The sequence below is a fragment of the Erythrobacter fulvus genome, from assembly GCF_028595285.1.
Classification (GTDB): domain Bacteria; phylum Pseudomonadota; class Alphaproteobacteria; order Sphingomonadales; family Sphingomonadaceae; genus Erythrobacter; species Erythrobacter fulvus.
Genome location: NZ_JAQQXQ010000011.1, coordinates 56,482 through 106,584, shown reverse-complemented (window position 1 = coordinate 106,584; position 50,103 = coordinate 56,482). Strand labels below are relative to the sequence as shown.

Below are 50,103 nucleotides of genomic sequence, written 5' to 3'. Positions count from 1 at the left end.
AGAGGATCATCATGACCGACAAGGGGGCAACTCCACCCGGGGCTTGCGACAGTTCTGAGCCCGCTCCGCGCATTCTGGACTTGGTGGAAAAGGCACTCGAGCTGAGTGACCTTTCGGGCTTCACGTTCGTGGCGATCGATCTTTCATCGGCGCGCGATAAGCTGTTGACGATGAGACACGACGATCCTTCGACGAATGGCTGATCTCAACCTACCAGTGGCACCCGCTTAGTCTCCCACGTAATCCCTCCACTTGCGCTCCTCGGGCGGTCGCTTTCGATCTTCGAAGAACTCTGTCGTCGTCTCGCCCGCTCGCGAGACGCCTTCGCGGTATGAGCGATCCTTGAGCTTCATTTTGTACCGCTCGGGCATGGCGTCGTTGATGATGTCGAACATTCGCTGCTCCCAGTGCCAGTTCTCAAGATAGAGCTGCCTGTTCTTCTCGCTGCGCGCCTTGCGATACTTGTCGGCGAAGTAGCTCACTTCTTCCTGCGCCTCGATGCGTCGAGCGGTGGCCTTATCATAGTGCGTCTTCTCCTCCTTGGTCTGCGGGCCAAGGATACGGACCCCACCATTGCGCGGATCGATGATAATGTCGTCTGGATGCGGAATGGGCTCGGGAACGGGAAGCCCGAGCTTCTCGCATCGCTCGATCTCGTCAGACCAGCTCTTCTTGTAGTCGAGCGCGTTGCCCATGAGCTCGAATCGGGCATCGGCATCGCGTTGCTCAAGCCCGGTGACAAGCTCTGCCAGCGTTTTCTGCGCGAACCGGTTTCCCTTCATGGCAGCCACACCCATTGCACGAAACACCGCCTGAATAGCGGGAAGTTCGATAAGCTGGCCGTCCTCGCGAAGGGTCACTGGGCGATAGGCCTCGTAGCGCAGGTATTCCTCGGCCGCGCGCATGCCGTGCCCAGTGTTCACCTTGGGCTTGTTGGTAGATCCCTTGACCCGCCCCTTGGGATTGCCGGACTGTCCCTTCTGGAACCGGTGCTCGACCGGCGGCTTGCCATATCCGACTTTGTACGGAACGATGTTGTTTTCTTGCTCTGGTTCGCGATGCTCTTCCTCGCGATCGGGCTGGCTCATTCGGCAGCCTCCAGGTCAAGACCGAGGCGCTGGTCGGCAACCTCTTCGAACGGAGCACCCGTTGCGTCGAGCCGGGCGGTCTTGCCGGTGTACTCCTGCCAGCGCCGGATGATCGTGTCGCAATAGAGTGGATCGTATTCGATGAGGCGCGCCTTGCGCCCGGTCTTCTGCGCCGCGATCAGCGTGCTGCCCGAGCCACCGAACCCGTCGAGCACGATCTCGCCGCGGCGCGAGCAATCGCGCAGAGCATCGGCGATTAGAGCAACGGGTTTGACCGTAGGGTGCATAGCCAACTCATCAGAGCGGCCGGCGCTGATCGAGGAAATACCCGCATAATCCCAGACATTGGTACGATAACGCCCGGTCTCGCCAAGCCCAAAGCTGTTGGTATGCGCAGCAGTGCCCTGTTTGAACACGAAGATGAGCTCGTGCTTGGAACGATAGAACGCGCCCATCCCGCCGTTGGTCTTGTTCCAGACCACAAGGTTCTTTAGCTCGGTAAAGCTGGCCTGGCCCGCCTCGACCAGTTCTCCCATGTGGCGCCAGTCCATGCAGACATAGGCAATAGCGCCGTCGCGCATGACCGCGGCCATGTTCCTGAGGGTCGATGTGAGGAACGCAACGAATTGCGTCCGGTTCATCTCGCCGCTGGCAAAGGCGAACTCGCGGTGCTTGACCGAACCAAGCCCGCAAACATTGCCGTCGATCGCGACATTGTAGGGCGGGTCAGTGAACACCATGTCGGCGCGCTCTCCGCCCATCAGCCGCTCAATATCGAGCGCCCGCTGCGTGTCGCCGCACAGCAGCCGGTGATTGCCGAGAATCCAGAGATCGCCATGCCTTGACACGGGTGTGTCCGAGACGGTTGGCACTGCATCTTCAGCCTTATCTGAACCTTGCGGATCGGATTCTCCTGCCTCGTCCAGAACGAAATCGACCTCGGCAAGACTGAACCCCGTCAGTTCGGTGTCAAACTCGAGATCGACCAGCGCCTGCAGTTCAATCGCCAGCACCTCCTTGTCCCACCCTGCGTTGAGCGCGAGCTTGTTGTCGGCAAGCACATAGGCGCGCCGCTCAGTCTCGGAGAGATGCGACAGGGCCAGCGTCGGGACCGACTTGATGCCAAGCGTCATCGCCGCCTCGACCCGGCCGTGCCCTGCAATGATCTCGCCCTCGTCCGAAACGAGCACCGGATTGGTGAACCCGAAGCGCTCGATCGACCGCGCGATCTGGGCGATTTGCTTTCTGGAGTGTGTGCGAGCGTTGCGCGCATAGGGACGCAGCTCCGCGATCTTTCGCTCAACAACCTGCTTCGTCGACATCGCCAATGCCCTCTTGCTGCGCCCGAATCATCGTGGCCGAAGTCGTATAACTATATTGAACGCTTGCATTTGTCAATCACAGGCGTATCAGGACGTTCATCTGAATGAACGGAGAGGCATGTGCCATTCAACCAACGCCTACACGATCTGCGTGTTGCCAACCGGCTCTCGCTGCAACAGGTCGCCGATAAGGTGGGCATTTCGAAGGCGCATGTTTGGAACCTTGAGAAGGGGCTTGCCGACAATCCATCCATGGAACTGGTGGTCAAGCTCGCGGACCTGTTCCGCGTTCGCGTGGCCGATCTCGTTGGCGAGAACCCCGACGCTGCGGATGAGGACCCCGAGGTCATTGCGATGTTCCGCGACCTCAAAGGTCTTGGCGAAGATGACCGCGAAATCATCAAGGGGCTGATGGAGCAGCTGAAGCAGCGGCGCAAAAGCAAGCCGTGAAGATCTCGCGCCTTGATCTCGATGGAGCGACCTCGTCCAGAAGGCTGGCCGAGCGTATTCACGAGATCGAGGCATTGCCACTCGCTGTCCCGATCGAAGACCTGTGCCGCGCACTCGATATCCTCTCGATCAAGGAGATCGAAACCACTGCCTTCGAAGCTGCTCTGGTCACCGACGAGGCCCGGTCGGCTGGACACATCCTGGTCAATCGGCACAGCCCGCGACTTCGGCGCCGGTTCTCGATTGCGCATGAACTGGGCCACTTCCTGATCGAGGCGCACCAACCGGGTGCTGGGCATCCTATGCAATGTGCGCTTGGCGATCTGCATGCAGTTGATACGCGCGCCAAGGATCGCAGTCGACGGATCGAAGGCGAAGCCAACGCCTTTGCAGCCCACCTCCTCATGCCGCACAAGCGCATCCGGGAGTTCATCAGCCGATCGGGTGTGTCACTTGAAACGCTCGTTACGATGGCGCGAGCCTTCGAAGTCAGCAAGGAAGCCATGGCCCGTGCTTTCGTTGAAGCCTACAGCGAGCCAGTCGGGGTGATTGTCTCGCGCCATGGCCGCGTGGAGCGCTTTTATCGCCACGAGGACTTTCCGTTCCTGACAATCAGCATCGGCCAGAGGCTTCCGGACGATAGCATCGCACCGGAGATACTGCCGGTTGGAACCTGTAGCGAAGCCGAAGAAACCGATCCCGACACCTGGCTCTCGGAAAGCGCTGCGGCCCGTACCCTCGCTCTCACCGAACAGGCTCTGGGACAGCGCGATGGCTATGCGCTGACCCTGCTCCAGGCGGAACTCGACGAGGAAGAATAGGGCCTCAATTCGGTTCCCTGCATCGCGCAAGATAGTTCCCTGATCCTTCGATACTGATTCCCTGCTCCAGCCGGATGAATTCCCTGCTCCGCGAGTAGGGAATTTGAGTCAGAAAACGGCTGAATTCCGGGATTTTGCAGCCCCAATTTCACGGTGCCAGTGATAAAAAATATCAAATTCCCTGTAGATTCCCTTCAAAACAGGGAAATCAGGCAAGAGCACCGTTCGCTACAGACTGCGTCGCGCACCAAACTCTCTCCTGAAATCGAGATTTCGCCAATTGGCGGTTTGCCGCGCTGGCAGGGCCCGGCGATGCGAGGGGTTATTCCCGGACCCTCGCAGCGCGGCCATATGTCGGGGCCAGGCTCCCTTTCGCCCAGTCCGCCATCAAGTCGTAGAAACCGTTCGTCACCCGTCCATATTGACGCGATCCGTCGGGCTGTTGGGCAAATTCGCGCATGCCGTGGTCGGTATCGGGGAAGATGTAGATCGTGATATCGCGCCCCTCCTTGCGAAGCGCCGAAAGCCGGTCGAGCGAAAGCTCGAGCGGGGCCTCACGATCCTCGCCCGCCAGAACCCATAATTGCGGGGCTTCGACGCCGCGCATCACTTGCATCGGGTCGAGCGTCCAGTCGATGTCCAGATCGTTGAACTGCGGCACGCCATTTTCACGCAATTCGTCTGCCGACATGCCAAGGAACACGCCCGTGTAACTGCCCTTGATCAGCCCGAACCACGGTTCGCCGGAAAATTGCTGCTGGAGAGCGGTCAGTTCTTCAAGGCCGTCGGTATAGTCGGAGGCTGCGATGCGCGCGGTCACATCGGTAATCCGCCGCGCGGCGGCAAGCACGTCTGGGCCATAGTCGGCATCGATCAGTTCATTCTGGACCTGTGCGGCGTCTTCCTCCCTGATGTCTGCAACCAGACCATAGCCGATAGCGATGAAATCGGCCTGCGCACGATTGGCTGCGAGCGGGGCGATCCATCCCCCTTGGCTCAGGCCGACAAGGCCGAAGCGGCCGAAACGACCTCCGGCCAGCCGCTTCGCCTCTTGCGAGGCTGCAACCAGATCGTCGCCCAGCTGCGGAAAGTTCTGGCTGTAACGGCCTTCGGATTGGCCGGTCCCGCGCTTGTCGTAAACAAATACGGATATCCCCCGGCCGACCATCTGATAGGGATCGCGCGCCCGTTCGATCCATGCCGTATCTTCCGATCCGTGCGCGTAGACGACCAGCGCTGTTGCGCCGTCCGCTCCCGGCGCCTCGATCAGACGACCGGCCAGCATCGCGTCACCCGATCGGAACCGTGAATCCGTTTCCCGCACGGCAACCTTGTTCCAGATCTCACCGGTATTGGTGCGGACCTCATCCCCGCCGCATTCGATCGCGGCCTCGGGCTGATCCGTCCGTCCGCCGCGTCCGTCGTGAAATGTGTAGTAGAAGCCCTCGCGAAACCGGGTGATCGCAACGAAGGCATCCGGCCCGGGTCCGTAAATGCCGACCTCGCAAGCGCCGGGTTCGAAAGCAGCCGAAGGCATTGCTGCGTGAGAAGCGGGCTTCACATCACCCGGGGATGCGCAAGCCGTTGCGAGAATTGCACAGAAAACGGAAGTAAGGTACTTTGGTGTCATAAGTCACCAATACACCTTCGCGGATGAAAAACAAAGGAAATATTCCGCCACATCCCGGCGCCTGCACACCCGGCCAGCGCCGTCCGCGGCGCGACAGCAGGGGTGGCGGCAGGCTCAGCGCGCGATGAATTCGGCCCAACCCGACGGGATCGCCTGCCCTTCGGCCTTTTTGGCCGCGATTGCCCGCAACATATATTCGGATGCATCGGGCTGGCCTTCCTGCCGCAGCAGGATCGCGAGGTTGGCGAGGCTTTGCGCGTCTTGCGGATCGGCGGCGACCACATCGCGCAACCGCGCAACGGCCAGTTCGACATTGTCGCGCTGCAACGCCAGGGTGACGAGGCTGCGCCGCGCGCCTTGCGCTTCCTGATCGGGCATTGCGCCGGTCTTGAGCATGCGCAGCAGTGCCTCTTCGCGAAGCAGGGGATCGGCTTCGGCTTGCCCGATAACAAACAGTTTCTGGGCCGCGGCAAGGCGCTCGCTTCCTGAAAAATCTTCGGAGGCGTTGAGGAAGCGATAAATGGCGACGGCATGCGCCTTGTCGTTTTCCTGAAGGGCGGACTGGGCGTCGATCAGCAGGCACGACGCTTCCTCGCCCACCGCCGGATCATCGCTGGCACAGGTGACGGATTTGCGTTTTCCCACGTGATTCTGGCCGCTCAGAGGTTCCATTCCGGAACCGGGGGTCAGCCCGCCGATGCCGGTGCTGGTGGCAATATTATAGGGTTTGAGCGCCGGTTTGCGCGGAATCTTCGAACCCAGCACAATCGTCTGCCGCTCGCTTTCGGCCTTGCGGTTGCTGGCGGTAACGATGATCGGCTTTTCCTCCGCCTCCGCAACAGGGTCCGGCTGGTCGGTGACGGGCTCTTGCGGCTGGGCAACCAGAGACAATAATGCGGCGATGATCGGATAAGCCATGGGCTTGCCTCCTTCGGTTTGGCCTCAGGCCCGGGTCGGCGCACTGATTGGCCGGACGCCAACATTCAGTAGGCGGGCACGGCACCGGTTCACCGGACCAGCGCGACTTCGAGGCCCAACACTATAATGTTATGAAGGAAGTGGAAAGGCAGGTGCTCCGGCGCGCCCGTATTCCGGCACAGAACTTCCGCCTGCCTGGGCAAGACACTGCCCGCGTGCGCTGGGGGAGGCGCTGCCTACTGCGCGGCTTTCCAGTCGCGCCGCAGCTTCTTGGCGAGGCTCCACTTGTGGACTTCGGTCGGGCCGTCATAGATGCGGAAGGCGCGGATTTCGCGGAACATCGTCTCGACGATGGTCTTGTCGGTCACGCCCGTGCCGCCCATCACCTGCACGCACTTGTCGGCTACACGCATCAGCGCCTCGGACACGGCGACCTTCGTCATCGAGCTTTCGACTGTCCCCAATGATCCGGTGTCGAGCACGCTGGCGCACCAGTCGATCATCAGCTCGCATTGCTTAAGGTCGATCATGTTCTCGGCCAGCATGAAGCCCACGCCCTCGTGATCGATCAGCTGCTTGCCGAAGGCCGTGCGGCGGTTGGCGTAATCGACCGCGATTTCCTGCGCGCGCATGCAGCCGCCCAGCCAGCGCATGCAGTGCGACAGGCGTGCGGGCGAGAGGCGGATCTGGGCATATTTGAACCCCTCGCCCGCATCGCCCAGCATCTGGTCGGCGGGCACCCGCAGGTTGTCGATGGTGATTTCGGCATGGCTGCCGGGCATCGAGCTGTCGATGGTGTTGGGCACGGCGGTGATCTGGATCGCGGGGTCGGGCAGATCGACAAGGAACATGCAGGCCCCGCCCGCGCTGTCCGGGTCTTCGGACTTGGCCATCACGATCCCGACCTTTGCGCCTTCGGCCCCGGTGATGAAGCACTTCTTGCCGTTGATCACCCAATGGTTGCCGTCCTTGCGGCAGGTGGTGATCATCATCGAAGGGTCCGCGCCCGCGCCATTGAGTTCGGCAGGCTCGGTCATGAAAAAGGCCGAACGCGCGCGTCCCGATACTAGCGGAGTGAGGAAGCGTTCTTTCAGATCCGCGCTGCCGACCTTGCCGATCAGATACATATTGCCCTCGTCGGGCGCCTGAGTGTTGCAGGCCAGCATGCCGAGCGGGGTGAGGCCCGATTTGATCAGGATCACGGCGGTTTCGCGCTGGTTGAAATGGCTACCGTCGGGCCGGATATGCGGGGTCAGCACGCCTGCTTCGCGCGCCAGTTCGCGCATCTCCATCACCAGCGCGTCGGTCGGCGCGCCATGGTGGTCGCGGCGGGGATCCTGTTCGTAGGGAAAGATCTTTTCCCGGACAAAAGCCTCGACCCGTGCAGCCATTTCCAGCGCTTCGGTGCTGATCGTCATGTCTATATCCGTTCCCTTGCCGGCGGCATGCCTGATGCCCGCCTCAAACCTCTCTAAGACGCCTTAGCGACCAAAATGCACCTGCGCGAATTGCTAGAGCAACAAGTGCTTTGCGCCCGCTACAAGCTTTGCGAAACGATGCAGGAGAGTGGCGGAGAGCAGGATGGCAGGGCAGTATCAGACGATCACGGTGGAAAAGCGCGGGCAGGTCGACTGGCTGACGCTGAACCGGCCCGATGCGCTCAATGCGATCACCGCCGAAATGGCGGGCGAGCTCAATGACTATTTCGGCGCGCTCTATCACGACCGGACGACCTGTATCGTGGTGATGCGCGGCGCGGGCCGGGCGTTCTGCGCTGGGCTCGACATCAAGGATCACGGCACCCGCGATCCGTCGGCAGTCCCGTTTGGTGGCGGCTTCGGCTTTCAGGGCTTCCTTGCGGATGTCTACATCAAGATGCGCCGCTGCCCGCAGCCGATCATTGCGGCGGTGCACGGCGCGGCTTGCGGCGGGGGGTTTGCCTTCGCGCTCGCCGCGGACATCCGCATTGCAGGGCAAAGCGCGCGGATGAATGCCGCCTTCATCCGCCTCGGCCTGTCGGCGTGCGACATGGGGGTGAGCTATTTCCTGCCGCGGCTGGTGGGGGTTTCTCTGGCCTCGGAATTGATGCTGACCGGGCGCTTCATCACCGCGCCCCGCGCGCTCGCGACCGGGCTGGTGAGCGAGGTGGTCGCCGACGATCAGCTGGAAGCCGCCGCGCAGAGCTATGTCGATGACATGCTCCTCGCCTCGCCGATGGGCCTGCGCATGACCAAGGAGGGCCTGAACATGGCTGTCGATGCCGCCAGCCTCGAAGCGGCGATGGCGATCGAGAACCGCAACCAGCTGATGACGGCCGCCAGCCCCAATTTTGCCGAAGGCATGCGCGCGTTCCTCGAAAAGCGCCGCCCCGACTATATTCCCGATTGAAGGCCACCGACACCCATGACCCACCCCAGATATCCGCACATCTTCTCACCCCTTACCATCGGCAAGCAGGTGGTGAAGAACCGCATCATCATGGGATCGATGCATACCGGCCTCGAAGACGGCCCCGAACCGGCCAAGCGCCTTTCCGCCTATTTCACCGAGCGGGTGAAGGGCGGCGTCGGCATGATCATAACGGGGGGCATTTCGCCGCACCCCAGTGGCGGCTATGGCGCAAAGCTGACCGGGCCGGACGAAGTGGCGATGCACCGCGAGGTGACGCAGGCCGTCCACGCCGCCGATCCCGAGGTCAAAATCTGCATGCAGATCCTCCATTCCGGGCCGCTGGCGGGCGTGCCCGGTGCGGTCGCCCCCTCGCCCGTAAAGTCGCGCATCGGCCGCCATACGCCGATCGAACTCGACGAGGAGGGGATCGAGGAACAGATCGCCGCCTTCGCCCGCTGTGCCGCGCTGGCGCAGGAGGCCGGATATGACGGGGTCGAGATCATCGGTTCGGCCGGCTATCTCATCTCCACCTTCCTCGTCGAAAAGACCAACCTGCGCACCGATCGCTGGGGCGGATCGTGGGAAAACCGGATGCGCTTCCCGCTGGAAGTCGTGCGCCGGACGCGCGCCGCAGTCGGCCCGGATTTCATCCTCATCTTCCGCATTTCAGCGATGGACATGCTCGAAGGCGGCCTTGCGTGGGACGAGGTGGCCAGCCTTGCCCGCGCGCTCGAAGCGGAAGGGGTGGACGTAATCTCCACCCATTTCTGCTGGCACGAAAGCTTCGTGCCGACGATTGCCACCATGGTGCCGCGCGCGGCCTTTGCGCAGGTGACGGGTCGGCTGCGCAAGGAAGTCTCCGTCCCCGTCATCACCAGCAACCGCATCAACATGCTCGATGTGGCCGAGGCGGTGCTGGCGCGCGGCGATGCCGACCTTGTCTCGATGGCGCGGCCGATGCTGGCCGATGCCGAGCTGGTGAATAAGGCGTATGAAGGCCGCGAGGACGAGATCAACACCTGCATAGGCTGCAATCAGGCCTGCCTCGATCACACCTTCACGGGCCGCGAGACATCCTGCCTCGTCAACGCCCGCGCCTGCCGCGAGACCGAATTGACGCTGACCGCGGCTGACACGCCCAGGCGGATCGCGGTGGTCGGTGCGGGCCCGGCAGGCCTCGCCTACGCTACCCTTGCCGCAGAGCGCGGCCACCATGTGACCCTGTTCGATGCGGCAGACGAGATCGGCGGGCAGTTCAACCTCGCCAAGCGGGTGCCCGGCAAGGAGGAGTTCTACGAAACCCTGCGCTATTTCGGACGGATGATCGACAAGCACGGGGTGGACCTGCGCCTTTCGACCCGCGTTTCGGCAGACGATCTGCTGGCTGGCGGTTATGACACAATCATCATCGCCACCGGTATCGAGCCGCGCATGCCCGATATCCCCGGCATCGATCACCCCAAGGTGGTGCGTTACATCGACGTGATCCGCGGCACGGCCAGCGTCGGCCAGCGGGTGGCGATCATGGGCGCGGGCGGGATCGGTTTCGACGTTGCCGAGCTTATCACCCACGACGGCCCTTCTGGCGCGCTCGATGTCGAGGTGTTCGCGAAGGAATGGGGCATCGACTTCAAGAACCATCCGCGCGGCGGCGTCACCGGCGTCACGCCGGTGGTGCAATCGAGCGGGCGCGAGGTCTGGTTGCTCCAGCGCAAGACCAGCGCGGTCGGCAAGGGGCTTGGCCGGACGACCGGCTGGACCCATCGGCTGACGCTGCAACGGCGCGGGGTGAAGATGGTCGCCGGGGTCGAATATGACCGGATCGACGATGCCGGACTGCATATCCGGATCGAAGGCCAGCCGCAGGTGCTCGAAGTCGATACCATCATCATCTGCGCCGGCCAGTTGCCCGCCCGCGCGCTGCATGACGAACTGGTCGCCAAGGGCGCGAAGCCGGTGTTGATCGGCGGCGCTTTCGAGGCCGCCGAGCTCGATGCCAAGCAGGCGATCAAGCAGGCGACCGAACTGGCACTGGTCGCCTGAACCTCGCCCGGGCGGTCAGTTGCCGCTTGGCACGCTCCGGATTGCCGCATCGCGCCGGTAAATGTCGGGCAGCACCATGACGCCGCCCTCGCCATCGCTCACGGCGGTGAAATAGGCGACGTAAACCGGGATCGGGCGCGCAAGCCGGACCGTCGTCGTCTTGCCCGAGGCTATGATCGCGTCGATCTCTTCGCGGGTCCTCACCCCGTCGAGCAGGGTCGCCGCATAGCCGAGCGCGTCGTCGGTGCGAATGCAGCCATGGCTGTAGGCGCGCACCTCCTCGTCGAACAGCTGCTTGGACGGCGTGTCGTGCATGTAGACCGAAAAGGGGTTGGGCATCACCAGCTTCATCTGGCCAAGGGCATTGTTCGGCCCCGGACGCTGGCGGTATCTGCCGCCTGACCAGACATAACCCCGCTGCCGGGCCAGCGCGGGATTGCGCCTGACCAGCGCGCCCACGCTCTCGCGCACGATGCTGGCCGGGATTTCCCACCAGGGATTGAGGATCACGCCTTCGATAGTCGCATCGAAGACCGGCGTCGGCGTGGATTGCTTGCCGACGATTACCCGCCACGTCCCGGCCTGCTCGTCATCGCGCCACAGGGTCGCCTCGAAGCGCGCGGCATTGACCAGCACATAGTCCGATCCGAGGGAGCGCGGCATCCAGCGCCACCGCTCCATGTTGCGCGCGATGGTGCGGCGTTTCTCCGCGTCTTGCTCGTCCGCATAGGCTCGCCGCAAGGCCGCATATTGGCGATGCGCGGGGCGCTGGAGCGCGAAGAAGGTGTCGAGCGTATGGCTCGCCAATGCCTGTTCCAGCATCGGGGCCAGCGCGATCTCGCGATCGGGATCGACGATCCTCCATCCAGTCCGCTCGGACGGCGCCGCGCTTCCCAGCAGATGTATACGCGCCAGCCGCAAGGCGAGTGCGCCTGCCTCCTCGTCGATCCGCTCGCGATCGCCCGCCGCCACCGCCGTGTCGAGCGCAGCGGTGGACAGGCGCGGCAGCGCGTCTTCGGGCGCGGCGTCGATCCATCTTCCAAGACTCGCCAGGTCGGTGACAGACCATTCGGGCGCGCCAGGTTCGGGCTGCTGCCCGAGGGACGGCGCTGCCAGAAGCATGGCAAGCATCACCGCAATCAGGCCACGTCTCATCGCCAAAACCCGTCTCCTCCCTTGCATCCCCGCACTGCACCCCGATCTTTTGCCAAAATAGCACAAACCATCGGATCGCACATGAACTTGCAACGCCGCCACGTCCTTGGCGCCGCGCTTATCGCCGGCGCGAGCCTTATTGCCCCCGGAACGCTCGCCAACCCTGTCTTGCGGAACCCGTCATCGCCGCTTCCCGGCGAGACGGGAAACGCCGACATGCCATTGGCGCTGCGTCAGGCGCTCTCGGCGCTCGATCGCCATTCGGGACGCATCGCCCATCGTGACCGCATCGCCCTTGCCGATTTTTCGCGGCACTCGAAGGAAATGCGTTTCATGCTCGTCGACGTGGCCGGCGGCCGGATCGAGAAATCCTATCTGGTTTCGCACGGACGCGGATCGGACCCGTCGAACAGCGGTTTCGTCCAGCGTTTCTCCAACCGTCCGGGCTCGAATGCTTCCTCGCGCGGGAGCTTCCTTACCGGCGACACCTATGTCGGAAAGCATGGCCGTTCGCGCCGCCTGCATGGTCTGGAGGACGAAAACGACATGGCCTATGCCCGCGCCATCGTGATCCACGGCGCGGGGTATGTCGATCGCGGCATGGCGCAAAGGCAGGGCCGGATCGGTCGCAGCCTCGGCTGTTTCGCCTTCGAGCAGGCCGAGATCGGGGAAGTGCTGGAACGGCTTGGCCCCGGGCGGCTGCTGTTCGCGGCAGGCTGAGGCACTTTCCGGCGGTGGAGGTCGCACCGCGGCCTTCCCCCTTGCTCTCCCGATGCCGAGTTCGTAATCGCGGGCGCTCGAATGAATGCCTGATCACCCGAGGCGCGGCGGCAGCCAATTCCGCCTTTGATCCGCGCCGTTTGACCGGAAGCATCCCTGAGTGAACGCACCCGCCGCCCGGATTGCCGCAGACGCCCACTCCCGCGAGGAGCAGATTGCGCTTCTCACCCAGATCGAGGCGCGGCTGCGCTGGCTTTCCTCGTGGACGGTGCACAATGCCAACAACATCCGCGAAAAGCGCGACGGGCTGAAAGTCGGCGGGCATCAGGCAAGCTGCGCCTCGATCACCGCGATCATGACCGCGCTCTATTTCCATGCGCTGCGCCCGCAGGACAAGGTGGCGGTAAAGCCGCACGCCGGACCGGTGCTGCACGCGATCCATTACCTGCTGGACGAACAGACCCGCGACAAGCTGGAGCGGTTCCGCGGGCTCGGCGGGGTGCAGTCCTATCCCAGCCGCACCAAGGACACGATCCCGGTCGACTTCTCCACCGGATCGGTCGGCCTCGGGGTGGCGGTGACGGCGTTCAGCAGCCTGGTGCAGGATTACCTTGTCGCTCACGGTCAGCTGGCCGAAGCCGATACCGGCCGGATGATCGCGCTTATGGGCGATGCCGAACTGGACGAAGGCAATATCTACGAATGCCTGATCGAAGGCTACAAGCACGACCTCAGGAATTGCTGGTGGATCGTCGATTACAACCGCCAGAGCCTCGACGCGACCACTGCCGACCGCATGTTCCGCCGCTTTGACGACATCTTCGAAACCTGCGGCTGGCGGGTGGTGACGATGAAGCACGGACGCCTGCAGCGCGAAGCGTTCAAGCGGCCGGGTGGCAAGGCGCTGGAAGACTGGATCGAGAACTGCCCCAATGCCGATTTTGCCGTGCTGACCTATCTCGGCGGCGCGGCTTGGCGTGAGCGGCTGACGAAGGATCTGGGCGAGGTTCCGGGGATCAGCGCGCTACTCGATAGCCATGACGATGCCGAACTGGCCCGGCTTATGACCAATCTCGGCGGGCATTGCATCGAAACCCTGCTCGACGCATTCGACAGCGTTACCGACGATCAGCCGACGCTGTTCATCGCCTATACCGTGAAAGGCTACGGCCTGCCGCTGGCGGGCCACAAGGACAACCATTCGGGCATGATGAACACCGCGCAGATCGAAGGACTGCGTGCGGAACTCGGCCTCCAGCCGGGTCAGGAATGGGACAAGTGGGCTGGCCTTGGCGACAATCTCGCCGCCAGCCTCGAAGCCCTGGTCAAGGACAGCCCGATCGCCCGCAAGGCGGCGGAGCATCATGCGCCTGCCGTTCCCGTGCCTGCGCGCCTGCCCGTGCCCGAAGGCGCGGTGCAATCGACGCAAGGATCCTTCGGGCGGGTGCTCTATGATCTCGCCAAGTCGGACGAACCGCTGGCGGACCGGCTGGTGACCACCGCGCCCGATGTGACGCAGACCACCAATCTGGGCGCTTTCGTCAACCAGCGCGGGCTGTTCCGGCGGCAGGAACTGGCCGACGTCTTCCAGAAGGCGCGCATTCCCTCGGCGCAGAAATGGGCGGCGCATACCGCCGGCCAGCATATCGAGCTGGGCATTGCAGAGAACAATTTCTTCCTGCTGCTCGCCTCGCTCGGCCTTTCCGCACCGCATTTCGGCACGCGGCTGCTGCCGGTGGGCACGGTCTATGATCCCTTCATCGCGCGCGGCCTCGATGCGCTCAATTACGGCTGTTATCAGGACGCGCGGTTCCTGTTGGTCGGCACGCCTTCGGGCATCACGCTGGCAGGCGAAGGCGGCGCGCACCAGTCGATCAACACCCCGCTGATCGGGATGGGACAGCCGGGGCTGGAAAGCTTCGAGCCTGCCTTTGCCGACGAAGTCGCGCTGCTGATGGCTTTCGCTTTCGAACACATGCAGGCGGACGGCGGCAGCTCGGTTTACCTGCGTCTCACCACCCGCCAGATCGAACAGCAGGTGCGCGGCGACGACGCATGGGAAGCGGGCGCGCTTGCCGGTGCCTACTGGCTGCGCGAACCAGCGCCGGGGGCCAAGGCGGCGATCGCCTATTGCGGTGCGGTCGCGCCCGAGGCGCTCGCCGCGTGGGAGGCGTTGCAGGATGATCTGCCCGGTATCGGCCTGCTCGCGGTAACCTCGCCCGACCGGCTGCATCGCGACTGGTCGGCGGCCCGGGCGGCGCGCTGGAAGGACGGTGCGCGCACGACAAGCCATATAGAGACGCTGCTCGGACAGCTTGCCCCGGATGCCGGACTGGTAACGGTGCTCGACGGCTCTCCGGCGGCGCTGTCATGGCTCGGCGGCGTAAAGGGCCAGCGGGTAAGCCCGCTCGGCACCGACCGCTTCGGCCAGACCGGCGATTTGCCCGACCTTTACCGCACCTATCGCCTCGACACCGACGCGATTATCGACGCGGTGGCGGAACTGTTTCTGGATTAAGTCGCGCAGGTCGGCGCATCATTCGCCGGATTCGAACCCGATCCGTTCTGCCGCAGCGCCGCTCATGATGAAGCCGATCGGACGTTCGGTTTCTTCCTGCAGGTGCGCAATCAGGCTGGCGGTGCGGGCGAGAAGCGAAATGCCCTTGAGCGCCGCGAGCGGGAAACCGGCGTCGAGCATTACCGCGGGAATCGCACCATTGACGTTGATCGGCAGGCTGCGCCCGATGGCATCGGGCAGCACGCTTTCGATGGTGCGCAGCATGGCGATGTGCCTGCCTTCCATACCGTGTTCCTTCGCCAGCGCCAGCAGGCGGTGCGCGCGCGGATCGCCGCCCGAATGCTGCGGGTGACCGAAGCCGGGAATTGCCTTCTTCTCGGCCCGCAGCGCCAGAATCGCCGCCTTGGCGGTCGCGGCGGCGTCACCGCCTTCTGCATCGGCGACAACCTGCGCGTAGAACTTGCCCGCCACTTCCGCGCTACCCAGCACCACCGAACCACAGCCGAGCAGGCCGGCTGCGACCGCGCCGTGAAACGCCTCGGGCGCGGCGGCATAGGTCATGCGGGTGGCAACGACAGAGGGAACCAGGCCATGTTCGGCGATCGCGCAAAGCACCGCATCGGCCAGTGCCTTCTGGCGCGGCTCGGGCATGGTGCCGGTCACCAGAAGCCAGAAATAGCTGGTGAAATCGAGCTTGCCGATCACCTCGTCACACAGATCAAGCCCGCGCACGGTGATGCTGGTCGCATCGGAGGTGCAGATCGAGGTAATGGCGTTGTCCTGCTTGCCGATGCGCATGGCTGTTCCTTTTTTCGTTAATCGAAGTTGATTTCGGTATGCGAAGAATATAGTATCATCCTATTGTCAAGACAAGAAAGCGGGATCAGGCGGATGACGGCAAGACCTCTGGCAGGCGTTACCGTGCTCGAAATGGGCACCTTCATCACCGGCCCTGCCGCGGGCATGTTGCTCGCCGATCTGGGTGCCGACGTCATCAAGGTCGAACAGCCCGGCACCGGCGATCCGTTCCGCAATTTCAAGGGCGGGCTCTACTCGCCGCACTTCCAGACCTACAACCGCAACAAACGGTCGATCACCATCGATCCCAAGCAGCCCGATGATCTTGCCGTGCTCGATCGGCTGGTCGAGGACGCGGACGTTTTCATCCAGAACTTCCGTCCAGGCGTGGCAGGCCGCCTCAATGTCGATGCCGAACGCTTGCAAGCGATCAACCCGCGGCTTGTCTACGCGTCGATCTCGGGCTTCGGCAACGAGGGGCCGGATCGCGATCGCCCGGCATTCGACACCGTCGCCCAGGCGGCCAGCGGCTTCCTGCGGCTGCTCGTCAATCCCCAACACCCCCGCGTCGTCGGCCCGGCAATCGCCGATGCGATGACGGGGTTCTACACCGCGCTCGGCATTCTCGCCGCGCTCAACGAACGGCACGTGACGGGCAAGGGCCGGGTGGTAGAAACCTCGATGTTCGAGGCAATGTGCCATTTCAACCTCGACGATTTCACCCACCTGCTGTCCGCCGATCAGGTGATGGGGCCCTATAGCCGCCCGCATGTTTCGCAGAGCTATGTGTTCCAGTGCAGCGATGGGCAGTGGATCGCGCTGCACATGTCATCGCCGCCCAAGTTCTGGGAGAACCTTGCCACAGCCGTGGGCCGCCCCGACATGCTCTCGCTCCCGGTCTTCGAAAGCCGCGAGGCGCGGATCGAACATTATGATGACGTGGTCGCCTTCCTCGCGCCGATCTTCGCCAGCCGCCCGCGCGACGACTGGGCGGCGGAGCTGACCCGGCTTGAAGTGCCCAATTCGCCGGTCCACACCTCGGCCGAAGTGCTTGAAAGCCCCCAGGCGAAAGCGCTGGGCATCGAGGTGTGCGATCCCGAGGGGCCGCACGGGCCGTTCCGCACCATCCGTTTCCCGCTCAGCTTCGATGGCGAGCGGATGGACAGCGTCACCGCACCGCCCGTATTGGGAAGCGACGACGCGGACATCCGTCGCAGCATCGAAAGGCCGACGCATGGGATACGAAGGGGCTGATCCGTCAGCCAAGGACCCCGAATTCCTCTCCACGCTTGAACGCGGCCTGCGCGTTCTGAAGGCGTTCGACGAGGATCATCCGGAAATGACGCTGAGCGAGGTCGCGGCGCGCACCGGCCTTCCCCCGGCGGTGGCACGGCGCTGCCTGATCACGCTGGTGGAGCTTGACTATGTCGGCCAGCATGAACGCAAGTTCCTGCTGCGCCCGGCGGTGCTGACGATCGGATCGGCGTTCCTTGCCTCGATGCAGATCGAACAGGTTGTGCTGCCGCCCTTGCAGCACCTGCGCGACCAGACCGGCGACAGCGCCAGCCTCGCGGTGCTTTCGGGTGACGAGATCCTCTATGTCGCCCATGTCTCGACCGACCGGCGGTTCCGGGTCGCGGCCAATGTCGGCACGCGCTTTCCCTTTCACGCCACCTCGCTCGGCAAAGCGGTGGCGGCGAACCTGCCCGAAGCCGAACGCGCTGCGCTGCTGGCGCAGGCGCCGTTCCAGCGCTTCACCGAACGCACCGTTACCGAAGGCGCGGCACTGGACGAACGGCTTAAATTGGTGGCGACGCGCGGCTATGATTCGGCGCTGGACGAGCTCGATTACGGCATCGTCTCGGTCGCGGTGCCGGTGTTCGGGCGCGACCGGCGCGTGATCGCGGCGATCAACTGCTCCACCTCCACCACCCGCATCTCGCAGGACGAACTGGTGCGCACGCGCCTGCCGCTGCTGCGCGCGGCTGCGGGCGAGATCGAAGGGGCGCTGAAGCGCTGGCCCGCACTCGAGGCATCGCTGCGGCCCTGACGCATATTTTCGCATATCGAAGTTGACTTCGCATTGCGAAGTCAATATCTGATGCACTTCGGAGGGGACCGAAGCAGGGGCGCAAAGCGCCTACAGGGGAGAGAATTATGCAGATTCCGGGCTCGAAGCTCGTCAGCACACTCGCGCTCGCTACGGCCGCGCTGGCCGCCGCTCCGCTCGCCGCGCAGGACACTGACGGCGCTCCTGCGGCAGACACGGCAGAGGATCAGGGCATCATCGTCACCGGCCTGCGCCGCGAGGAAAGCCTTCAGGACACCCCCGCAGCGGTGACCGCTTTCAACGCCCAGGCGATCGAGAATGCCGGGATCGAACGCCCGGCCGACTTCATCGCGCTGACCCCTAACGTCAATCTGGTCGAAACGCAAAACGCGGGCAACGCCTTCGTTATCATCCGTGGCATCACCCAGAACCGCAATTCCGAACCCTCGGTCGCGGTGATCGTCGACGGGGTGCAGCAGGTGAACCCTGCCCAGTTCAATCAGGACCTGTTCGATATCGAACAGATCGAAGTGCTGAAAGGCCCGCAGGGCGGCCTCTACGGGCGCAACGCCATCGGCGGCGCGATCATCATCACCACCAAGAAGCCCACGGACGAATTTTCCGGCAACATCACCGCCGGGATCGATAACGGCTTCGGCTACTTCCTGCGCGGCGGCATCAGCGGCCCGCTGGCGGACAACGTGTTCTTCCGCGTTGCCGGTTCGTATTACGACACCGACGGCTTCATCCCCAATACCTTCCTCGGCGAGGACGCCGATCCGGTCGAGGATTTCAGCCTGCGCGGCAATCTGCTGGTCGAGGCGACCGATCGCCTGACGATCGACCTGCGCGGCAGCGTCAACCAGCTGCGCACCCAGGGCCTCTACTACAACATCGTCGCCGACGTGAACGACATCGCGCCGGTGCGCGTGAACAATCGCGGCCAGAACGATCGCGACATCTACAACGTCTCGCTCAAGGTTGAATACGAGGGCGACAACGCGGTGCTCACCTCGATCTCGTCCTACGACACGCTCGAGGAAGTGCTCACCGGCGACGCCTTCGACTTCCTGCCGATCGAGGACAGCTTCTTCTTCAACCTGTTCGAGACGATCTTCGGCCCGGGCAACGGCTTCGACCTCAACCAGAGCCAGTTCCTCGACGTCAAAGCGTTCAGCCAGGAAGTGCGGCTGGCCTCGCCCAATGACGGGCGGGCGTTCAACTGGATGGTCGGCGGCTACCTGATCGATACCGAACGCTTCATTTCCACCGGCAACATGATCGACACCGGCAACGGCGTCTTCCCGGTGTTCCGCACCCCGTCGACCAATCCGCTGAACCCCCAGTTCAGCTATCTGGCCGACGGGCAGGACAACTTTGCCTGGGCGCTGTTCGCCAATGCGGGTTACGAGCTGAGCCCCGAATTCCGGGTCGATGCGAGCTTGCGCTACGACCGTGACAAGCGCCGCCAGACGACGCTGACCCCGCAGGGCTTCCTGCCGGTGGTGCCGGGCGTGCCGCAGGCGCAGAGCGGCGAGGTTCGCACCGCGGTGTTCGACGACTGGCAGCCCAAGATCACGCTGACTTACGAGCCGACCCCGGATCTGACGATCTATGGCGGTTACAGCCGCGGCTTCCGTTCGGGCGGGTTCAACCAGACCGGCGTCGGCGCGGAATCGGTCAACGCAAACATCGTCGGCGTGGGCGACATCTTCCAGGCCGAAACCGCCGACACCTTCGAAATCGGCGCCAAGGCGCAGCTCGGCCCAGTGCGGCTGGCGGGCGCGGCCTACACCACCCTGTCGAAGAACAGCTATTTCTTCGTCTTCCTCGCCCAATCCTCGACCCAGAACCTCGGCAACATCCCCGAGACCCGGATCAACGGCTTCGAGCTGGAAGCAAGCGCGGAGGTGCTGCCGAACCTCGATATCAACGCCGCGATCGGCGTGACCGACAGCGAGATCAAGGAATTTCCCGATGCGAGCGTTATCGGTAACGAAGCGCCGCAGATCTCGCGCTACACGCTTAACCTCGGCGCGCAATATGCCGGGCCGATCTCCGACACCATCGATGGCCTGCTGCGGATCGACTACCGCCGCACCGGCAAGACATGGTGGGAACCGTTCAACACCACCGTGCGCAATCCGGTCGACATCGTCGATGCGCGCGCGGGCGTGAAGCTGGACAGCGGCGTGTCGGTCACCGCCTTCGCCCAGAACCTGTTCAACGAGGTCTACAACGCGGAATTCTCGCCCGGCGGGTTCGTTTTCCGCGCGCGCCCGCGGCGCTATGGTGTCGAAATCGGCTACAAGTTCTAAGAGGGTAAAATCATGACCAAGGTGCTGGTGCTCTACTATTCGAGCTATGGCCATATCGAGGCGATGGCCGCTGCGGTTGCCGAAGGCGCCGCCAGCGTCCCCGGCACCGAAGTCAGCGTGAAGCGCGTGCCCGAACTGGTGCCTGACGATGTCGCGGCATCAGCCGGGATCAAGCTCGATCAGGCCGCGCCCGTGGCCGATCCTAACGAGTTGGCCGATTATGACGCGATCATCTTCGGCACGCCCACCCGTTTCGGCAACATGGCCGCGCAGATGCGCAACTTCCTCGACCAGACCGGCGGACTGTGGTTCACCAAGGCGCTGGTCGGCAAGGTCGGTTCGGTGTTCGTCTCCACCGCCAGCCAGCACGGCGGGCAGGAGACCACCATCACCTCGTTCCACACCACCCTGCTGCATCACGGCATGGTGATCGTCGGCCTGCCCTATACCTTCGAGGGCAATTCGGAGATGGGCGAGATCAGCGGCGGCACGCCCTATGGCGCATCGACGCTTGCGGGTGCCGACGGCAGCCGCATGCCGAGCGACAACGAACTGGCCGGCGCACGTTTCCAGGGTGCGCACGTCGCGCAGATCGCCGCCAAGCTGGCCGCCTGATTGATCAAGGGAGAGAGCAGATGACCAAGATCCTTGCAAACCGCCTGCACCACACCGCCTATGTGACCAAGGACCTCGAAGCGACCCGCGCCTTTTACGAGGACGTGCTCGGCTTCCCCCTGATGGCAACCTATTGCGAGAAGGACGAGCTGTTCGGCAAGGAGCGGGTCTATTGCCACGTGTTCTTCGAACTGGCCGATGGCAGCGCGCTGGCCTTTTTCCAGTTCGCCGATCCGGAAGATCAGGCCGAATTCGGCCCCGAAATGCCGGCCAGCCCCTTCATTCACATCGCGCTCCACGTCGATGCCGATGGGCAGGCCGAACTCGCGCGGCGGATCGCCGCCGCCGGCATCACCGAGCCGCAGACCTATGTGCTGGAGCACGGCTATTGCCGCTCGCTCTATGTCACCGATCCCAACGGCATGATCCTGGAATTCACCCATGACGACGAGCGCGCCGCGCCGCTGGATGCCGAGCGTCGCGCTTCGGCCCATGCGGAACTGAAGCGCTGGTTGGCGGGCGATCACCACAACAACAACCCGTTTCGCGCCGCCGAAGCAGCGTGAGGCACGGGGGGACGCGTCAGCACATGCTTGCCGCGCGCGTCCCTTCCCCGGCCGATCTGTGGCATGGCGAAGTCGCCGTGCATGGCGGCACGCTGCCTATCTGGATGGCGGGGGAAGGCGCACCCGTCATCCTGCTCCACGGCTGGACGCTCGATCACCGGATGTGGGCTCCGCAAATTGCGGAGCTGAGCACCAAATTCTTCCTCGTCATGCCCGACCGGCGCGGCTGCGGCGCGTCGACTGCGCCCCCCGATCTCGCGCGCGAGGCCGATGATGTCATCGCCATCGCCGATTTCCTCGGGTTCGATCGGTTCGCGCTGGTCGGCCTGTCGCAGGGGGCGGTCGTGGCGCTCGACGTGGCGCGCAAGTTCGCATCACGCCTTACCGGCCTTGTTGTGTCCGGCGCGCCGCTGCCGGCACTGGTGGAACGGCAGGAGGTGATCGACCTCGACCGCTTCCGCGCACTCGCCGCCGCCGGCGATCTGGAGCGCCTGCGCGCCGAGTGGTCGCGCCATCCGCTGATGGAGACCCACAGCAGTCAGGCGCGCGCGCTGATGCGCGAAATCCTCGCCGATTATGACGGGCGCGATCTGCTTGCGCCCAGCCACGTTCCCGGTTTCCCGCGCGAGGCAGCGGCGCTGCTGGCCATGCCGGTACTGGCGATGACGGGCGCGCATGACACCCTGTGGCGGCGCGAATGCGCGCGGGTGCTCGCCACGCTCGCCCCGCGCGCGCGTCATCGGGAAATTCCCGGCGCCGGCCATCTCGCCAATGCCGACAATCCGGCCGCGTTCAACACTGCCCTTGCCCAGTTCCTTCAGCCAAAGGCCCCAGCATGACCACCCGCTTTGCCACCACCCATGTCGGCAGCCTGCCGCGCCCCGAAGCCCTGCTCGATCTGGTTTTCGCGCGCGAAGGCGGCGAGGCTGTTTCGGAAGAGGCCTTCGACGCCGCGGTGGAAGAGGCCACGGCCTATGTCATCAAGCGCCAGATCGAGGCGGGCATCAGCATCGTCAATGACGGCGAGCAGTCCAAGCCCTCCTACGCCACCTATATCAAGCACCGCCTGTCGGGTTTCGGCGGCGAGGCAGGGCAGTATGAATTCGCCGATCTCGAAGCCTTCCCCGGCGCCAAGGCGCAGGTGTTCGGCAACAAGGGCCGCGCCAAGCGTTCCGCCCCGGCCTGCACCGCACCCATCACCGTGATCGACATGGAAGCGCCGCGCATTGATGCCGAGCGGCTGAAGCGTCTGGCGAATGGCCACGCCACCTTCATGTCCGCCGCCTCGCCCGGCGTCACAGCGCTGTTCTTCCCCAACCAGTACTATGCCAGCGACGAGGAATATGTCTTCGCCCTGGCAGAGGGCCTGCGCCACGAATACGAGACCATCGCGGCAGCGGGGATCACCTTGCAGGTCGACTGCCCCGATCTGGCGATGGGCCGCCACGTGCAGTTCACCCACCTCAGCACCGAGGAATTCCGCAAGCGCATCGGCATGAACATCGCCGCATTGAACCACGCGCTCCAGAACATCCCGGCAGAGCAGCTGCGCATGCACCTGTGCTGGGGCAACTACCCCGGCCCGCACCATTGCGACGTGGCCCTCAATGAGATCGCCGACATCGTCTGGACGGCCAAGCCGCAGACCGTACTGCTTGAAGGCGCCAACCCGCGCCACGCACACGAATTCGCCTTCTTCGAAGATCATCCCCTGCCCGATGACAAGATCCTGTGCCCCGGCATGGTCGAACCGCAAAGCCCCTATATCGAGCACCCCGATCTGATCGCCCAGCGCATCGGCCGCTATGCCGACCTGCTGGGGGCCGAGCGGGTGATGGCGGGCGTCGATTGCGGTTTTTCGGTCCACGCGGGCAGCAATGCGCTCGACCCCGAAATCGTCTGGGCCAAGCTGGCCGCGCTTGCCGAAGGCGCGGCGATCGCCGGCCGCCGTTACTGAGCACATTCCCTAAAGGGCGGGAAAGAAGCCATACCTAAGGCCTTTCGCGCATTTTCTTAATTCCATCAGCGGCATGTGGCCGTTTGTGAACCATTCCGCGCGCCTTGATGCCATCCGCGACCTGGGCCTTGAGACAAGCGCGGACCGCGCGCTGTTCTCGCGCATTACCTTGCTGGCGAGCGCGATGCTGGACTGTCCGATCGCGCTGCTTGCGGTGGTCGAAGCCGAGCGACAGTGGTTTCTCGGTCAAACCGGACTGTCGTTGGTCGAAACGCCGCTGGAAGGCTCCTTCTGCGCCGTGTGCACATTGGGTGACGGGCCGTTGCTGGTGGGCGATGCGCGTCAGGACGCACGCTTCCGTGACAATCGGCTGGTCACCGGCGCGCCATTCATCCGCTCCTATCTCGGCGTGCCGGTCCGCAGCGGCGCGGGTCTGGTTCTGGGGGCGCTGTGCGCCCTCTCGCCGGAACCGAACGCCTTCAGTGCCGATCAGATCGCGTCACTGGAGGTGCTGGCGGAACTGGCCGAACAGAGCATCGCGCTGAAAATCCGCACCCGGGAACTGAGCCTTGCCAATGCCGCGCTGAAGCAGACCTCGCAAATCTTCCGGCAGGCGGAACGCGCCGCGAATGTCGGTAGCTGGCGGGTCGATCTGGCCACCGGAGCGCTGCACTGGTCCGATCAGGTATATGTCATCAACGGGCTGGAGCCGGGCCACACGGTTAGCGTCGAGGAAGCGGTGGCGCTTTACCAGAACGAAGACCGGGAAATGGTCTCTGCCGCGCTCGCCGAGACGATCGAACACGGCAAGCCCTTCGGATTCGAAACCACAATCCGGCGAAGCGACGGTGCACGTCGCCGCATCAGGGTGGTGGGCGAGCGGATCGATGTCGACGGCAGGCCCGACAGCGTTGCCGGGATCATTCAGGATTGCACCGAGGAACACCTGCGCAGCGCCGCGCTCAAACGCGCAGCCGAACACGACCGGCTGACCGGGCTGTTCAACCGCGCAAGCTTCGACCGGAGGCTGGCAGCGGCAGTGCGCCATGCCGAACGGGAGCCGGTAATCGTTGCGCTGATCGATCTGGACGGGTTCAAGGACGTCAACGACACGCTCGGCCATCTGGTCGGCGACCGGGTGCTGGTGGCGATCGCGGATCATCTCCACAAGCGCATCGGGAAAGGCATGTTTCTGGCGCGCTGGGGGGGCGACGAATTTGCGCTGCTGTTCCCGCCGGCAATGACACTGGAAGCGGCGACCGCCTTTCTCCACCACCTGACGGCCGAACTCGACAATGTGGTGGCGCTCGGCAGCAGTCCTTTGACCATTGGCGCGACTTGCGGGGTGGCGCGCATGGAAGAGGCGGGCACCGGCGAGGAAATCATGCGCCGCGCCGATCTTGCGCTCTATCGCGGCAAGGAGGACGGACGCGGCAGCGTGGTGTGCTGGAACCGCCAGATCGAAGCGCGACAAAGCGAACGCCAGCACGCCATCGCCCGGCTGCGCGCGGCGCTGAACCAAGGGCGTGCCATTTCCGCCTATCAACCGATCGTCGAGCTCGAAACCGGCCGGATCGTCTCCTTCGAGGCGCTGCTGCGCCTGCGGGGCGAGGACGGCGGACTGATTACCGCCAGCGAGATTTTTTCCGCGCTGCTCGACCCGGAACTTTCGCGGCGGGTGTCGCGGGTGATGCTGGATCAGGTGGTGGCCGATGGCCCCGCGATACTCGATCTGCTGGGCAATGACGCGCGGATCGGGCTCAATCTGTCGGAAGCCGATCTGCGCAAGGACGATTTCGTGCGCCATCTGATCGAGGTGGTCGACGACAGCGCGCTGACGCCTGCCAATTTCACGATCGAGGTGACCGAGACGATGCTGCTCGATGCCGGAGGCCAGCTCCATGCCTCATTGGCGATGCTCGACGCCTGCGGTTTTACCGTCTGTCTCGACGATTTCGGCAGCGGCTTTTCCTCGCTCACCCACCTGCGCCAGTTCCCGATCCACAAGGTCAAGATCGATCGCGATTTCATCGCCGCGATCGGCGAGGACCACCAGTCGCGGCTGATTATTCAGGCGATCGTGCAGATGGGCCACAGCCTCGGCCTGCGCGTCGTGGTGGAAGGCGTCGAGACGGAGGAGCAGGAGAGCTTCCTGCGCGCCATCGGGTGCCGCCACGTGCAGGGCTATCGCTATGGCCGTCCGGCGCTGCTGGAGGATTTGCGCGCACAGCTTGCCCCGTCGGGACCGGTGCGTCTCAGCGCGTGAGCGGCGCCTCGCGCGCGGCGTCTCCGGCGGTGAAGATGAATGTCGTCACCTTCGTGCCGCTGCCGATGTTGACGCGGTTTTCCTGCCGTACCCAGACATCGGTCAGGATCTGCGAATTGACCCGCAGCGTCGCCTCCCCCTTCGGCGCGGGAGCTTCCTGATAGACCATCAGACTGCCGCCCGAAATCTCAGCCCCGACATAGGCGAGGCTGACGGGCTTGCCGTCCACATCGAGCAGGAAGCGGGTGGTGACGTAGCTGGCGAAGTCCTCGCGGCTTTTGGCGCTGCCGACGATATCCGGCAACCGCACGCCCTGCATCGTCAGCGCATGTTCGGCATCGTGCACCGGCACTTGATGGATGACCTCGATCATCCCGGTGCGCGGGTTTGCCGACACCGTGGTGATCGCGATCTTCTGCTGGTGCGCCAGCGCCGGCCCGCCCGCGAGCGGAGCCAGCGCGAGCGCCAGCAGCATGATTAACCGCCGCAGCATCACTTGCGCCCGTCAGGCTCCGCACCGGCGGCTTCACCCATCAGGTCGCGGCTGACGCGTGCCTTGCTGCGTTCCGACTTGAACGCCTCGATCCGGCTGGGGATGATGCGGCGCGGATAGTGGTTGTTCTCGATGTCGGCATCGGCGGTTTCCCAATCGGGATCGACGACAACCTGCACCAGCTCCTTGCCCTTGGGGAACACCAGCAGCTTGGCCACATCGCGCGAATTGCGCCGCCAGATCTCGGCCGGGATCGTCATCTTCTCGGTCTTGCCGTCCTTGAAGGTCAGGCCGAGGATGATCGGCATCACCAGGCCACCCTTGTTCGAGAAGTTGAGAACGTAATAATTCGCGTCCTCCTTCACCGCGCGGTCGAACACCTTGCGCTCCCACGGGTCGAGACCTTCGAGGAAGCTGGTATAGCTCTTGCGGTCCTTGGGCGTGACGGTGAATTCGTCGTTCTTGTCGTAGAAGTCGGTTACGCCGGGATTTTCCATGACCCAGATCGGCAGGCGCTGTTGTTCGTTGAGGCCGATGCCGACCACTTCGGGTTCGTCGGCACGCTCGGCGCGGCGGCGCGGCAGGTCGATATCCGGGTCTTCGGTATCGATCCGCAGGCGGTAGATCGAATCCAGCGAGATATCGACGTGATCGGTGGTGTAGAACCATCCGCGCCAGAACCAGTCGAGATCGGTTCCGCTAGCTTCCTCCATGGTGCGGAAGAAATCGGCCGGAGTGGGACGCTTGAACTTCCAGCGGCGGGCATATTCCCTGAACGCGAAGTCGAACCGCTCGCGCCCGATCACCGTGTCGCGCAGCAGGTGCAGCGCCGCCGACGGCTTGCCATAGGCATTGGCGCCGAGATTGGTGACCGAATCCGACTGGGTCATGATCGGTTCCTGCTGGCTGGAGACCATATAGCTCACCATGTCGCGCGGCAGGCTGCGGGTCCACGGCATGTCCGGATCCCATTCGTAGCCCGCGACCGAATCGAGGAAGGAATTGAGGCCTTCATCCATCCAGGTCCATTGCCGCTCGTCCGAATTCACCGTCATCGGGAAGTAGATATGCCCGACCTCGTGAATGACGACACCGACGAGGAACACCTTTTCGGCCAGCGAATAGGTGCGCGTGCCGTCCTTGTTCAGCGTGGTCCGGGGTCCGTTGAAGGTGATCATCGGATATTCCATCCCGCCGACCGGCCCGTTGACGGACTGCGCGGTGGGATAGGGATAATCGAAGCTGAAGCGCGAATAGACCTTCATGGTGTGCACCACTGCGGCGGTCGAATATTTGCGCCACAGATCGCCGCCTTCCTTGGGCCAGAAGCTCATCGCCATCACGGTTTCATGCTTGGCGCCGGGCTGCTTGTGGCCTTGTGCGTCCCACATGAACTTGCGGCTTGAGGCCCAGGCGAAATCGCGCACGTTCTGCGCGGCGAATTTCCAGGTCTTGCTGCCCGAGGGATTGCCCCGTTCAGCGGCGGCGGCTTCTTCCGGGGTGACGATGAACATCGGCGCATCGGCATCCTTCGCCGCTTCGAGCCGCTGGCGCTGGGCCGCAGTCAGCACGGTTTCCGGGTTCTGGAGCACGCCGGTCGAAGCGACGATGTGATCGTTCGGCACGGTCATTTCGACGGTGTAATCGCCGAATTCGAGCGTGAATTCGCCGCGGCCGAGGAATTCCTTGTTATGCCAGCCTTCGTAGTCCGAATAGGCGACCATGCGCGGGAACCACTGGGCGAGCAGGAAGATGTCGTTGCCGCCCTTGCGCGGATCGTCGGGAAAATGCTCGTAGCCCGAACGCGCCACAACCGCGTCTTCCTCGACGATGTTGAACGCCCAGTCGATCGTGAACTCGGTGCTTTCGCCCGGCGCGAGCGGCTGCGGCAGGTCGATCCGCATCAGCGTGCCGACGATGGTATGCGGCAGGTCTGCCCCCGCCAGCGTCTTCACCGCGTTGATGTCATAGCCGTAGGAATTGTCGGCCATCGCCTGCTGACGACGCAGCTCGTCCATCGAAAGCTTGGTCGGCTCGTTCGCGCTGCCGAGGCTGACCTTGGGCCCGCGCCGGCCGGGTCCGCCAAAGGCATCGGTCATCTCGGCCATCGAATCATTGCGGAAGATGTTCTGGTCGAGCTGCATCCACAGCCACGGCAGGCTATCTGGCGAATTGTTGGTGTAGCGGATCGTCGCCTTGGCGGTGATCCGGCGGCGCGGTTCGTCCAGCGTCGCGGTGATGTTGTAATCGACCTTTTGCTGCCAGTATTCGTGCCCCGGCGCGCCGCTCGCATTGCGATAGGTATTGGGGGTCGGCAGGACTTCGTCGAGTTGCCGGAACTTGTCCTCGTAATTGCCCTTGGTCTGCTGGATGCCCTGTGCATGGGCAGGAATGGCAAACAGAAGGGCGGCAACAAACAGCACGAAGCGCAAGGGCGTTCTCCGGAAGGCAGGTGTCGGGTTCGCGGGCGTCACAGCGCAAAAGCGCGCCGGGCGCAAGCCACTACTATGCCGCAAGCCCCCGGATGTTCCCGCGCTGCGGACTTGGCGAGCGCATGCGATCGCTCTAACGCGGTCCCCATGACCGAGCCCGCATGGCATGCCCTGCACGAAGCCGCCTGCGCGCGCGGGGAAAACACCTATCGCGATCCGGAAACGGGCTACGCGGTATTCACCGCAATCGCCCACTTGGCGCGCGGCAAATGCTGCGGTTCGGGCTGTCGCCATTGCCCATACGGACACGAGGCGGTGCCGACCCGTATCTGACCCTTGCCAAGCCGCGCGCGGACGAGGATAGGCCGCGCCAAAGGAGATTCGTCCCATGAAGACCCGCGCCGCCGTTGCATTCGAAGCCAAGAAGCCGCTCGAAATCGTCGAGCTTGATCTCGAAGGGCCCAAGGCCGGTGAAGTGCTGGTGGAAATCATGGCCTCCGGCATCTGCCACACCGACGCCTACACGCTCGACGGGTTCGACAGCGAAGGCATCTTCCCCAGCGTGCTCGGCCACGAAGGCGCCGGGATCGTGCGCGAAGTCGGCGCGGGGGTCACCAGCGTGAAGCCGGGCGATCACGTCATCCCGCTCTACACGCCGGAATGCCGCCAGTGTAAATCGTGCCTTTCCGGCAAGACCAACCTGTGCACCGCAATCCGCGCCACACAAGGCAAGGGGCTGATGCCCGACGGCACCACGCGTTTCAGCTACAAGGGCCAGCCGATCTATCACTACATGGGCTGTTCGACCTTCTCGAACTTCACCGTGCTGCCCGAAATCGCGGTCGCAAAAATCCGCGAGGACGCGCCGTTCCAGTCCGCCTGCTACATCGGCTGCGGCGTCACCACCGGCGTCGGCGCGGTCACCAACACCGCCAAGGTGCAGGTCGGCGACAAGGTCGTGGTGTTCGGCCTCGGCGGGATCGGCCTCAACGTCATTCAGGGCGCGCGGCTGGCGGGGGCGAACCTGATCGTGGGCGTCGACATCAATCCGGCGCGCGAGGAATGGGGCAAGCGCTTCGGCATGACCCACTTCCTCAACTCTTCAGGAATGAGCCGCGAGGAGATCGTGGCGAAGGTCGTCGAAATGACCGACGGCGGTGCTGATTACACCTTCGATGCCACCGGCAACACCGAAGTGATGCGCACGGCGCTGGAAGCCTGCCACCGCGGCTGGGGCACCAGCGTGATCATCGGTGTGGCCGAAGCGGGCAAGGAAATCGCCACCCGTCCGTTCCAGCTGGTGACGGGCCGCAACTGGCGCGGCACCGCTTTCGGCGGGGCCAAGGGCCGCACCGACGTGCCGAAAATCGTCGACATGTACATGACCGGCAAGATCGAGATCGACCCGATGATCACCCACGTCATGGGTCTGGAAGAGATCAACACCGCTTTCGACCTGATGCACGAAGGCAAGTCGATCCGCAGCGTCGTGGTGTTCTAGGGTCCTTACCTTAGGCGTCGTGTCCTAACGCTCCGAACCGCCCGCCGAAGAACACCAGCGGGCGACCGCCGCCCTGGCCCAGCGCCAGCGCCTCGACCTCGCCGAGGATCAGGGTGTGATCGCCTGCCGGATGCACCGCGTGGCGGCGGCAGGCGACATGGCCGAGCGCACCGGCAATAACCGGCAGACCATGCGTGCCTGTCTCGAAATCGGCCTGGCTCAGCGCGCTGCTGCCGCGCGCGGCATAGCGCCGGGCGATGGTCTGCTGGCCTTCTGCCAGAATGCTGAACGCAAAACGCGGCGCATCGGCATAGGCGGCAAACTGGCTCGCGCTGTTCTGCAGGCTCCAGCTCACCAGCATCGGTTCGAGCGAGACCGAGACCAGCGAATTGATCGTCATCGCCGCCAGCGCGCCGTTGCCGGTCTCCACCGACACCACTGCAACGCCGGTCGCGAATTGCCCCATCAGCTGGCGGAAGGTGGCCGGGCCGGGCATCAGAGGGTCGGGCAAGAGGGTCTCCGGCATGAAGCGCTGGTGGGTCAGGGGCGGCAGTGCGTGCGGCGCGTTTCCCCAAGCATACCGGCAATGTCAATCAATGCCGTCGCGCACGGTTCCCCCGCAGGTGGTTAACCGGGTGGTTACACCGCCGCGCTAAACCCGCAAGAGCCCGCAATTCCGGGCGGCGCGCGATGGTGAGCAATGTACGAAAGCAGGATTGCAGCCGACCGTATCACGGTCACGGCGGTCGAAGGCTTCGCGCCCGAGATCGACGCGCTCGCAGACCGCGCCCTCGCGCGGCGCGGCTTTCTGCGCGCGGCGTGGTATCGTGGCGGTGCCGGACAGCATCCGGGCCGTACCCTCCTGATCCGGCGCGGGGATGAAAATGGCGAGATTATCGCCGCGCTCCCCACCGTGGCGCTTGGTCCGGCGATCGGGCGATTGCGCAAGGTTCCCGGGGCCTATTGGCCGTTCAGGGGCGCGCCGGTCGCCGAAGACTGCAATCCTGTCGAACTGGCCCAGGGGCTCGAACGGGCCGGGCCAAAGCTTCTCGGCCGGGTCTTGCGGCTCGGGCCGGTGCGGATGGACGATCCGGCCAACCAGATGCTGATCGCGGCGGCACAGCTGGCCGGATGGACGGTGCTGTCGCGCCCGGCGGGCACCAGTTGGCTGATCGATCTGAAACAGGCCCGCAGCCAGGGCTGGCCGCGCCCATCCACTGCCAAACGGCTGGCCCGCGCCGAACGGCGCCTGCAAAAGCTCGGGACGGTGGCGTGGCACCACGTGCGCGGCGCGGGGTGGAACGATCAGGTGTTCGAACAGCTCGCGGCGGTCGAAGCGGCAAGCTGGATCGCATCCTCCACCGACACCCGCGGCGCGAAGTTCCTGACAGAGACGCAACGCGGGATCTGGCGCACTGCCATTGCCGATCCGGTACTGGCCGAAATGCTGTGCGCCACGATCCTGACCATCGATGGCCGCGCGGTCGCCTTCAGCTTCGATTGCGACGACGGCGCGGTGCAGTATGGCATCGCCGGAACCTATGTCAGCGATCTGGGCAAGTACGATGTCGGCAAGATCGTCAATTACCGCGCGGTGAGCGATGCGATTGACGACGGCCAGAGCGTGATGGACCTCGGCGCGGGAGACAGCGGTTACAAGCGGGAAATGGGCGCGGTCGCAGGCTATGATATGGCGGATCTGCTGCTGGTGCGCAGCCGCCCGCTGGCGAAGCTGATCGCCCGTCTGTGGGGGGATGAATTGCAACGCAGCGGAAGCTCTGCCCTGACGCCGAAAGTCCTTGTCGATGCCTGACGCCGATCCCCTGAAAGGCGCCGGCAGGCCCGTCCCGTCGCTCGCCGCGCAGGTGCGCACGGCGGTGATCTGGCGTTCGGGCAGTCAGGTGCTGACGCAGATCGTCTCGTGGTGCTCGACGCTGATCGTGATCCGCTTGCTTGCGCCGGAAGATTACGGTCTGTTCGCGATGGCGCAGGTGATGCTGGTGCTGCTCAGCACGATGAACGGCTGGGGGCTGGCATCCGCGCTGATCCGCGAACCGGAAGTGAGCGAGGAACGCCTACGCCAGACGCTGGGGATGCTGATCCTGCTCAATTGCGGGCTGGCACTGATCCAATTCCTTGCCGCACCGCTGGTGGCATTGTGGTTCGAACAGCCGCAGGTAACTCAGCTTTTGCGGGTGCAGTCGCTGCTCTATCTCGCGGTGCCGTTCTGCGCGCTGCCGCACGCCATCCTCAGCCGAAAAATGGATTTCCGCCGTCCCGCGCAGGTTCGTCTCGCCGCGGCGCTGGCGGGCGCGGGCACCGCGCTTACCGGGGCATTTTCGGGCTGGGGGGTGTGGACGCTGGTCGTCGCACCGATGGCGATGTTTTTTACCGAGGCAATCGGCATGACATGGGCCGCCCGCGCCCCGGTCCGCCCCAGCTTCCGCTTTGCGGGCGCAGGCCATATCGCCGGCTTCGGCGGGGTGATGACCGCGACCCAGCTGTTCTGGTTCGTGCAGAGCCAGGCCGACGTGATGATCGCCGGGCGCGTGCTGGATGCGCACAGCCTCGGGGTCTACACCACCGGCCTGTTCCTCGCGCAGCTGCTCGCCGCCAAGTTCGTGCCGCCGATCAACGAAGTCGCCTATGCCGCCTATTCGCGCCAGCAGGCGGTCGGGCCCGAGCCGCTGCTCGCCACAATCCGGCTGGTGATGCTGGTGGCGCTGCCCGCCTATGCCGGACTGGCGGTGGTCGCCCCGGTGCTGGTTCCGGTGCTGCTGGGTGAAAAATGGCTGGAGATTGTCCCGCTGCTGCCGATCCTTGCCGCGGCCATGGCAATGCTGACGTTGCAGATCCTGTTCGCCCCGGCGACCAATGCGCGCGGGGTGCCGCAGGTGGCGCTGCGGATCACCATGCTCGGCAGTGTGATCATGCCGCTGGCCTTCTTCACGGGTTCGCATTTCGGTGTGACCGGCTTTGCCTGGGGCTGGGTTGGCGGGATGGCGGTGCTGACCGCCGCGACGATCCGCCTGTCGGGCCGGTTGCTGGGACTACGGCTTGGCGGGCTGGCGCACGCGATTGCACCGCCGCTGGCCGCCGCGCTGGCGATGGCGGCAGGGGTGGCGCTGGCATTGCGGGCGATGCCGCCGGTGCTACCACTGCTGTCGCTGGCGATTGCGGTTCCGCTGGGCGTGGCGCTTTACCTCGCCGCGCTCCGCCTGATCGCACCCGAGCGGCTGACCGAAGCCCTGCGTTTCGCGCGGTCGCAGAGCGAAGGCGAACCCGTTCCGGCGGAATAACCCCTGCCAAAAGCGCGCGATTGACACTGCCGCCGCTATCCGGTTGGGCAAGGCCATGAACACCAGCCGTCCCGCACCCGCCACCTGCCTTTATCACGTCAACGGTATCGATCTTGCGGTCCACGAATGGGCCGGGACCGACAGTGCCGCCGTGCCGCTGGTCTTCGCCCATGCGACGGGGTTTCACGGTCGGGTATTCGACGCGATCATCGAACAATTCCCCGCGCACCCCGCCTATGCGATCGACCTGCGCGGACACGGCCAATCGGGCGGCGGCCCGATCGAGGACTGGCGCGTGGTGGCGCGCGATGTGGTGGAATTTCTGGAACAGGCGGGCATCACCGGCGCTATCGGCATCGGCCATTCGATGGGGGCGCACACGCTGTTGCAGGTCGCCGCCGATCACCCTTCGGCCTTCAGCCGCCTCGTGCTGTTCGATCCGGTGATCCTCGCGCCCGAATTCTATGCGCCCGGACAGCCGCTATACACGGCAGACAATCCCCACCCCGCGATCCGGCGCAAGCGCAACTTCGCCTCGGCACAGGCAATGATGGAGCGGTTCCGCGCGCGGGATCCCTATTGCCTGTTCGATGCACGGGTTTTCGCGGATTACTGCACCTACGGCCTTGTTCCGGCTGCGTCGGGCGAAGGTATGGAACTGGCCTGCGCGCCAGAGGTCGAGGCGAGCGTCTACGCCTCCAGCCGCAGCAATGGTGCGATCCTCGATGCGGCGCGGCATGTCGATATTCCGGTGCTGGTGGTGCGCGCGCAGATGAGCGACCTCAACGACTTCAAGAGCTCACCCACATGGCCCGATCTTGCGTCGGTCCTGCCGCAGGGCACCGATCTGCACCGCCCCGATCGCACCCATTTCCACCCCTTCGAAGACCCCGCCGACGCAGCACGGATCATCGCCGGGTTCATCGGCTAGCAGGCCTTGTTCTTCAAATGTTTCTGCTTTGCAGAGCTTCGCTTCCACGTGAAACATTTTGCGCCGCTCACCCCGCTGCCGCCAGCAGATCGCCGAGATCGCCGCGCACGCGGGCGATTTCTTCCGCCCGTGCCCGCACGAAATTGCCCGCAATCTGGTTCGCCAAACCACCATAGAAGGTGACGAGACTGGCGCGCAGCGGATGCTCGGGCGAAACCGACCTCGCCAGCCACAGGGTGATCGTCTGCGCCCGCGCCAGCGCTTCGCGCGGGACGGCATCCGGCGTGCGTTCGAGCGCGAGCAGCGCCTGACCGAGTGCGGCAATCGCCTCTTCCAGACAGATCCGGGTCAGTTCGGCGGGGTTCGAGGCCTCGATCCGCGCATCGAGTTCGACCCGGCGATAGGCGGCGGCGGGATTGCGCGACAACATCTGCATCACCTTTCGTCCTTACCGGTCGCTGTTCGACCACAGGTCGACCTGCGCGCGCAGGAAAGTCAGCGTCGATTGCGACGCGGCGACCCGGCGCTCTGCAGCAACCAGATCACGGGTCAGCCGCTCGCGCAGGTTTTCCTGCTGTTCGGCAATGCGGGAAAGGCGCTCGTCGCTGCGTTCAAGCTGCGCCTCGAACCGCCTCACCGAACCGCCGAGCGAGGCCGGATCGCTGACGAGGCTGTTTTCGCGCGCGAAGCGGTCGATCGTGGCGAATACGCCTGAAGGCCCGGTGGTGAACATCGCCGCGACGGCATCGGGGCTGTTCTCGATCGCCTGACCCAGCCGCGCGCTGTCGAGCCGGAAAGTGCCGTCGCGGTTCAACGCCACGCCGAGATCGGCCAGCGTGCGCGGAGCCCCTGCTGCCGCGCCGGGCATCACCACCTGCCCCGCCAGCGCGGCCAGATCGCGGCGCAATTCGCGCGCGCCGGGATCATTGCCCAGCTCTCCGCCGAGCGGCGAGGCCAGATCGTTCACCTGCGCCACAATATCGTTCAGCGCGGCGACGAAATCGCCCATCAGCGTGGAAATCGCAGACGTGTTGCTGGCAAAGGTGAGGCTGGTGGGGGCACCGGCGTTGGTGGCGGCGAGTTCGAGCGTGAAGCCGCCCGGCAGCCCGCTGACGCGATTGGTCGCGCTAGTCATCGCCACGGTATCGAGGAGGAAGGCCGCATCGCGGGCCGTTCCGCGCAGCTCGCCCGCGTCGCTCGCCGGGTTCCAAGCGAGATAGGACAGATCGCCCGGCACCGCCCCGCCGCCCGCGCCCGCCGGTTCGATCACGAAGCCGCTGGCCGCCCCTTCGGCACCTTTCAGCACCAGCTGCGCGCTGTTCTGGCCGGTGGCGACATAGGCGCTCACGGCGCCGCCGCTTTGGCGCGTGATCTTCGCCGCCAGCGTCGCCAGCGTGTCGTCAGCAGTGACGGTGATGTCCAGCGGATCGCGGGCGGCATCGGCGGTGAAGCCCGCTCCGTCGACGGTGCCGAAACGCAGGGTCAGCGTGCCCGCGCCGACCAGATCGTCGCGGCTGGTATAGGCATTGCCGACCAGCGTCTGCCCCTGCGCCAGCTGGGTGACTTCAAGCGAAAACGTGCCGCGCGGGGTCAGGCCCGCAGGCACGCTCACCCGCGCCACGCCGGGATTGCCCAGCTCGCCGCGCGGGGCGAGGTCGCCGTTGCGGATCCGGTCGCCCAGCGCGCTGGAAAGGCTCGTCACCGCGCCGCGCAGCTGCGCCGCAGCCGAAATCTGCGCTTCGAGCGTTTCGCGCCGCGCCTCCACCGTCTGGCGCTGAAAGGCGAAGCTGGCTTCGGAGATATTGTCGGCCAGCGCGATGAAATCGATACCGCTGCCTGCGCCAAGCGCGGAGATGATCGAGGAGCCTGCGTTTTCCATGCCCGGAAGAACGGCTGAAAGGCGCAGGTCTTAAGCGGGAATCTCGCGCTTTCCGTTGCCGTCGAAACGCAGCTCGGGCGGCACGTCGATCACCGGGCGGCGCGGATGCTGGCCGCGCTTCAATGCCATGACGAAAGCCACCAGCGCGGCGATCGCGACGTAGAGTTCTTCGCGCACCATCTGGTTCGGCTGGGTGGTAAAATAGACCGCGCGGGCGAGCTGCGGATATTCGAGCAGCGGCAGGCCTTCCTCCCCCGCAATCTCACGCATCGCGAGCGCGGTGTCGCCGCGCCCTTTGGCCAGCACCACGGGTGCGGGCGCGAGCGCGGGATCATAAGTCAGCGCCACGGCAAAGTGCAGCGGGTTGACGATCACGAACTGCGCGTCCTTCATCGCCTTGGCCACGCCGCCGCGCGCCAGATCGCGCTGCCGCTGGCGGCGCGCCGATTTCATCTCGGGGGAGCCTTCGGCCTCCTTATTCTCATCCCGCATGTCCTGCAGGCTCATCTTCAGCCGCTTGTCGCGCTGGAAACGTTGCAGCGGGTAATCCACCGCCGCGATCACTGCGAGCCCGGCCAGCAGCGCGCCGACCAGACTGACAATCGCACCCGCCGCAAGCCCGATCTGCGCCTCCAGCGGGCTGCGCCCCAGCATCATCAGTCCGGGCAGATGCGCCCCGGCCCAGAACCACGCGATCCCGCCCAGCAGCCCCAGTTTCAGCAGCCCCTTGCCCAGTTCGATCAGCCCCTGCCAGCCGAGGATGCGTTTGAGGCCCGACAGCGGATTGATCCGCGACGCCTTGAACGCGGCATTGCCGGGGTTGAAGCGCCCCTCTCCCAGCAGCAGCTGCGACGCGATGGTGATCCCCGCCACCGCCAACCCCAGCGTCATCACGGGGGGAAGGATAGCCGCGGCAGCGTCGGCCACCAGCGCGCCGGGGGCAAACCCGTCAAGCGCGCGGCGATCGAAGGTGAAACCGGCGCGCGCGGTATGGGCGAGGCTTTCCGCCAACCATGGGCCAAAGCCGAACAGCGCGAGCGCGCCCGTGCCGGTCGCGGCGAGCACCGCCACCTCCTTGGAACGCAGCACGTCGCCCTTTTTGGCGGCATCGGCGCGGCGCTTGGCAGTCGGCGCGAAGGTCTTTTCGCCCGGAGTCTCTTCAGCCATGGCGCGTCTCTTCAGCCATCAGCGCGGCTCCGGCGCGATCAGCGCGGCGGATTGATCGAGCGCGGTCTCGATCACGCCGCTGAACTGCTCCACCATCACCGGCACGGCGATGATCAGCGCGGCGATCCCGGCCAGCACGCCGGCGGGCAGGCCCAGCGCGAACAGGTTGAGCGCCGGAGCGGAGCGGGCGACGAGGCCCGTCACCACCTGCACCAGCAGCAGCACAAGCACCACCGGCAGCGCGATGGCGGCGGCAGTGGCAAGGCCATAGCCCATGAACAGCCCGATGCTCTGCGCCCGCCATGCCCCGAAGGCAAACTCGCCCGCAGGAAGCAGGCGGTAGCTTTCGACCAGCAATTCGAACCACAACAGATGCGCGCCGATGGCATAGAACAATAGGCTCAGCACCAGCCCGAAAAAGGTGCCGAGCGCGCCCGATTGCGCCCCGCTGGTCGGATCGATCGAGGTCGCGATGGCAAGGCCCATGGTGCCCGAAATCTGTTCGGCCGCGATCAGCGGTATGGCGAAGGCGAGTTGCAGGACAAAGCCGAGCGCCGTGCCCACCAGCACTTCATGCAGCACCGCCAGCACGGCGGCGAAACTCAGCATCTCGGGCGCAGGGGCGATCGGCACCCAGCTGGCGACGAAAAAGCCCAGCACGATCGACAGCAGGATGCGCACCGGCGCGGGCACCGCCATGCCGCCCACCATCGGCGCGGCCAGCAGGGCCGCCCCGCAGCGGATCGACAGGAACAGGATCTGCCACAGCTGCGCCTCGATACTGGCAAAGCCGAAGTCGAGGATGTTCATGCGCTTACGCCGAAATCTGCGCCACCTGCGCCATGATTTCGCGCAGGAAGTCGCCCAGCAGCGCCATCATCGCACCGCCCAGCACCACGAATACCAGCGCGGTGATCGCCAGCTTGGGAATGAAGCTGAGGGTCTGTTCGTTCACCGACGTCGCGGCCTGGATGATCCCGACCACAAGGCCCACCACCAGCGCGGCGACCAGCACCGGCCCGGCGATCAGCGCCGTGACCCACAGCGTCTGGTCGGCCAGCGCGAGCAGCTGTGCATCCTCGCCCATCAGGCGAAACTCATCGCCAGACTGCCCATCAGCAGCGCCCAGCCATCGACCAGCACGAACAGCAGCAGCTTGAACGGCAGGGAGATGATCGTGGGTGACAGCATCATCATGCCGAGGCTCATCAGCACGCTCGCCACCACAAGATCGATCACGAGGAACGGCAGGAAGATCATGAAGCCGATCTGGAACGCGGTCTCCAGCTCGCTGGTGACGAAAGCCGGCAGCAGGATCGAAAAGGGCACATCCGCGCCGCTAGCGAAGCTGCCACCCCCGGCGATATCGGTGAACATCATCAGGTTTGCCTCGCGCGTCTGACGGATCATGAAGGCGTGAAATGCATCGCCCGCCTGCGCAATCGCGGCATCCGCGCCGATGGTTCCGGCGGCATAGGGCGCGATCGCCTGCGCGTTCACGGTCTCCAGCGTCGGGGCCATCACGAACAGCGACAGGAACAGCGCCAGACCGGCGAGCACCTGCCCCGGGGGCGAACCTTGCAGGCCCAGCGCCTGACGCAATATCGCCAGCACCACCAGAATGCGCAGGAAGCTGGTCATCATCAGCACCAGCGCGGGCAGGATGGTGAGCAGGCCCATCACCACCAGCAGCTGGAGCGAAAGGCTCAGCGGGCTGTCATCGCCCGCGCCGTTCTCTCCCAGAGCGCGCTCGATAGCAGTGCCGACGCCCGCCGCCACGGGGTTAGGGGCTGAGGCGGCGGGCGCGGCCGCGTGCGCCCAGTCGGGCGACGCGAAAAACATGGTTAACGCGGCAAGGCACAGCAATGCCGTTCGCAGGATCGCAAGGCGGTGCATCACTCGGTCTCCGGCAGCAGATCGCCGGAAGGCGCGGATGCCTCGCCCAGCCGCACCATGCCCTGGCGCGTGCAGCCGAGCAGGATGTCGCGATCGCGAAAGCGCACCACGGCCAGCTTCATTCCCGGCGCGATCAGGCTGGTTTCGATCAGCTGGAGCTGGCGTCCGCCGCTACCGGGCTGTCCGGAAAGGCGCGCCTGCATGAACCGGGTGAGCCACAGGCTCCCCCAGATCAGGCCTGCCAGCAGCGGCAGCAGCAGCGCGAGCCGCAGGAGATATTCGAGCATCGCCCCGCCCCGCTCAGAGCGCGTCCGCCGCGCCGACCGCCGGATCGGCGGGCATGGCAGCATCGGCAGGCGGCGCGTCAGCGGCCGGGATTTCCTGCCCGTCCTCGCCCACCAGATGGACGATCCGCAGCGCAAAGCGGCCCTTTTCCGCCACCACCTCGCCGCGCGCAATCACGCGGCCATTGGCGGTAACGTCGAGCAGTTCGTCGGTCAGCCGGTCAAGCATCACGGTGCTCCCCTCGCCCAGCATCAGGACATCGCGCAGCGGCATTTCGGTGCGGCCCAGTTCGACCGACAGGCGCACGGCGACCGCGCCGAAGCGCTGGAAGGCGGCGGGCTGGAATTCACTCATCGGGCAAGTCCTTCTGCGGGAAAGCGGGTGAGGCGGATCGCCATGCGATCTTCAAGCGTGCCGATGCTGCCATGGGCGATCGGCTTGTCGCCCAGCAACAGCGGCACCTGGCGGCCCATGGCGAGCGGGAGCCGGTCGCCCGGAGCAAGCGCCTGGAGCCGCGCCAGCGACAGATCGACTTCGGCCAGCACCACGTGCAGCGGCAGGGGAACCCCGGCAAAGGGCGCGGCCAGCGGGCTGGCAGGCTGGCGCGGTTCGCGGCGAGCGGGCAGCGCACCCGTGCGGCCGGGCACGGGTAACAAGCGCTCCATCCGATCGGCGGCGATAGCGAGCAGGCAATGCCATTCGGCCCCCTCGCGGTTGGCGATGGCGATCGGGAACAGCAACACTTCTGCATCAGCCGCAAAGGGTTTCAGACGCGCGGCGCTATCGCTGCGGATGATCACTTCGCTTGCCGGCTCCGCACCGGCGGGCAGCACCGCATCGCCAAGGCTGGCACGAGTGATCCCCAGCGCGATGATCGCGGCAATCTCGTCCACCAGCAGCGCGGAAGATCGCGGAAGCTGGTGGGGTGCGGGTTCGGCGCGTTTGCCGTCACCGCCGAAGCTCCGGTCGGTCAGGGCAATGGCGGTCGCAAAGTCGAAGGCAACCAGCGCGGTCTCCCTCGCTACGCCGCAGCGCAGCAGCGCATTGGCGGCGACCGGGCCGATGCGTTCGAGCACAGCATGACCGGACAGAGTCTCCGGCTCTGGCAGGTTCACCTCGAGCCGGTCACCCGAAAGCAGCGGGGAAAGATCTTCGGCAAGCAAGCGGGCAAGGTCGCGCCGCCATGCCGTCATCAAAGCCGCGCGCTCTTCCGGACGCGGGCCACGCGCTGCGCCATGGGCGGTCAGTTCGCAGCAGTGCTGCGCAGCGGGCCGGACGGCGGCGAAATCATGCGCCAGCCTCATTGGACCAGAAACCCCCGGAAATGCACCGCATCAATGCCGCCGAAGCCCTCGTTCTCCTCAAGCACGGCGTTGACCGCACGGGTCAGGCGCGTAGCGAGCTTCTTCTTGCCCTCGACGTCATAGACTTCGGCCTCGGTGGTGGCGGCAAGCTGGGCGAGGATTGCCGAACGGATCGCCAGTTCGTGGTTCTGCACCCATTGCAGCACCCGCCCGTCGCGGCGGGTCGATACCGCCAGTTCGACTTGCACCAGCCCCGGCGAATCCGCGAGGTTGGAGGTGAAGCTTTCCTCGAAGCTGTAATAGGCGGTGCGGTACTTGCTGCCGCCTTCGCCATAGACCGGGGCGGGGGCGTCCTTTTGCTTCTCGGCACCGGGCAGGGGATAGGGGTCTTTGTCGCCCTTGAGCACCAGCTTGGGCTCGTCGGGTTCATGCGCGCCCTTGGCGCCGCCGAACAGGCCCGCGGCATAGGCGCCATAGGCTCCGCCCGCGCCGAGTGCGAGCAACAGCACCGCGCCGAGGACGATCTTGATCAGCCCGCCCTTGCCCGCGCCGCCTTTCGACTGGCGCCGGTCGACGCCGTCCCATTCCTCTTTGTCCTTGCCCTTGGACATGAAATCTCAACTCCCTGTTGCCGCCGCGCCGGTTCAGGCGAACAGGCCGCGCTGGCGATGATCGGTGGCCTCGTTGTCCTGCGTCCCGCCAGCCAGGGCCGCGTCGTCACGACGCTGCTGCTGGCGCTGGTGCTGGTGCTGCGAAGCCCCCTCGTCACGGTTCCCTGAATGCGCCAAGTATGGTTGAGACGAGCCTTGCCCCGACCCCTGGGAAAACCCGTAAGTCCTGTCGGAGGAGCCGGAGGAACCGCTGCCCTGACCGGTTCCGGCACCGGTGGCGGACGTGTCGGCAGAAAGTGCAACCCCGCGTTCGGCCAGCGCGGCCTGAATGGCGGGAACGAAGCCCGGATCGCGGCTCGCCAGCACCGCGCGCCAGTCCTGCGACGTGGCGGCAGCCTCAATCCTAAGCGAGACAAATCCGAATTCGGCGTGCCGCAAGGTCATCTCGGGCCGCGCGCTGCGCAGCGCCTCGCGGATCTCGCCGACCTGCGCGATGGCAGATTCGAGCTGGGGCGCGGGCGCGCGCGGTTCGGCGCGCTCGGTCACCGGAGCGGGGCCGGCGGCGGGCGGCGGTGCCATCGGCGCATGGGGCGCGGATTGGGGTGCCGGACTGCCGGATGACGCGGCGGCGGCGGGCCGGGTTGCGGTTTCGGCAAGGCCGTCCGGCAAGGCGGGCGCAAGCTGTTCGGCAAGCATATCATCGGCGACCGGTTCGCCTGTCGCCGCAGGCAGGCGCGGGGCGACAGGCGTGTTCGGTGCGCCCCGCATAGCCACGGGCCCGGCGGCAGGAACAGTTCGGGCAGCAGGCAGAGCAGCCGGTGCGGGTGCGGGAGGCGGAGCCAACACGAGAGCGGGCACGGGGGCCTGCACGGGTGTTGGCGCAGGCGCGGCGGTGGGAGCCGCCTGGAGCACCTCGCCTCCGGCTGCCGCGCTATCCGCGCTTTCGGCTTTGTGCGGTGTCTCCGGTTCGGCAACCTCGTCCCCGGGCTTTGTGACCGGCGCAAGGGCAGCCTCCGGCGCGGGCGCTGCGGCGATCACAGGCGTCGCATCGGGTGTTGGCACAAGAGCGGCAAAGGGCGGCAAAGCGGTGCCGCTTTCCGGCAGGATCGTGCCGGACGGGGCGGCATCGGGCAGCGCACTCTGCGATGGCAAGGCTATCCGGGCGGGCGTCGCCGCATCGAGCAATCCGGCGAAGTCCGGCACCATCCGTGCGCCGCCTGCACCGGCATTGCCGCCGGGATTGCCGGCCACATTGCCTCCCGTACCCGTCGCGGCGCCGGGCAGCGCAGCGAGCGGGCCGGTGGTCATGGGCAGATCGGGCAGGAAGGGGATCATCGCATCATCCTTGTCACAGGGTATCGAAGGCTATGTGCATCAGGACTGCAACTTGCGTGCCAGCAGCGGCGTATCCGCCTGTTCGCGCCGCAGTTTCACAGCCTCCAGCGCGGCGCGCGCCGCGGCCTCGCGCTCGGCAAGGCGTTTGGCGCGGGTGTCGGCCTCGGCCAACGTGTCGGCCTGCCATGCCGACTGGCGCGCGGCATCGGCGGCGGCATCGGCGGCGGTATCGGCCAGCTGGGTGAGGCTGGCGGTGAAGGCGGCGCGCGCGGCAAACACCTCGGCCGCCATTGCGCCGGGCTGCGGCGCGCTGGCGGCAACCAGCGTGCGGCTGCGCGCAGCGATGGCCTGACTGCGCGTCTCGGCCTCCAGCGCGTCGGCAAGCCCGCGCAACGCCTGCCGCCGCGCCACTGTCGCAATCAGCGCCTGCCGCCGGATCAGCGCCAGCCGGCGCTTCTCACGCACCGGCCCGGTCCATCAGCGCGGCAAGGGCAGCATGGCTGGCGGCGAGCGGTTCGGCCTCGCCCCGCGCCTGGGTCAAGAAAGCATCCACCGCCCCGCTCATCGCCAGCGCCTCGTCGAGCAGCGGGTCCGAGCCCGCGCGATAGGCCCCCATCAGCACCAGATCGCGGTTCTCCTCGCGCGCGGCGATCAGTGCGCGCAGATGTCGCGCGGCGCGGGCGATATCGGGCGGGACGAGATCGTCCATCACCCGGCTGAGCGAGGCAGGCACGTCGATCGCCGGATAGTGGCCGCGCTGGGCCAGTTCGCGCGACAGCACGATATGCCCGTCAAGGATCGCGCGCGCGGTATCGACCACCGGATCATTGGCATCGTCGCCGTCGGCCAGCACGGTGTAGATGCCGGTCACTGCCCCGCCCGTCCGCGCCGAATTGCCCGCGCGTTCCACCAGCCGGGTGATCGCGGCGAGCGCGGAAGGGGGATAGCCGCGCGCCGCGCCGGGCTCGCCCAGCACCAGCGCCAGCTCGCGCGCGGCGTGGGCAACGCGGGTAAGGCTGTCGAGGATAAGCAGCACGCGCTTGCCCTGCGAACGGAAATATTCGGCGATGGAACTGGCATATTGCGCGGCGCGCAGTCGCAGGTTGGGAGCGTGATCGGCAGGCACTGCCACCACCACAATCCCGCCGCGCCGCGCGCCCGACATGTGGCGATTGACGAAGTCCGAAACCTCGCGCGCCCGCTCCCCGATCAACGCGACCACGGTAACATCGGCCACCGCATGGCCCGCGACGGTATCGACCAGCACCGATTTGCCGACGCCCGATCCGGCCATGATGCCGAGCCTCTGCCCGACACCCATCGTCGCCAGCGCGTTGATCGCGCGCACACCGCAATCGAACGGCGCGGCGACGCTGGCGCGCTCCAGGGCGCCCTCGCGCTGTCCGGCAAGCGGCCAGGCATGCGGCAGATCGAGCCGCGGCCCGCCGTCGATCGGCTGGCCCAGCGCATCGACCGCGCGGCCAAGCAACGCCTCGCCCACCCGCACCTCGCCCGGATGGCCGAGCGCACGCACGCTCGCCCGCGGACGCAGCAGCATGGTATCACCCAGCAGCATCATCAGCGAATGGCCGGCACGAAAACCGATCACTTCGGCCAGACTTTCACTGCCCGCGCCATTTTCGATCACCCCGAGCGAGCCGACCGGCAGCGGCAGGCCCGCGACCTCGATCAACCCGCCATCGCAGGAGACGACGCGCCCGGTCAGCACCGGGCCGGATGCAACCGGTGCCGCGCGCATCCGGGCAAGGTCAAGCTGCAATTCGGCAATCATCCGCGCACCGCGTCGGCAATCGCGCGGCGCCAGTCGGCCGGGCCGTCGCGCACCGCGCCATCCGGCCCTTCAAGCAGGAGCGCGCCGCGTTCCAGCGCGGAGTCCGCGATCACGCTCCAGTCGCCCAGCGCCCCGGATTCGAACCCTGCGATGTCGTCGGGATGGAGATGCAACCGCAACGCCCCCGCCGCGCCGCCGATCCGCGCCGCCGCAGCGTGGCACCGGGCGAGCAGGCCTGCGCGGTCGACGGCATGTTCGGCCAGCACCCCGGCGCACAGTGCGATCACGGTATCGGCAAGATCGGAAGCGAGCACTTCTGCCGCCGCCTCGTCAAGCTGGCGAAAGGCCAGCCGCAGCGCGCGTTGACGGACAGCGCCGCGTTCGGCCTCTGCCAGCGCCGCCGCGCGTCCGGCGGCCTCGCCTTCGGCATAGGCCAGGGCCAGCGCATCGGGCGCGGGTTCAGGATCAGGTTCGGCAGCATGCGCGACTTCGGATTCGGGGACGGGGACGGGGACAGGATCATTGCTGCGGAACGGCAGGGCTTCGCGGAAATCCGCAGGCTCGCCAAGCAAGGCCAGCCAGCCGGGCTGCGGCGCGGGGGCTTCGGCGATCGCGCCGAGCCAATCAGACGAATTCGCCATTGCCGTTTCCGATCACGATCTCGCCCGTTTCGGCCAGCCCGCGTGCAATTTCGACGATGGCGCGCTGGGCGGCCATGACCTCGCTCTTCGCCACGCGCCCGCGCAGTTCGATTTCGTCGCGCACGCCGTCCGCAGCGCGGCTCGACATGGCGGCGAAGAAGGGCGTGCGCTCGGGTTCCTTTAGGCCCTTGAGCGCATCGACCAGCTTTTCGGAATCGACGTCGCGTAGCAACCTGCCCATCGACATCGGATCGAGTTCGAACAGCATTTCGAAGGTGAACAGCTCCTCCTCGATCCGCGAAGCCAGCGGGGCATCGCGGTCGGCAATTTCGGGCAGCACCGTGTTGCGCAGATCGCCCGCGGCCAGATTGATGAGGTTGGCCGCCTCCCGCGGTCCGCCCAGCGCCAGCGCCGCCGCGCCAAAGGTGGCGGTGATCCGCTGGGTCAGCAGCGTATCGATGGTCGCGATCGCCTGCGGGGCAATCGCACCGCTGCGCGCCACCCGTTCGACCACCTGCGTCTGAAGTGCAGGCGGCAAAGCGGCCAGCACTTCGGCGGCGGGTTCGGGTTCGATCAGCAGCAGCAGCGCGGCGATCACCTGCGGGTGTTCATCCTCGATCAGCCGCACCAGCACCGGCGGCACCAGCCAGCGCGCCATTTCGACGCTGCGCGGACGGGCCTCGGGCTCGATCCGCTGCATCATGCTGTCGGCCCGCGCCGGGCCGAGCGCCTTGTCGAGCAACGCACGCACCCGGTCGTTGCGGCCGGACTGGGGCAATATCTCGCGCGACGCCTCGTCCGCGAAATCGGCCAAAGCCTCGGCCATGCGGGGCTGATCGATCTCGCCCAGTGCGATCATTGCCGCGCCGATCTTCTCCAGCTCATGCGGAGACAGGCGCGCCAGAATGCCGCTCGCCTCCTCGTCGCCGAGCAGCATCAGGAACACCGCGGCACGGTCTATCCGGTTGAGCAGGGTTTCGGACGCGCGAGTGGCCGCCGCGTCGTTCAGGGCAAGGTCGATACTCATGACGCGCTGGCCTCCGGGCCAGTGTCGGCGGGCGCGGCCAGCATGCGCTGCAAGGCCTCGACCGCGCGTTCGGGCTGACTTGCGGCAAGACGACGGGCCAGTTCCACCTGGCGCGGCAGATCACCCAGCGCAGCGCCCTGCGCCATCTCGTTCAGAGGCACGCGATCAACGCTGTCATCGCCGATCACCGCCAATGGCGCGGCATTGCCGCTCGTGGCGGCAGCGACAGTTTCATTTTTCCCGCGCAGCTTGCCGATCAGCGGGCGCACCGCGAACAGCAGCACCAGCAGCACCGCCAGCAACGCCGTGCCGTAACGCACCAGCATCGCGAACCACGGCTGTTCGTAGAATGCGGGCGCTTCCATGCTGGCCGGTTCGAACTTGCTCGCTACTACCTCGACCTTATCGCCGCGTGCCGCATCGGCACCGACGGCCGCAGCAACAAGCGCTTCGAGCTGGGCGGCGGTCATCGGCGCGGCTTTCTTGAGCGCCGCGTCGCTTACCGCGACTGCGACCGAAAGCCTGGTCAGCCCGCCCGGGCGGGTGTTGGTGACGGCAACCTCGCGGCCCAGTTCGTAACTGCGCTGTACCGCGCTTTCGCTGTCGGTCGGATTGGCACCGGCGGCGGGCGTAGCAGGCTGCGGCGGTCCATCGACCAGCGTCGCATCGGGCGGCGGGGTGTTGGCCGGAACCCCCGGCACGCCGCCCACCGGCGCAGAACCACTGCGGGTCGCGTTGCGCTCGCTTTCCGAACGCACCACGCCTTCTTTCTCATAGGTCTCGCGCGCGGAGGTGACTTCCTTCTGGTCAAGCGCGGCCTGCACCTGCGCGGAATAATTGCCTTCGCCCAGCAGGGGCAGCAGCAGCGTGTCGATCTGTTCGCGCAGCTTGGCCTCGAACTCGCGCTGAAGCACCAGCCCGTCAAGCGCATCGGCGCGCGGGGAGGAAAGCAGGCGTCCGTTCTGATCGACCACCCGCACCGCATCCGCGCTCATGCCCGGCACCGATGCGGCGACCAGATTGACGATCGCTTCGACCTGCGTCTGGCTGAGGCTGCGCCCGCTCACCAGCCGCAGCATCACCGAAGCGCTGGGGGCGCTGTTCTCGCGCACGAAAACCGAACGTTCTGGGGTGGCGAGATGGACGCGCACGCTTTCGATTCCATCGATCTCGCGGATCGTCAGCATCAGCTCGCGTTCGCGCGCCAGCCGCAGCCGTTCGCCTTCAAGCGTGCGCGAGGAGCCGAGCGGGATTGCATCGAGCATATCGCTCGCACCTTCGGGCGCGGCAATCCCGGCATCGCTGGCGACCAGCATGCGCGCGCGGTAGACATCGTCCTCCGCCACCGACAAGGCGCCTGTCTGGTTGTCGATCACATAGCCGATCCCGCCCGCGTCGAGCGTTGCCACCACCTTGGCGCGTTCGGCATCGGTAAGACTGGTGTAGAGTACGCGGTCCGGCCCGGAGGCGAGCGTCATCCACAAGGCCCCCGCTGCCGCCAGCGCGCCAACCCCCGCAAGGGCAGGCAAGGCGCGCGAAAGCGCAGGCTGGGCCATGAATTCCGCCACGGGCTCGGGCAGCAGGGTGCGCCAGCCGGGTTGCGGGGGCGTAGCCGGGAGGCTGGCCGCGCCATCGGCGGCGACCGGAAGTGCAGCTTCGGCCATCTAATCAGCCCCCCATCCGCATGATGTCTTGGTAGGCGGTGAGCAGTTTGTTGCGCACCTGCAGGGTCGCCTCGAAGGCGACGCCCGCTTCCTGCCGGGCCAGCATGACTTCGGCGATGTCGGTTACAGCGCCGCGTTCATAGGCGACCTGCATGTCGCTGGAGCGCTGCTGCACCGCGTTGACCTGTTTCAGCGCATTGCCGAGCGTGTCGGCAAAGCCTGCCGCAGGGGTCGGCGTGGGAGCCTTGGGCGCGGGCGTGTCGCTTGCCGCGCGCACGTCCTGCAAGGCGGCGCTGCGGGCGAGCACCTGCTGGCGCAGCGCCATGACGTCGGCGGGGCCGAAGCTTGGGCCGAAACCGGGGCGGATCGTGCTCATGCGCAGGCTCCGGCGACATTGGCCGTGGCGGCGGCCATCATGCCACTGGCCCGCATCGAGGCGAGGCGATAGCGCAAGGTGCGTTCCGAGATGCCGAGACTGCGGGCGGTCGCGCTGCGGTTGCCGTCATGACTGGCGAGCGCGGCAAGGATCGCCTGCGCCTCGGACGCAAAGGCAACGTCGGATAGTGAGCGGGATTGCGGCTGCGGTGCCAGGACGGGCGTTTCCGATACGGGGCGCACAGCCTGATCGAACACGATATGTTCGGCGGTAATCGACGGCCCCTCGCCCGAAAGCAGGATCGCGCGGCGGATGACATTTTCCAGCTCGCGCACATTGCCCGGCCAGGCATGGCTTTCGAGCAGGGCGAGCGCACAAGGTGCGATCCAGCCCGGACGGCCCGGCACGGCTGCGTGGCGCAGCAGCATCCCGAAGGCGAGCGGGGCAATATCGCCCGGACGATCGCGCAACGCGGGAATGCGCAGGGGAAAGACGTTGAGACGGTAAAGCAGATCCTCACGGAAGCGCCCTGCCTCCACCTCGGCGGCAAGGTGGCGGTTGGTGCAGGCTACCACCCGCACATCGACCCTGAGCGGACGCGTCGCGCCCAGCGGCAGAACCTCGCCTTCCTGTAGGGCGCGCAGCAGCTTGGCCTGCAAGGCAAGGGGCAGTTCGCCGATCTCGTCCAGCAGGAGCGTCCCCTTGTCGGCGGCGCGGAAGAGCCCTTCGCCCGCTTCGGCCGCGCCGGTGAAAGCGCCCTTCTTGTGGCCGAACAGCAGGGCTTCGAGCATGGCCTCGGGCATGGCGGCGCAGTTAACGGCAACGAACGGACCGTCTCGGCGCGGCGAGAGGTGGTGGACGAAGCGCGCCAGCACTTCCTTGCCGGTGCCGGTCGGCCCTTCGAGCAGGACGGGAATATCACTCGCCGAAATTCGCTCGGCCAGGGTCAGCAGCGCCAGCGACTGGGTATCGCCTGCAATCGGCCAGCCGCCCTGCGATGCGGCGGCCAGCAATGCGGGGCGCGCGGCCTCGGGTGCGGCGGGATCATAGGCAAGGGCAATGCGGTTCGCGCCGGTCATTGCCAGCACGGGCGCGGCGGCTTGTTCCAGATCGATCCGGATATGGTCGGTTCCCTGCGGCGCCCCGGCACCAAAGGCGATGCGCTCGCGCTGCCAGCTGCGGCCCATCAGCGGAACCGTGATGTCGATCAGCCCTTCGTGTCCGGTCGTGCTGCTTGCTAGAATGGTCATTAACGCCCCCGTTGCGTCTTTCTGGTGGCAAGCAATTGCCGCGGGGACGTCCAAGATGTTGCAAATTTAAGCCCCCGTAACTCCACCTAACTCGCCCGACGGAACAGGCACATGCGCGCGCGCATGCGGGTAACGGCGGGAGGCGGAGACTTGCCGCCGTGTTTACGACGCGAGGCGAAAATTGGCCGCTTAAACATCCCGGGACATGGCCGCTCTAAGGGCCAGCAGCGACGGGCACCTTCGTCCTGCCTGACCATTCGGGAGTTTCGACAATGAACGTGATCAACACCAATATCTCGGCCCTTCGTGCCACCAATGCCAGCGTTTCGGCTGGCCAGATGCTCGGCACGGCGATGGAGCGCCTGTCGACCGGCAAGCGCATCAACTCGGCCAAGGACGACGCCGCCGGCCTCGCTATCGCCGCCTCGATGACCTCGCAGATCCGCGGCATGGCGCAGGGCGTGCGCAACGCCAATGACGGCATCAGCCTTGCCCAGACCGCCGAAGGCGCGCTGGACGAGGTGACCAACATGCTCCAGCGGATGCGCGAGCTGACCGTGCAGAAGTCGAACGGCACCTATTCGACCGACGACC

At 65.7% G+C, this 50,103-nt stretch carries 49 protein-coding genes (1 of these 49 only partly in view); 21 read left to right on the top strand and 28 right to left on the bottom strand.

The annotated features are described in order from the left end of the window. The coding region (locus tag OIK40_RS13380; RefSeq protein WP_273678845.1) for a hypothetical protein at positions 1-203 on the top strand (203 nt) is incomplete at its 5' end. A 24-nt stretch (positions 204-227) separates the two neighbouring features. On the opposite strand, the gene OIK40_RS13375 is transcribed toward OIK40_RS13380, so the two are convergent. Next, entirely contained in the window at positions 228-1,088 is an 861-nt protein-coding gene (locus OIK40_RS13375; RefSeq protein WP_273678844.1) for a DUF5681 domain-containing protein, read from the bottom strand. Beyond that, on the bottom strand, positions 1,085-2,410 hold the full coding sequence (locus tag OIK40_RS13370; RefSeq protein WP_273678843.1) for a site-specific DNA-methyltransferase: 1,326 nt from the start codon (positions 2,408-2,410) through the stop codon (positions 1,085-1,087). The genes OIK40_RS13375 and OIK40_RS13370 overlap by 4 nt, the downstream gene beginning before the upstream one ends. A gap of 120 nt (positions 2,411-2,530) precedes the next feature. On the opposite strand from OIK40_RS13370, the gene OIK40_RS13365 reads away from it, so the two are divergent. Further along, a complete protein-coding gene (locus OIK40_RS13365) occupies positions 2,531-2,860 on the top strand; it encodes a helix-turn-helix domain-containing protein (RefSeq protein ID WP_273678842.1) in 330 nt (109 codons plus the stop codon). Then, a complete protein-coding gene (locus OIK40_RS13360) occupies positions 2,857-3,681 on the top strand; it encodes an ImmA/IrrE family metallo-endopeptidase (protein WP_273678841.1) in 825 nt (274 codons plus the stop codon). The genes OIK40_RS13365 and OIK40_RS13360 overlap by 4 nt, the downstream gene beginning before the upstream one ends. Before the next feature lie 322 nt (positions 3,682-4,003). Here OIK40_RS13360 and OIK40_RS13355 read toward each other — a convergent pair whose 3' ends face one another. From OIK40_RS13355 to OIK40_RS13345, 3 genes are all read right to left on the bottom strand, one after another. Next, entirely contained in the window at positions 4,004-5,218 is a 1,215-nt protein-coding gene (locus OIK40_RS13355; RefSeq protein ID WP_273678840.1) for an alpha/beta hydrolase family protein, read from the bottom strand. Positions 5,219-5,425: 207 nt separating this feature from the next. Next, positions 5,426-6,229, bottom strand: a complete 804-nt coding sequence (locus OIK40_RS13350; RefSeq protein ID WP_273678839.1) for a tetratricopeptide repeat protein — start codon at positions 6,227-6,229, stop codon at positions 5,426-5,428. 236 nt (positions 6,230-6,465) lie between these two features. Further along, the gene (locus OIK40_RS13345) at positions 6,466-7,647 is read right to left on the bottom strand and encodes an acyl-CoA dehydrogenase family protein (RefSeq protein WP_273678838.1); all 1,182 of its coding nucleotides are present in this window, start codon (positions 7,645-7,647) and stop codon (positions 6,466-6,468) included. Positions 7,648-7,810: 163 nt separating this feature from the next. On the opposite strand from OIK40_RS13345, the gene OIK40_RS13340 reads away from it, so the two are divergent. Together OIK40_RS13340 and OIK40_RS13335 are read left to right on the top strand one after the other, a co-directional pair. Next, entirely contained in the window at positions 7,811-8,617 is an 807-nt protein-coding gene (locus tag OIK40_RS13340) for an enoyl-CoA hydratase/isomerase family protein (RefSeq protein WP_273678837.1), read from the top strand. A 15-nt stretch (positions 8,618-8,632) separates the two neighbouring features. Beyond that, positions 8,633-10,663, top strand: a complete 2,031-nt coding sequence (locus OIK40_RS13335; protein WP_273678836.1) for an NADPH-dependent 2,4-dienoyl-CoA reductase — start codon at positions 8,633-8,635, stop codon at positions 10,661-10,663. Positions 10,664-10,678: 15 nt separating this feature from the next. Here OIK40_RS13335 and OIK40_RS13330 read toward each other — a convergent pair whose 3' ends face one another. Continuing rightward, positions 10,679-11,818 (bottom strand): L,D-transpeptidase family protein, encoded by a 1,140-nt coding sequence (locus tag OIK40_RS13330; protein ID WP_273678854.1) that lies wholly within the window; start codon positions 11,816-11,818, stop codon positions 10,679-10,681. Between the two features lie 81 nt (positions 11,819-11,899). Between OIK40_RS13330 and OIK40_RS13325 the strand changes: the two genes are divergently transcribed. Both OIK40_RS13325 and OIK40_RS13320 read left to right on the top strand, forming a co-directional pair. Continuing rightward, positions 11,900-12,538, top strand: coding sequence for a murein L,D-transpeptidase catalytic domain family protein (locus OIK40_RS13325; protein WP_273678835.1), 639 nt, complete (start codon positions 11,900-11,902; stop codon positions 12,536-12,538). Positions 12,539-12,719: 181 nt separating this feature from the next. Then, positions 12,720-15,056 (top strand): thiamine pyrophosphate-binding protein, encoded by a 2,337-nt coding sequence (locus tag OIK40_RS13320; RefSeq protein WP_273678853.1) that lies wholly within the window; start codon positions 12,720-12,722, stop codon positions 15,054-15,056. A gap of 18 nt (positions 15,057-15,074) precedes the next feature. Here OIK40_RS13320 and OIK40_RS13315 read toward each other — a convergent pair whose 3' ends face one another. Beyond that, complete coding sequence (locus tag OIK40_RS13315; RefSeq protein ID WP_273678834.1) at positions 15,075-15,854, bottom strand: citryl-CoA lyase; 780 nt, start codon at positions 15,852-15,854, stop codon at positions 15,075-15,077. Between the two features lie 93 nt (positions 15,855-15,947). On the opposite strand from OIK40_RS13315, the gene OIK40_RS13310 reads away from it, so the two are divergent. The 8 genes from OIK40_RS13310 to OIK40_RS13275 all read left to right on the top strand — a co-directional run bounded on the left by OIK40_RS13310 (position 15,948) and on the right by OIK40_RS13275 (position 25,626). Continuing rightward, positions 15,948-17,108, top strand: coding sequence for a CaiB/BaiF CoA transferase family protein (locus OIK40_RS13310; protein WP_273678833.1), 1,161 nt, complete (start codon positions 15,948-15,950; stop codon positions 17,106-17,108). Next, positions 17,089-17,904 carry an IclR family transcriptional regulator domain-containing protein gene (locus OIK40_RS13305; RefSeq protein WP_273678832.1) on the top strand — a complete coding sequence of 272 codons (816 nt, stop codon included), beginning with the start codon at positions 17,089-17,091 and terminating at the stop codon, positions 17,902-17,904. Before OIK40_RS13310 ends, OIK40_RS13305 begins: the two co-directional genes overlap by 20 nt. 107 nt (positions 17,905-18,011) lie before the next feature. Further along, positions 18,012-20,222, top strand: coding sequence for a TonB-dependent receptor (locus OIK40_RS13300; RefSeq protein WP_273678831.1), 2,211 nt, complete (start codon positions 18,012-18,014; stop codon positions 20,220-20,222). Positions 20,223-20,234: 12 nt separating this feature from the next. Beyond that, on the top strand, positions 20,235-20,837 hold the full coding sequence (wrbA, locus tag OIK40_RS13295; RefSeq protein WP_273678830.1) for an NAD(P)H:quinone oxidoreductase: 603 nt from the start codon (positions 20,235-20,237) through the stop codon (positions 20,835-20,837). Positions 20,838-20,857: 20 nt separating this feature from the next. Next, a complete protein-coding gene (locus OIK40_RS13290) occupies positions 20,858-21,403 on the top strand; it encodes a VOC family protein (protein WP_273678829.1) in 546 nt (181 codons plus the stop codon). A 23-nt stretch (positions 21,404-21,426) separates the two neighbouring features. Continuing rightward, entirely contained in the window at positions 21,427-22,242 is an 816-nt protein-coding gene (locus OIK40_RS13285) for an alpha/beta fold hydrolase (RefSeq protein ID WP_273678828.1), read from the top strand. Next, positions 22,239-23,360 (top strand): cobalamin-independent methionine synthase II family protein, encoded by a 1,122-nt coding sequence (locus tag OIK40_RS13280; protein WP_273678827.1) that lies wholly within the window; start codon positions 22,239-22,241, stop codon positions 23,358-23,360. Before OIK40_RS13285 ends, OIK40_RS13280 begins: the two co-directional genes overlap by 4 nt. Before the next feature lie 85 nt (positions 23,361-23,445). Continuing rightward, a complete protein-coding gene (locus OIK40_RS13275) occupies positions 23,446-25,626 on the top strand; it encodes a putative bifunctional diguanylate cyclase/phosphodiesterase (protein ID WP_273678826.1) in 2,181 nt (726 codons plus the stop codon). Here OIK40_RS13275 and OIK40_RS13270 read toward each other — a convergent pair. Together OIK40_RS13270 and OIK40_RS13265 are read right to left on the bottom strand one after the other, a co-directional pair. After that, positions 25,616-26,119 (bottom strand): DUF6702 family protein, encoded by a 504-nt coding sequence (locus OIK40_RS13270; protein ID WP_273678825.1) that lies wholly within the window; start codon positions 26,117-26,119, stop codon positions 25,616-25,618. The genes OIK40_RS13275 and OIK40_RS13270 overlap by 11 nt on opposite strands. Next, on the bottom strand, positions 26,119-28,542 hold the full coding sequence (locus OIK40_RS13265) for a M1 family metallopeptidase (RefSeq protein WP_273678852.1): 2,424 nt from the start codon (positions 28,540-28,542) through the stop codon (positions 26,119-26,121). The genes OIK40_RS13270 and OIK40_RS13265 overlap by 1 nt, the downstream gene beginning before the upstream one ends. A 156-nt stretch (positions 28,543-28,698) precedes the next feature. Here OIK40_RS13265 and OIK40_RS13260 point away from each other — a divergent pair, with 156 nt between their 5' ends. Beyond that, positions 28,699-28,884, top strand: a complete 186-nt coding sequence (locus OIK40_RS13260; RefSeq protein ID WP_273678824.1) for a C1orf53 family protein — start codon at positions 28,699-28,701, stop codon at positions 28,882-28,884. Between the two features lie 55 nt (positions 28,885-28,939). Next, on the top strand, positions 28,940-30,052 hold the full coding sequence (locus tag OIK40_RS13255) for an S-(hydroxymethyl)glutathione dehydrogenase/class III alcohol dehydrogenase (protein ID WP_273678823.1): 1,113 nt from the start codon (positions 28,940-28,942) through the stop codon (positions 30,050-30,052). Between the two features lie 10 nt (positions 30,053-30,062). Here OIK40_RS13255 and OIK40_RS13250 read toward each other — a convergent pair whose 3' ends face one another. Further along, complete coding sequence (locus OIK40_RS13250) at positions 30,063-30,563, bottom strand: flavin reductase family protein (protein WP_273678822.1); 501 nt, start codon at positions 30,561-30,563, stop codon at positions 30,063-30,065. 189 nt (positions 30,564-30,752) lie between these two features. Between OIK40_RS13250 and OIK40_RS13245 the strand changes: the two genes are divergently transcribed. The 3 genes from OIK40_RS13245 to OIK40_RS13235 are packed head-to-tail and all read left to right on the top strand — an operon-like array spanning position 30,753 to position 34,282. Further along, positions 30,753-31,865: a GNAT family N-acetyltransferase gene (locus OIK40_RS13245; RefSeq protein WP_273678821.1), complete on the top strand. Its 1,113-nt coding sequence runs from the start codon at positions 30,753-30,755 to the stop codon at positions 31,863-31,865. Beyond that, positions 31,858-33,351 carry a lipopolysaccharide biosynthesis protein gene (locus OIK40_RS13240; protein ID WP_273678820.1) on the top strand — a complete coding sequence of 498 codons (1,494 nt, stop codon included), beginning with the start codon at positions 31,858-31,860 and terminating at the stop codon, positions 33,349-33,351. Before OIK40_RS13245 ends, OIK40_RS13240 begins: the two co-directional genes overlap by 8 nt. A 55-nt stretch (positions 33,352-33,406) precedes the next feature. Beyond that, complete coding sequence (locus tag OIK40_RS13235) at positions 33,407-34,282, top strand: alpha/beta hydrolase (RefSeq protein WP_273678819.1); 876 nt, start codon at positions 33,407-33,409, stop codon at positions 34,280-34,282. A 67-nt stretch (positions 34,283-34,349) separates the two neighbouring features. Here OIK40_RS13235 and OIK40_RS13230 read toward each other — a convergent pair whose 3' ends face one another. The 18 genes from OIK40_RS13230 to OIK40_RS13145 are packed head-to-tail and all read right to left on the bottom strand — an operon-like array spanning position 34,350 to position 49,509. Further along, positions 34,350-34,718 carry a flagellar protein FliS gene (locus tag OIK40_RS13230; protein ID WP_273678818.1) on the bottom strand — a complete coding sequence of 123 codons (369 nt, stop codon included), beginning with the start codon at positions 34,716-34,718 and terminating at the stop codon, positions 34,350-34,352. Positions 34,719-34,730: 12 nt separating this feature from the next. Further along, positions 34,731-36,161 (bottom strand): flagellar filament capping protein FliD, encoded by a 1,431-nt coding sequence (gene fliD, locus OIK40_RS13225; RefSeq protein ID WP_273678817.1) that lies wholly within the window; start codon positions 36,159-36,161, stop codon positions 34,731-34,733. Positions 36,162-36,191: 30 nt separating this feature from the next. Beyond that, entirely contained in the window at positions 36,192-37,328 is a 1,137-nt protein-coding gene (locus OIK40_RS13220; protein ID WP_273678816.1) for an EscU/YscU/HrcU family type III secretion system export apparatus switch protein, read from the bottom strand. An 18-nt stretch (positions 37,329-37,346) separates the two neighbouring features. Beyond that, positions 37,347-38,138, bottom strand: coding sequence for a flagellar biosynthetic protein FliR (locus tag OIK40_RS13215; RefSeq protein ID WP_273678815.1), 792 nt, complete (start codon positions 38,136-38,138; stop codon positions 37,347-37,349). A gap of 4 nt (positions 38,139-38,142) precedes the next feature. Further along, positions 38,143-38,415 (bottom strand): flagellar biosynthetic protein FliQ, encoded by a 273-nt coding sequence (locus OIK40_RS13210; protein WP_273678814.1) that lies wholly within the window; start codon positions 38,413-38,415, stop codon positions 38,143-38,145. After that, entirely contained in the window at positions 38,415-39,224 is an 810-nt protein-coding gene (gene fliP, locus OIK40_RS13205) for a flagellar type III secretion system pore protein FliP (RefSeq protein WP_374211816.1), read from the bottom strand. The genes OIK40_RS13210 and fliP overlap by 1 nt, the downstream gene beginning before the upstream one ends. Further along, positions 39,224-39,511 carry a flagellar biosynthetic protein FliO gene (locus OIK40_RS13200; protein WP_273678813.1) on the bottom strand — a complete coding sequence of 96 codons (288 nt, stop codon included), beginning with the start codon at positions 39,509-39,511 and terminating at the stop codon, positions 39,224-39,226. Before OIK40_RS13200 ends, fliP begins: the two co-directional genes overlap by 1 nt. A gap of 13 nt (positions 39,512-39,524) precedes the next feature. Beyond that, positions 39,525-39,863, bottom strand: coding sequence for a FliM/FliN family flagellar motor switch protein (locus tag OIK40_RS13195; RefSeq protein ID WP_273678812.1), 339 nt, complete (start codon positions 39,861-39,863; stop codon positions 39,525-39,527). Further along, positions 39,860-40,813, bottom strand: coding sequence for a flagellar motor switch protein FliM (locus OIK40_RS13190; protein WP_273678811.1), 954 nt, complete (start codon positions 40,811-40,813; stop codon positions 39,860-39,862). The genes OIK40_RS13195 and OIK40_RS13190 overlap by 4 nt, the downstream gene beginning before the upstream one ends. Next, positions 40,810-41,424 carry a flagellar basal body-associated FliL family protein gene (locus tag OIK40_RS13185; protein WP_309557577.1) on the bottom strand — a complete coding sequence of 205 codons (615 nt, stop codon included), beginning with the start codon at positions 41,422-41,424 and terminating at the stop codon, positions 40,810-40,812. The genes OIK40_RS13190 and OIK40_RS13185 overlap by 4 nt, the downstream gene beginning before the upstream one ends. 33 nt (positions 41,425-41,457) lie before the next feature. Beyond that, positions 41,458-42,759 carry a hypothetical protein gene (locus OIK40_RS13180; protein ID WP_273678810.1) on the bottom strand — a complete coding sequence of 434 codons (1,302 nt, stop codon included), beginning with the start codon at positions 42,757-42,759 and terminating at the stop codon, positions 41,458-41,460. A gap of 39 nt (positions 42,760-42,798) precedes the next feature. After that, entirely contained in the window at positions 42,799-43,224 is a 426-nt protein-coding gene (locus OIK40_RS13175; RefSeq protein ID WP_273678809.1) for a hypothetical protein, read from the bottom strand. Then, the gene (locus tag OIK40_RS13170; protein WP_374211815.1) at positions 43,217-44,551 is read right to left on the bottom strand and encodes a FliI/YscN family ATPase; all 1,335 of its coding nucleotides are present in this window, start codon (positions 44,549-44,551) and stop codon (positions 43,217-43,219) included. Before OIK40_RS13170 ends, OIK40_RS13175 begins: the two co-directional genes overlap by 8 nt. Next, positions 44,548-45,192, bottom strand: a complete 645-nt coding sequence (locus OIK40_RS13165; RefSeq protein WP_273678808.1) for a FliH/SctL family protein — start codon at positions 45,190-45,192, stop codon at positions 44,548-44,550. Before OIK40_RS13165 ends, OIK40_RS13170 begins: the two co-directional genes overlap by 4 nt. Continuing rightward, the gene (gene fliG, locus OIK40_RS13160) at positions 45,176-46,219 is read right to left on the bottom strand and encodes a flagellar motor switch protein FliG (protein ID WP_273678807.1); all 1,044 of its coding nucleotides are present in this window, start codon (positions 46,217-46,219) and stop codon (positions 45,176-45,178) included. Before fliG ends, OIK40_RS13165 begins: the two co-directional genes overlap by 17 nt. Beyond that, positions 46,216-47,883 carry a flagellar basal-body MS-ring/collar protein FliF gene (fliF, locus tag OIK40_RS13155; RefSeq protein WP_273678806.1) on the bottom strand — a complete coding sequence of 556 codons (1,668 nt, stop codon included), beginning with the start codon at positions 47,881-47,883 and terminating at the stop codon, positions 46,216-46,218. The genes fliG and fliF overlap by 4 nt, the downstream gene beginning before the upstream one ends. Before the next feature lie 4 nt (positions 47,884-47,887). Further along, on the bottom strand, positions 47,888-48,259 hold the full coding sequence (gene fliE, locus OIK40_RS13150) for a flagellar hook-basal body complex protein FliE (RefSeq protein WP_273678805.1): 372 nt from the start codon (positions 48,257-48,259) through the stop codon (positions 47,888-47,890). Beyond that, complete coding sequence (locus OIK40_RS13145; RefSeq protein WP_273678804.1) at positions 48,256-49,509, bottom strand: sigma-54 interaction domain-containing protein; 1,254 nt, start codon at positions 49,507-49,509, stop codon at positions 48,256-48,258. Before OIK40_RS13145 ends, fliE begins: the two co-directional genes overlap by 4 nt. A gap of 272 nt (positions 49,510-49,781) precedes the next feature. Between OIK40_RS13145 and OIK40_RS13140 the strand changes: the two genes are divergently transcribed. Then, on the top strand, positions 49,782-50,103 hold the beginning of the coding sequence (locus OIK40_RS13140; RefSeq protein ID WP_273678803.1) for a flagellin N-terminal helical domain-containing protein. The gene runs 494 nt beyond the window's last position; only the first 322 of its 816 coding nucleotides appear in the window; it begins with the start codon at positions 49,782-49,784; the stop codon falls past the right edge of the window.

Excerpts from the sequence above, each read along its gene's own strand:
- OIK40_RS13375 (WP_273678844.1), bottom strand. The coding sequence starts at position 1,088 with ATGAGCCAGCCCGATCGCGAGGAAGAGCATCGCGAACCAGAGCAAGAA.
- OIK40_RS13370 (WP_273678843.1), bottom strand. The coding sequence starts at position 2,410 with ATGTCGACGAAGCAGGTTGTTGAGCGAAAGATCGCGGAGCTGCGTCCC.
- OIK40_RS13355 (WP_273678840.1), bottom strand. The coding sequence starts at position 5,218 with ATGCCTTCGGCTGCTTTCGAACCCGGCGCTTGCGAGGTCGGCATTTAC.
- OIK40_RS13350 (WP_273678839.1), bottom strand. The coding sequence starts at position 6,229 with ATGGCTTATCCGATCATCGCCGCATTATTGTCTCTGGTTGCCCAGCCG.
- OIK40_RS13345 (WP_273678838.1), bottom strand. The coding sequence starts at position 7,647 with ATGACGATCAGCACCGAAGCGCTGGAAATGGCTGCACGGGTCGAGGCT.
- OIK40_RS13340 (WP_273678837.1), top strand. The coding sequence starts at position 7,811 with ATGGCAGGGCAGTATCAGACGATCACGGTGGAAAAGCGCGGGCAGGTC.
- OIK40_RS13335 (WP_273678836.1), top strand. The coding sequence starts at position 8,633 with ATGACCCACCCCAGATATCCGCACATCTTCTCACCCCTTACCATCGGC.
- OIK40_RS13330 (WP_273678854.1), bottom strand. The coding sequence starts at position 11,818 with ATGAGACGTGGCCTGATTGCGGTGATGCTTGCCATGCTTCTGGCAGCG.
- OIK40_RS13325 (WP_273678835.1), top strand. The coding sequence starts at position 11,900 with ATGAACTTGCAACGCCGCCACGTCCTTGGCGCCGCGCTTATCGCCGGC.
- OIK40_RS13315 (WP_273678834.1), bottom strand. The coding sequence starts at position 15,854 with ATGCGCATCGGCAAGCAGGACAACGCCATTACCTCGATCTGCACCTCC.
- OIK40_RS13310 (WP_273678833.1), top strand. The coding sequence starts at position 15,948 with ATGACGGCAAGACCTCTGGCAGGCGTTACCGTGCTCGAAATGGGCACC.
- OIK40_RS13305 (WP_273678832.1), top strand. The coding sequence starts at position 17,089 with ATGGGATACGAAGGGGCTGATCCGTCAGCCAAGGACCCCGAATTCCTC.
- OIK40_RS13300 (WP_273678831.1), top strand. The coding sequence starts at position 18,012 with ATGCAGATTCCGGGCTCGAAGCTCGTCAGCACACTCGCGCTCGCTACG.
- wrbA (WP_273678830.1), top strand. The coding sequence starts at position 20,235 with ATGACCAAGGTGCTGGTGCTCTACTATTCGAGCTATGGCCATATCGAG.
- OIK40_RS13290 (WP_273678829.1), top strand. The coding sequence starts at position 20,858 with ATGACCAAGATCCTTGCAAACCGCCTGCACCACACCGCCTATGTGACC.
- OIK40_RS13285 (WP_273678828.1), top strand. The coding sequence starts at position 21,427 with ATGCTTGCCGCGCGCGTCCCTTCCCCGGCCGATCTGTGGCATGGCGAA.
- OIK40_RS13280 (WP_273678827.1), top strand. The coding sequence starts at position 22,239 with ATGACCACCCGCTTTGCCACCACCCATGTCGGCAGCCTGCCGCGCCCC.
- OIK40_RS13270 (WP_273678825.1), bottom strand. The coding sequence starts at position 26,119 with ATGCTGCGGCGGTTAATCATGCTGCTGGCGCTCGCGCTGGCTCCGCTC.
- OIK40_RS13260 (WP_273678824.1), top strand. The coding sequence starts at position 28,699 with ATGACCGAGCCCGCATGGCATGCCCTGCACGAAGCCGCCTGCGCGCGC.
- OIK40_RS13255 (WP_273678823.1), top strand. The coding sequence starts at position 28,940 with ATGAAGACCCGCGCCGCCGTTGCATTCGAAGCCAAGAAGCCGCTCGAA.
- OIK40_RS13245 (WP_273678821.1), top strand. The coding sequence starts at position 30,753 with ATGTACGAAAGCAGGATTGCAGCCGACCGTATCACGGTCACGGCGGTC.
- OIK40_RS13240 (WP_273678820.1), top strand. The coding sequence starts at position 31,858 with ATGCCTGACGCCGATCCCCTGAAAGGCGCCGGCAGGCCCGTCCCGTCG.
- OIK40_RS13235 (WP_273678819.1), top strand. The coding sequence starts at position 33,407 with ATGAACACCAGCCGTCCCGCACCCGCCACCTGCCTTTATCACGTCAAC.
- OIK40_RS13230 (WP_273678818.1), bottom strand. The coding sequence starts at position 34,718 with ATGCAGATGTTGTCGCGCAATCCCGCCGCCGCCTATCGCCGGGTCGAA.
- fliD (WP_273678817.1), bottom strand. The coding sequence starts at position 36,161 with ATGGAAAACGCAGGCTCCTCGATCATCTCCGCGCTTGGCGCAGGCAGC.
- OIK40_RS13220 (WP_273678816.1), bottom strand. The coding sequence starts at position 37,328 with ATGGCTGAAGAGACTCCGGGCGAAAAGACCTTCGCGCCGACTGCCAAG.
- OIK40_RS13215 (WP_273678815.1), bottom strand. The coding sequence starts at position 38,138 with ATGAACATCCTCGACTTCGGCTTTGCCAGTATCGAGGCGCAGCTGTGG.
- OIK40_RS13210 (WP_273678814.1), bottom strand. The coding sequence starts at position 38,415 with ATGGGCGAGGATGCACAGCTGCTCGCGCTGGCCGACCAGACGCTGTGG.
- fliP (WP_374211816.1), bottom strand. The coding sequence starts at position 39,224 with ATGCACCGCCTTGCGATCCTGCGAACGGCATTGCTGTGCCTTGCCGCG.
- OIK40_RS13200 (WP_273678813.1), bottom strand. The coding sequence starts at position 39,511 with ATGCTCGAATATCTCCTGCGGCTCGCGCTGCTGCTGCCGCTGCTGGCA.
- OIK40_RS13195 (WP_273678812.1), bottom strand. The coding sequence starts at position 39,863 with ATGAGTGAATTCCAGCCCGCCGCCTTCCAGCGCTTCGGCGCGGTCGCC.
- OIK40_RS13190 (WP_273678811.1), bottom strand. The coding sequence starts at position 40,813 with ATGAGGCTGGCGCATGATTTCGCCGCCGTCCGGCCCGCTGCGCAGCAC.
- OIK40_RS13185 (WP_309557577.1), bottom strand. The coding sequence starts at position 41,424 with ATGTCCAAGGGCAAGGACAAAGAGGAATGGGACGGCGTCGACCGGCGC.
- OIK40_RS13180 (WP_273678810.1), bottom strand. The coding sequence starts at position 42,759 with ATGATCCCCTTCCTGCCCGATCTGCCCATGACCACCGGCCCGCTCGCT.
- OIK40_RS13170 (WP_374211815.1), bottom strand. The coding sequence starts at position 44,551 with ATGATTGCCGAATTGCAGCTTGACCTTGCCCGGATGCGCGCGGCACCG.
- OIK40_RS13165 (WP_273678808.1), bottom strand. The coding sequence starts at position 45,192 with ATGGCGAATTCGTCTGATTGGCTCGGCGCGATCGCCGAAGCCCCCGCG.
- fliG (WP_273678807.1), bottom strand. The coding sequence starts at position 46,219 with ATGAGTATCGACCTTGCCCTGAACGACGCGGCGGCCACTCGCGCGTCC.
- fliF (WP_273678806.1), bottom strand. The coding sequence starts at position 47,883 with ATGGCCGAAGCTGCACTTCCGGTCGCCGCCGATGGCGCGGCCAGCCTC.
- fliE (WP_273678805.1), bottom strand. The coding sequence starts at position 48,259 with ATGAGCACGATCCGCCCCGGTTTCGGCCCAAGCTTCGGCCCCGCCGAC.
- OIK40_RS13145 (WP_273678804.1), bottom strand. The coding sequence starts at position 49,509 with ATGACCATTCTAGCAAGCAGCACGACCGGACACGAAGGGCTGATCGAC.